The organism is Streptomyces sp. NPDC093149 (assembly GCF_044754145.1).
Taxonomy (GTDB): Bacteria; Actinomycetota; Actinomycetes; order Streptomycetales; family Streptomycetaceae; genus Streptomyces.
Genome location: NZ_JBIVON010000011.1, coordinates 114,479 through 169,690, shown reverse-complemented (window position 1 = coordinate 169,690; position 55,212 = coordinate 114,479). Strand labels below are relative to the sequence as shown.

General features: G+C 69.3%; 54 protein-coding genes, 5 tRNA genes and 1 pseudogene (2 of these 60 only partly in view). 34 read left to right on the top strand and 26 right to left on the bottom strand.

The window, feature by feature from the left end; all coding sequences use genetic code 11:
- Positions 1–58 carry the end of a DinB family protein gene (locus ACIQCZ_RS29690; protein WP_402286500.1) on the top strand. The gene continues 485 nt to the left of window position 1, outside the view, so only the last 58 of its 543 coding nucleotides appear in the window; its start codon lies off the left edge, out of view; the stop codon is at positions 56–58.
- A gap of 187 nt (positions 59–245) precedes the next feature.
- On the opposite strand, the gene ACIQCZ_RS29685 is transcribed toward ACIQCZ_RS29690, so the two are convergent.
- Together ACIQCZ_RS29685 and ACIQCZ_RS29680 are read right to left on the bottom strand one after the other, a co-directional pair.
- The gene (locus ACIQCZ_RS29685) at positions 246–1,016 is read right to left on the bottom strand and encodes an HAD hydrolase family protein (protein WP_402286499.1); all 771 of its coding nucleotides are present in this window, start codon (positions 1,014–1,016) and stop codon (positions 246–248) included.
- Positions 1,017–1,232: 216 nt separating this feature from the next.
- A complete protein-coding gene (locus tag ACIQCZ_RS29680) occupies positions 1,233–1,358 on the bottom strand; it encodes a hypothetical protein (RefSeq protein ID WP_402286497.1) in 126 nt (41 codons plus the stop codon).
- 18 nt (positions 1,359–1,376) lie between these two features.
- Between ACIQCZ_RS29680 and ACIQCZ_RS29675 the strand changes: the two genes are divergently transcribed.
- Complete coding sequence (locus tag ACIQCZ_RS29675) at positions 1,377–1,799, top strand: SAM-dependent methyltransferase (protein WP_402286494.1); 423 nt, start codon at positions 1,377–1,379, stop codon at positions 1,797–1,799.
- A 47-nt stretch (positions 1,800–1,846) separates the two neighbouring features.
- Here the strand turns inward: ACIQCZ_RS29675 and ACIQCZ_RS29670 are convergent, their stop codons facing one another.
- The 3 genes from ACIQCZ_RS29670 to ACIQCZ_RS29660 are packed head-to-tail and all read right to left on the bottom strand — an operon-like array spanning position 1,847 to position 4,550.
- Positions 1,847–3,439: a pentapeptide repeat-containing protein gene (locus tag ACIQCZ_RS29670; protein ID WP_402286492.1), complete on the bottom strand. Its 1,593-nt coding sequence runs from the start codon at positions 3,437–3,439 to the stop codon at positions 1,847–1,849.
- 43 nt (positions 3,440–3,482) lie between these two features.
- Positions 3,483–4,016 (bottom strand): IS630 family transposase, encoded by a 534-nt coding sequence (locus ACIQCZ_RS29665; RefSeq protein ID WP_402286723.1) that lies wholly within the window; start codon positions 4,014–4,016, stop codon positions 3,483–3,485.
- 15 nt (positions 4,017–4,031) lie between these two features.
- On the bottom strand, positions 4,032–4,550 hold the full coding sequence (locus ACIQCZ_RS29660) for a helix-turn-helix domain-containing protein (RefSeq protein ID WP_402286489.1): 519 nt from the start codon (positions 4,548–4,550) through the stop codon (positions 4,032–4,034).
- A gap of 102 nt (positions 4,551–4,652) precedes the next feature.
- On the opposite strand from ACIQCZ_RS29660, the gene ACIQCZ_RS29655 reads away from it, so the two are divergent.
- Positions 4,653–4,988, top strand: coding sequence for a hypothetical protein (locus tag ACIQCZ_RS29655; protein WP_402286487.1), 336 nt, complete (start codon positions 4,653–4,655; stop codon positions 4,986–4,988).
- Positions 4,989–5,094: 106 nt separating this feature from the next.
- Here ACIQCZ_RS29655 and ACIQCZ_RS29650 read toward each other — a convergent pair whose 3' ends face one another.
- Together ACIQCZ_RS29650 and ACIQCZ_RS29645 are read right to left on the bottom strand one after the other, a co-directional pair.
- A complete protein-coding gene (locus tag ACIQCZ_RS29650; protein ID WP_402286485.1) occupies positions 5,095–5,637 on the bottom strand; it encodes a carbonic anhydrase in 543 nt (180 codons plus the stop codon).
- 268 nt (positions 5,638–5,905) lie between these two features.
- Positions 5,906–6,034: pseudogene (locus tag ACIQCZ_RS29645) on the bottom strand (helix-turn-helix domain-containing protein); the annotation flags it as partial.
- Between the two features lie 171 nt (positions 6,035–6,205).
- Between ACIQCZ_RS29645 and ACIQCZ_RS29640 the strand changes: the two are divergent.
- A complete protein-coding gene (locus ACIQCZ_RS29640; RefSeq protein WP_402286483.1) occupies positions 6,206–7,396 on the top strand; it encodes a cytochrome P450 in 1,191 nt (396 codons plus the stop codon).
- A 141-nt stretch (positions 7,397–7,537) separates the two neighbouring features.
- Here ACIQCZ_RS29640 and ACIQCZ_RS29635 read toward each other — a convergent pair whose 3' ends face one another.
- The 3 genes from ACIQCZ_RS29635 to ACIQCZ_RS29625 all read right to left on the bottom strand — a co-directional run bounded on the left by ACIQCZ_RS29635 (position 7,538) and on the right by ACIQCZ_RS29625 (position 9,662).
- Positions 7,538–8,452: a phytanoyl-CoA dioxygenase family protein gene (locus ACIQCZ_RS29635; RefSeq protein ID WP_402286481.1), complete on the bottom strand. Its 915-nt coding sequence runs from the start codon at positions 8,450–8,452 to the stop codon at positions 7,538–7,540.
- 128 nt (positions 8,453–8,580) lie between these two features.
- Entirely contained in the window at positions 8,581–8,844 is a 264-nt protein-coding gene (locus ACIQCZ_RS29630; protein ID WP_402286479.1) for a DUF397 domain-containing protein, read from the bottom strand.
- Positions 8,841–9,662, bottom strand: a complete 822-nt coding sequence (locus ACIQCZ_RS29625; RefSeq protein ID WP_402286478.1) for a helix-turn-helix domain-containing protein — start codon at positions 9,660–9,662, stop codon at positions 8,841–8,843. Before ACIQCZ_RS29625 ends, ACIQCZ_RS29630 begins: the two co-directional genes overlap by 4 nt.
- Before the next feature lie 101 nt (positions 9,663–9,763).
- On the opposite strand from ACIQCZ_RS29625, the gene ACIQCZ_RS29620 reads away from it, so the two are divergent.
- Positions 9,764–10,228 carry an ATP-binding protein gene (locus ACIQCZ_RS29620; RefSeq protein ID WP_402286476.1) on the top strand — a complete coding sequence of 155 codons (465 nt, stop codon included), beginning with the start codon at positions 9,764–9,766 and terminating at the stop codon, positions 10,226–10,228.
- 530 nt (positions 10,229–10,758) lie between these two features.
- Positions 10,759–12,348: an ABC transporter substrate-binding protein gene (locus ACIQCZ_RS29615; RefSeq protein WP_402286473.1), complete on the top strand. Its 1,590-nt coding sequence runs from the start codon at positions 10,759–10,761 to the stop codon at positions 12,346–12,348.
- 327 nt (positions 12,349–12,675) lie between these two features.
- Here ACIQCZ_RS29615 and ACIQCZ_RS29610 read toward each other — a convergent pair whose 3' ends face one another.
- Both ACIQCZ_RS29610 and ACIQCZ_RS29605 read right to left on the bottom strand, forming a co-directional pair.
- A complete protein-coding gene (locus ACIQCZ_RS29610) occupies positions 12,676–13,671 on the bottom strand; it encodes a GlxA family transcriptional regulator (RefSeq protein WP_402286471.1) in 996 nt (331 codons plus the stop codon).
- Positions 13,672–13,766: 95 nt separating this feature from the next.
- A complete protein-coding gene (locus ACIQCZ_RS29605; protein WP_402286468.1) occupies positions 13,767–14,591 on the bottom strand; it encodes a S1 family peptidase in 825 nt (274 codons plus the stop codon).
- A 159-nt stretch (positions 14,592–14,750) separates the two neighbouring features.
- Between ACIQCZ_RS29605 and ACIQCZ_RS29600 the strand changes: the two genes are divergently transcribed.
- From ACIQCZ_RS29600 to ACIQCZ_RS29575, 6 genes are all read left to right on the top strand, one after another.
- Positions 14,751–15,818 (top strand): GlxA family transcriptional regulator, encoded by a 1,068-nt coding sequence (locus tag ACIQCZ_RS29600; protein ID WP_402286466.1) that lies wholly within the window; start codon positions 14,751–14,753, stop codon positions 15,816–15,818.
- Positions 15,819–16,006: 188 nt separating this feature from the next.
- Positions 16,007–19,879, top strand: coding sequence for an endo-alpha-N-acetylgalactosaminidase family protein (locus ACIQCZ_RS29595; protein WP_402286463.1), 3,873 nt, complete (start codon positions 16,007–16,009; stop codon positions 19,877–19,879).
- Between the two features lie 90 nt (positions 19,880–19,969).
- Positions 19,970–22,315 (top strand): polysaccharide lyase 8 family protein, encoded by a 2,346-nt coding sequence (locus ACIQCZ_RS29590; RefSeq protein ID WP_402286461.1) that lies wholly within the window; start codon positions 19,970–19,972, stop codon positions 22,313–22,315.
- Positions 22,316–22,458: 143 nt separating this feature from the next.
- Entirely contained in the window at positions 22,459–22,716 is a 258-nt protein-coding gene (locus ACIQCZ_RS29585) for a hypothetical protein (RefSeq protein WP_402286458.1), read from the top strand.
- Between the two features lie 153 nt (positions 22,717–22,869).
- Complete coding sequence (locus ACIQCZ_RS29580) at positions 22,870–24,453, top strand: acyl-CoA carboxylase subunit beta (RefSeq protein ID WP_402286456.1); 1,584 nt, start codon at positions 22,870–22,872, stop codon at positions 24,451–24,453.
- Positions 24,454–24,519: 66 nt separating this feature from the next.
- Positions 24,520–24,723: an acyl-CoA carboxylase subunit epsilon gene (locus tag ACIQCZ_RS29575; protein ID WP_361447088.1), complete on the top strand. Its 204-nt coding sequence runs from the start codon at positions 24,520–24,522 to the stop codon at positions 24,721–24,723.
- A gap of 85 nt (positions 24,724–24,808) precedes the next feature.
- Here ACIQCZ_RS29575 and ACIQCZ_RS29570 read toward each other — a convergent pair whose 3' ends face one another.
- The 8 genes from ACIQCZ_RS29570 to ACIQCZ_RS29535 form a co-directional block, all read right to left on the bottom strand.
- Positions 24,809–25,390 (bottom strand): ATP/GTP-binding protein, encoded by a 582-nt coding sequence (locus tag ACIQCZ_RS29570; RefSeq protein WP_014048542.1) that lies wholly within the window; start codon positions 25,388–25,390, stop codon positions 24,809–24,811.
- Positions 25,371–25,982 carry a DUF742 domain-containing protein gene (locus ACIQCZ_RS29565; RefSeq protein ID WP_402286454.1) on the bottom strand — a complete coding sequence of 204 codons (612 nt, stop codon included), beginning with the start codon at positions 25,980–25,982 and terminating at the stop codon, positions 25,371–25,373. Before ACIQCZ_RS29565 ends, ACIQCZ_RS29570 begins: the two co-directional genes overlap by 20 nt.
- An 89-nt stretch (positions 25,983–26,071) precedes the next feature.
- Positions 26,072–26,485: a roadblock/LC7 domain-containing protein gene (locus tag ACIQCZ_RS29560; protein WP_006127847.1), complete on the bottom strand. Its 414-nt coding sequence runs from the start codon at positions 26,483–26,485 to the stop codon at positions 26,072–26,074.
- A 10-nt stretch (positions 26,486–26,495) separates the two neighbouring features.
- Positions 26,496–29,675 (bottom strand): nitrate- and nitrite sensing domain-containing protein, encoded by a 3,180-nt coding sequence (locus tag ACIQCZ_RS29555; RefSeq protein WP_402286451.1) that lies wholly within the window; start codon positions 29,673–29,675, stop codon positions 26,496–26,498.
- 347 nt (positions 29,676–30,022) lie between these two features.
- Complete coding sequence (locus ACIQCZ_RS29550) at positions 30,023–30,604, bottom strand: ATP/GTP-binding protein (RefSeq protein ID WP_072487286.1); 582 nt, start codon at positions 30,602–30,604, stop codon at positions 30,023–30,025.
- On the bottom strand, positions 30,585–30,992 hold the full coding sequence (locus ACIQCZ_RS29545; RefSeq protein WP_361447080.1) for a DUF742 domain-containing protein: 408 nt from the start codon (positions 30,990–30,992) through the stop codon (positions 30,585–30,587). Before ACIQCZ_RS29545 ends, ACIQCZ_RS29550 begins: the two co-directional genes overlap by 20 nt.
- 132 nt (positions 30,993–31,124) lie before the next feature.
- Positions 31,125–31,547, bottom strand: coding sequence for a roadblock/LC7 domain-containing protein (locus ACIQCZ_RS29540; protein ID WP_003966009.1), 423 nt, complete (start codon positions 31,545–31,547; stop codon positions 31,125–31,127).
- Positions 31,548–35,288 (bottom strand): nitrate- and nitrite sensing domain-containing protein, encoded by a 3,741-nt coding sequence (locus ACIQCZ_RS29535; RefSeq protein ID WP_402286448.1) that lies wholly within the window; start codon positions 35,286–35,288, stop codon positions 31,548–31,550.
- A gap of 582 nt (positions 35,289–35,870) precedes the next feature.
- On the opposite strand from ACIQCZ_RS29535, the gene ACIQCZ_RS29530 reads away from it, so the two are divergent.
- The 13 genes from ACIQCZ_RS29530 (at position 35,871) to ACIQCZ_RS29470 (ending at position 44,037) form a co-directional block, all read left to right on the top strand.
- The gene (locus tag ACIQCZ_RS29530; protein ID WP_402286446.1) at positions 35,871–36,059 is read left to right on the top strand and encodes a hypothetical protein; all 189 of its coding nucleotides are present in this window, start codon (positions 35,871–35,873) and stop codon (positions 36,057–36,059) included.
- Positions 36,060–36,402: 343 nt separating this feature from the next.
- Complete coding sequence (locus tag ACIQCZ_RS29525; RefSeq protein ID WP_351074077.1) at positions 36,403–37,179, top strand: fumarylacetoacetate hydrolase family protein; 777 nt, start codon at positions 36,403–36,405, stop codon at positions 37,177–37,179.
- Positions 37,172–38,647: a glutamate--tRNA ligase gene (gene gltX, locus ACIQCZ_RS29520; protein ID WP_402286444.1), complete on the top strand. Its 1,476-nt coding sequence runs from the start codon at positions 37,172–37,174 to the stop codon at positions 38,645–38,647. Before ACIQCZ_RS29525 ends, gltX begins: the two co-directional genes overlap by 8 nt.
- A gap of 336 nt (positions 38,648–38,983) precedes the next feature.
- Complete coding sequence (locus ACIQCZ_RS29515; protein ID WP_402286442.1) at positions 38,984–39,994, top strand: hypothetical protein; 1,011 nt, start codon at positions 38,984–38,986, stop codon at positions 39,992–39,994.
- A gap of 189 nt (positions 39,995–40,183) precedes the next feature.
- On the top strand, positions 40,184–40,483 hold the full coding sequence (locus ACIQCZ_RS29510; RefSeq protein ID WP_402286440.1) for a hypothetical protein: 300 nt from the start codon (positions 40,184–40,186) through the stop codon (positions 40,481–40,483).
- Entirely contained in the window at positions 40,480–42,117 is a 1,638-nt protein-coding gene (locus ACIQCZ_RS29505; RefSeq protein WP_402286438.1) for an alpha/beta hydrolase, read from the top strand. Before ACIQCZ_RS29510 ends, ACIQCZ_RS29505 begins: the two co-directional genes overlap by 4 nt.
- An 11-nt stretch (positions 42,118–42,128) precedes the next feature.
- Positions 42,129–42,659: a hypothetical protein gene (locus ACIQCZ_RS29500; RefSeq protein WP_402286436.1), complete on the top strand. Its 531-nt coding sequence runs from the start codon at positions 42,129–42,131 to the stop codon at positions 42,657–42,659.
- A 54-nt stretch (positions 42,660–42,713) separates the two neighbouring features.
- On the top strand, positions 42,714–43,409 hold the full coding sequence (locus ACIQCZ_RS29495) for an HAD family hydrolase (protein ID WP_402286433.1): 696 nt from the start codon (positions 42,714–42,716) through the stop codon (positions 43,407–43,409).
- 148 nt (positions 43,410–43,557) lie between these two features.
- A tRNA-Gln gene (locus ACIQCZ_RS29490) sits at positions 43,558–43,629 on the top strand.
- 24 nt (positions 43,630–43,653) lie between these two features.
- Positions 43,654–43,726 (top strand) — tRNA-Glu (locus tag ACIQCZ_RS29485).
- A gap of 60 nt (positions 43,727–43,786) precedes the next feature.
- Positions 43,787–43,859, top strand: a tRNA-Glu gene (locus ACIQCZ_RS29480).
- Between the two features lie 9 nt (positions 43,860–43,868).
- A tRNA-Gln gene (locus ACIQCZ_RS29475) sits at positions 43,869–43,940 on the top strand.
- Between the two features lie 24 nt (positions 43,941–43,964).
- Positions 43,965–44,037, top strand: a tRNA-Glu gene (locus ACIQCZ_RS29470).
- A 59-nt stretch (positions 44,038–44,096) separates the two neighbouring features.
- On the opposite strand, the gene ACIQCZ_RS29465 is transcribed toward ACIQCZ_RS29470, so the two are convergent.
- The gene (locus ACIQCZ_RS29465) at positions 44,097–44,738 is read right to left on the bottom strand and encodes a MerR family transcriptional regulator (RefSeq protein WP_351074084.1); all 642 of its coding nucleotides are present in this window, start codon (positions 44,736–44,738) and stop codon (positions 44,097–44,099) included.
- 91 nt (positions 44,739–44,829) lie between these two features.
- Here ACIQCZ_RS29465 and ACIQCZ_RS29460 point away from each other — a divergent pair, with 91 nt between their 5' ends.
- Positions 44,830–45,327, top strand: a complete 498-nt coding sequence (locus ACIQCZ_RS29460) for a DUF4188 domain-containing protein (RefSeq protein WP_402286720.1) — start codon at positions 44,830–44,832, stop codon at positions 45,325–45,327.
- Between the two features lie 54 nt (positions 45,328–45,381).
- Here ACIQCZ_RS29460 and ndgR read toward each other — a convergent pair whose 3' ends face one another.
- Entirely contained in the window at positions 45,382–46,098 is a 717-nt protein-coding gene (gene ndgR, locus ACIQCZ_RS29455; protein ID WP_030928691.1) for an IclR family transcriptional regulator NdgR, read from the bottom strand.
- A gap of 174 nt (positions 46,099–46,272) precedes the next feature.
- On the opposite strand from ndgR, the gene leuC reads away from it, so the two are divergent.
- The 4 genes from leuC to ACIQCZ_RS29435 all read left to right on the top strand — a co-directional run bounded on the left by leuC (position 46,273) and on the right by ACIQCZ_RS29435 (position 49,404).
- A complete protein-coding gene (leuC, locus tag ACIQCZ_RS29450) occupies positions 46,273–47,697 on the top strand; it encodes a 3-isopropylmalate dehydratase large subunit (RefSeq protein ID WP_402286431.1) in 1,425 nt (474 codons plus the stop codon).
- A gap of 5 nt (positions 47,698–47,702) precedes the next feature.
- Positions 47,703–48,296, top strand: coding sequence for a 3-isopropylmalate dehydratase small subunit (gene leuD, locus ACIQCZ_RS29445; RefSeq protein ID WP_402286430.1), 594 nt, complete (start codon positions 47,703–47,705; stop codon positions 48,294–48,296).
- A 104-nt stretch (positions 48,297–48,400) separates the two neighbouring features.
- Positions 48,401–48,628: a hypothetical protein gene (locus tag ACIQCZ_RS29440; protein ID WP_072487271.1), complete on the top strand. Its 228-nt coding sequence runs from the start codon at positions 48,401–48,403 to the stop codon at positions 48,626–48,628.
- Positions 48,629–48,771: 143 nt separating this feature from the next.
- Positions 48,772–49,404 (top strand): HU family DNA-binding protein, encoded by a 633-nt coding sequence (locus ACIQCZ_RS29435; RefSeq protein ID WP_402286428.1) that lies wholly within the window; start codon positions 48,772–48,774, stop codon positions 49,402–49,404.
- 95 nt (positions 49,405–49,499) lie between these two features.
- On the opposite strand, the gene ACIQCZ_RS29430 is transcribed toward ACIQCZ_RS29435, so the two are convergent.
- Positions 49,500–49,703 carry a hypothetical protein gene (locus ACIQCZ_RS29430; RefSeq protein WP_402286426.1) on the bottom strand — a complete coding sequence of 68 codons (204 nt, stop codon included), beginning with the start codon at positions 49,701–49,703 and terminating at the stop codon, positions 49,500–49,502.
- Between the two features lie 10 nt (positions 49,704–49,713).
- On the bottom strand, positions 49,714–50,391 hold the full coding sequence (gene cofC / locus ACIQCZ_RS29425) for a 2-phospho-L-lactate guanylyltransferase (protein ID WP_402286717.1): 678 nt from the start codon (positions 50,389–50,391) through the stop codon (positions 49,714–49,716).
- A gap of 155 nt (positions 50,392–50,546) precedes the next feature.
- On the opposite strand from cofC, the gene ACIQCZ_RS29420 reads away from it, so the two are divergent.
- From ACIQCZ_RS29420 to ACIQCZ_RS29410, 3 genes are all read left to right on the top strand, one after another.
- Positions 50,547–51,299, top strand: a complete 753-nt coding sequence (locus tag ACIQCZ_RS29420) for a lysophospholipid acyltransferase family protein (protein ID WP_402286424.1) — start codon at positions 50,547–50,549, stop codon at positions 51,297–51,299.
- Positions 51,296–52,306, top strand: coding sequence for an NAD(P)H-dependent glycerol-3-phosphate dehydrogenase (locus ACIQCZ_RS29415; RefSeq protein WP_402286421.1), 1,011 nt, complete (start codon positions 51,296–51,298; stop codon positions 52,304–52,306). Before ACIQCZ_RS29420 ends, ACIQCZ_RS29415 begins: the two co-directional genes overlap by 4 nt.
- Positions 52,307–52,410: 104 nt before the next feature.
- On the top strand, positions 52,411–53,568 hold the full coding sequence (locus tag ACIQCZ_RS29410; RefSeq protein ID WP_402286419.1) for a D-alanine--D-alanine ligase family protein: 1,158 nt from the start codon (positions 52,411–52,413) through the stop codon (positions 53,566–53,568).
- Between the two features lie 48 nt (positions 53,569–53,616).
- On the opposite strand, the gene ACIQCZ_RS29405 is transcribed toward ACIQCZ_RS29410, so the two are convergent.
- Together ACIQCZ_RS29405 and ACIQCZ_RS29400 are read right to left on the bottom strand one after the other, a co-directional pair.
- Complete coding sequence (locus ACIQCZ_RS29405) at positions 53,617–54,105, bottom strand: DUF3515 domain-containing protein (RefSeq protein ID WP_402286416.1); 489 nt, start codon at positions 54,103–54,105, stop codon at positions 53,617–53,619.
- Positions 54,106–54,125: 20 nt separating this feature from the next.
- Positions 54,126–54,359 (bottom strand): Lrp/AsnC family transcriptional regulator, encoded by a 234-nt coding sequence (locus tag ACIQCZ_RS29400; RefSeq protein ID WP_093899132.1) that lies wholly within the window; start codon positions 54,357–54,359, stop codon positions 54,126–54,128.
- A gap of 323 nt (positions 54,360–54,682) precedes the next feature.
- Between ACIQCZ_RS29400 and ACIQCZ_RS29395 the strand changes: the two genes are divergently transcribed.
- Positions 54,683–55,212: the 5' portion of a thiamine-phosphate kinase gene (locus tag ACIQCZ_RS29395; protein WP_093545137.1), read on the top strand. It continues 442 nt past the right edge of the window; only the first 530 of its 972 coding nucleotides appear in the window; the start codon lies at positions 54,683–54,685; the stop codon falls past the right edge of the window.

Genomic DNA, 55,212 nt, shown 5'->3' with positions numbered 1-55,212 from the left:
GATCGGGCAGCTGCAGCTGATCTGGGCGGCCTCGAAGTCGCGACCCAAGAAGCAATAGGGCTCAGCAGAAGCGACGACGTTGTCCAGCACGGCAGCCGCGACGTCGAGCCCAATTGCTCTCCAGGTCGTTAAAGCGGTGGTGTGGTCCGGCCATGCGCACTGACAAGCTCGCCATCGCCCACCAAGCCGCGCTTCACCTTCCAGCCATCCTCATCCGGAGTCGCAGTTGACCGACTGCACAGCCCTCAGGTTGCGGGCGTTGCGACGGCCAGGCGGGAGATCTCGGCGGCGACGGCATTCGGGTCGGGGGCGACGGTGACACGGGCGACGCCGTCCAGGCCCGGGTGGGCACCGACACGCACTCCGTGCTGTGCGTTGCGCAGCAGGTCGAGGTCGTTGATGTCGTTGCCGAAGGCGTTGTACTGGTCGATCCCGAGGGAGATCAGGGCCTCCCACTTGTTCGTGGTGCCCGGGGCGAAGTCGATGATCGCCTCGTCGAGGTGGTGGTTGACGGTCATCCCGAGCGTGCGGCCGGCCTCCGCGAGGGCTGTCATGTCGGTCGCGTCGACCACGAGGAACTTCACGACGGCGGGAAGATCGGCGAGCTCGACCCGGCGGGCGAGGCGGCCCTGGTCGACGCGGCTGCGGATCGGGTGGTCGGCCGGTCCGGTGTAGGCGTAGTCCCAGGGGCCGTCGGCGAGGTAGCCGGCCCGGAACCGCTCGGCCTCAGCCAGCAGCTGGTCGAGTTCGCCGGTGCCGAACGCGGCACGCGCTCGGATCTGGCCCCCGACCGAGACGAGGCTGCCGTTCCCGCCTATCAGCGTGGCGGTGGAGAAGGCTCCGTCAAGGACGGGCAGGAGGTCGCGGACTGGCCGGGCGGAGGCGAAGACGAGTTGGTGACCAGCGCGTTCGCAGTCCTCGATGGCGGCGAGGATCTTGCTGTCGATCGTCCGTCCGTCGAAGCAGAGAGTGCCGTCGATGTCGAAGACCGTGGTGCGGGCGCTGGAAATGATCACGGCGAGATGATATCGAGCCGACGCAGTACACGGCCTGCCGCCCACCGGGAGCGCGGCTCCACAGAGTTGCTTACCGGCATGCGACGAGCAAAGGAGAGACGGCCCAGTCCGGTCTACAAGTCGATGACGGCAGCCGGGACGCTCGGGCCGGACACGCCCGTGGGACAGCGGCCGGCCTAGTGCAGCACCGCGTTGATCCTTCGGGGGTCTGAGCGGTCAGGCGGGTGGGTCGCCGAGGTAGAGGCCGGCGGCGCAGTCGAGGGCGGCTTCGGGTGTGCCGAACAGTCGGCCGGTGGGCAGGACGTTGTCCTCGTAGCGTTCGTTGCTGTAGGTGAACAGCATGAAGCCCCACATCTCGGGGTGGCCGGTGTCTTTCAGGCGGCACAGCTGCAGGTCGCCGTCCGCTTCATCGTCGCCGTCGACGGCGGCGGCCGGAGACGGTGCTCTCCCATCCCTCGCTGCGGAAAGTCGCTGGATCTGAGCCGGTCGATCGCCGTGGTGATGAACGCGGTGCTGCACTTCATCCCGGACGACCAGCGGCCGGACCGCATCGTGCGTGCCTACCTGGACCAGGCCGCGTCGGGCAGCTACCTGGCGCTGACGCACGCCGCGCCGGACCCGACCCACCCGGACGAGCAGAACGCCATGCTCGCCGACTACCAGAAGCCCACCGGCGTGCCGTTCACCAACCGCACCCCCGAGCAGATCGCGGCCTGGCTCGACAGCCTCCAGATCCAGCCTCCCGGGTTGGTGCCGAGACCGAGCGGGAGCCGATGCTGCTGACGTATGGCGTGCTCGCTCGGAAGCCGATCGACGGCTGACGGACTGACTCAGACAGTCACCTCGGCCGACCGTGCCCGAATCTGCTGGAGGGTCTCGTCGGCGCTTCCCCGCCAGGTCCAGCCCTCGGTGAGGGCGGCGCCGGCGGCGCGGCATTCGCCGTGGAACGTGGCGTATCCGCCGCCGCCCGGCAGCATGAAGTGCACCTTGAACGCGCTTCGCTCCAAGTTGGTGGTCCCGTGGAACTGAGTGCCCATGAAGTCCGCACGCGCGAACCGGCAGTCACTGAGGTCGAAGTCGATCAGAGTGGCGGCGGAAAGGCTGAGATCGACTCCGGCCCAGAACTGTTCGCGCGGCGGGGAATCCGGCGCCGCCCCGGGGTCGTGAGGGCGGAGGTGGTCGGTGAGGATCTGCTGCGCAGTCCGCCGCAGCCTCAGTTCGGCCACCTGCTCCGCGGTGAGCGCGGCTTCATCGCCGACCTCGAACGCCAGCGGCGCCCTCAGGAATCCGCAGACTGCGTCGACGATTCTGGCCCGCTGGTCGGCGCGGGTCTGGCCGAGCGCGTCGAGCACGTGCAGTCCGGACAGCCGCACCGCCGGGTCGGCGTCGGCGAGCTGGTGGGCGTAGGGCGCCACGGACTCGTCCGTCACCAGCCGGCCCGGCCCGTTGTCTTCGGGACGCAGCACCCAGCCGAAGGGCCATTCCTGAGGGCTGAACGACTCTTCCGCGTCGTCGGCTTCCGAAGCGTCGTCTTCCTCGGCGACAGTGTCCGCGGTCGCGCCGGTGAGATCCACACTCGGCTGGTCCAGATGGACCTGATCGCCGAACCAGGCGTCGCCGAAATCCGCATCCGCCCCGAACCGTGCCTTCCAGAACCAGGCCGGACCGTGGAATCGCGCGCCGTGAAAGGACACCCGATCCCGGAAGCAGGTGCCGTCGCTGCCCTCGTACCAGCTCTGGTATTCCTCTTGAAGCACGGCATTCGGCCAGTCGGGATCGGCCTCGTTCGGCTCGCGCCAGGGGATCTGCACGCCGAACGGATCCGGTTTGTCAGAGGGCAGATCGCCGTCCTCGTCGAACTCTTCGAATCTGGAGTCGTCCTCCTGGACGGACTCCTCACCACGGCCGAACCAGGCCAGATTGTCGAACCGGGCGCCGGCGAAGCCGGCCGGGGAGTGGAACCGCGCCAGCCCGAAGTGGGCGTCTCCGCCGAACCTGACGTCGGCGAACGACGCCTCGCCTTCGAACACGGCCCGCGCGAAGATCGCGTCGTCGCGGAAGTGAGCGCCGTCGAAGACGCAGCGGCCGCGGAAGTGGGCGTCCGCAAAGACTGTCGGGCCGAAGGAGCAGCCGCTGAAGTCGACGTCCGGCAATACGGCGCCTTCCAGGGCGAAGGCGAGGTGGTCTCCGCCCCGCGCCAGCGCGACAAGAAGCGCGACGGCACTGTCGACAGCTTCCACAACCGTGCCGCGCAGGTAACGGCACACGGCGTCGGCGGCAGGCTGGCGCAGCGCGGGATGTGCCTGGGCGAGTGTCTCAAGCTCCTGCAAGCCGACGTGGTGCGCGTCGGCGTCCGGTCCCGCCAAGCAGTCGGCTATCCGCTGAAACTCCCTGGAGGCGTCCGGTTCCGTCGGTGATCCCATGCCGTCAGACCCTAGCGCAGCACCGCGTTGATCCTTCGGGGGTTCATGTGGCTTTGAGTGGGGAGCCGTCGTAGGTCCAGCGGTAGGGCTTGGCGGCGTGTTCGTCGTAGTCCAGGACGAAGTCGTCGATGCGTTCGGTCAGTTTCTCGCGGGAGGTGAACTGGCCGTGGCGCAGCAGGCGTCTGGTCAGGGTCGAGAAGAACAGCTCGACCTGGTTGAGCCAGGAGGTGTGTTCTGGGGTGTGGTGGACGGCGAAGCGGGGTCTGGCCGCCGGCCAGGCCCTGGTCTTCTTCGAGGTGTGGGACGAGCCGTTGTCCATGACCAGGTGGATCTGCTGCCCGGCGGGGATGGTGGCGTCGAGTTGGCGCAGGAACCCGATGAATGTGTCGGAGTCGTTGCGGGCGATGGTGTGGGTGAGGACCTGGCCGGTGTGCACGTCCAGGGCGGCGGTGATCGTCACGGTGCCGTGGCGGATGTACTCGAACTCCCTGCGGGCCCGTCGGCCGGGGCCTGCGGGCTGGTCGGGGTACTTTCGGGAGCGGGCGGTGATGCCGGTTTTCTCGTCCACGCTGATCACCACGGCGTTCGGCGGTCAGGCGCGGTACAGGTCGCACACGTCGGCGGCGCGGGTGAAGAACTCCGGGTCGGCCGGGCGGGTCAGCCAGCTGCGCACCAGGTGCGGTTTGAGATCGACGGCGTTCAAGATCCGGCCGACCGGCGAGGCGGACGCCGCCACGGCGGAAAGGTTCAGCCGGTCGGCCAGCAGCCGATGGGTCCACACGGTGTCCGAGCCCGGCGGGGCCGCGGTCGCGGTGGCGATGATCCGCAGCTTGTCGGTCAGGGACAGCCGGGGCCGGCCCAGCGGCCGGGGCCGGTCGCACAGCGCGGCCAGGCGTTCGGCGGCGAAGCGCCGGCGCCAGGCGCGCACGGTGTCCAGGTGCCGGCTCGCGTCGCGGGCCACGGCGGCGTTGGACGCGCCGTCGGCCAGCGCCAGGATCACCGACGCCCGCTGCACCCGGCCGAACGGCGCGCTGCGGGAGACGGTCAGCCGTTCCAGCTCCCCGCGCTCGGCCTCGGTCAAGTCGATGATGAACGGACTGGTCAGTGCCATCGTCCCACCCTGAGATCACTGATCCGGTGATCATCCTGCAGCGCGGACGGGCACGGGACACCAGGTGCCGCGGCCAGCCGACGATCAGGCAAGACGGGCGTCATGGCCAGCCCGAACGCCGCCAAAGCCGCGGCCCTGCAGCAGCGCCTGACCGCCCACGCCCGGCGCTGGCCGCAGATCACCGAGCTCAAAGTACGCTGGCGGGCCGGATACGCCTACATCGACGCCGCCGTCGACGGCGACGATGAAGCGGACGGCGACCTGCAGCTGTGCCGCCTGAAAGACACCGGCCACCCCGAGATGTGGGGCTTCACGCTGTTCACCTACAGCAACGAACGCTACGAGGACAACGTTCTGCCCACCGGCCGACTGTTCGGCACACCCGAAGCCGCCCTCGACTGCGCCGCCGGCCTCTACCTCGGCGACCCACCCGCCTGACCGCTCAGACCCCCGAAGGATCAACGCGGTGCTGCACTAGGTGCGGACGGTTCCTGGAGAGCGAAGATCGCGGAGGTCACGTTCGTCGGCCCGGACCGGGGCCTGCTCAGCCGGGCTGTACGACGGTGGTGATCTTTCCGGTCCCGATGTCGTAGGCGTAGCCGCCGATCTTGATGTGATCGATGCCCGGCGCGAGCTCGGGTGCCGCGCGCAGCTTGGCGACGTCCACCTGGACCGTCCTGGACGGCTCCAGGACGGCCATCTCCAAGGAGGTCTGTTCGTCCCAGCCGCCGCGGGCGGCGTAGCCGGCGCGCAGATCGTCGTCGGCGAGCAGTCCCGAGCCGCATTCGGTGTGGTGGATGACGGCGATCTCGAACCAGTCCGCGTCAGGAGTCCTGTTCTCGTGCAGGTGCACGATCCAGGCGAGGTCCTTGATGACCGCCGGCGTCACGCGGCCGCCGACGTTCCGCGCGACGATCGCTTCTCCGAGCCTGACACCCAGCACGGCGGCGGGCTCCACGCGCGGATCGATGCAGATGATCAGGTACAGCTGCTTGAAGGGGATGAACGGGATCCGGGGGACGTCGGCCTGGGCACCGGAGGCCGCGAAGGCCCGGTTGCGCTCCAGGTACGGGGCGAAGTTCGACATGGCTGATTCCTTCAGGAGGCGGTGGCAGCCTGGGGCTGTGGGGCCGGCCCTCAGGCGCCACCATCGCCCATGAGGGGATCACGCGCCAGGCAGGATCGCCCGGCAGGGGAGAGCTGAGCGTCGTGCGTCGGCGGACTCGCCATCAGTGACCGAGTCACTGGCAGGCGGCTGGCCGGCGAGCGATGTGCTCCGCCGGTGGCCCCAGCTGCCCTCCGGTCATGGAGCCGCTCAGTGCGTGTTCGGGCGAGGAGGACTCCGACGACTTCGCGCGGCTGATCACCGAGGTCGGCCGGTCGTACCGCCTGGCGATCTCGGCGTAGGTGAGCCCGTCAGCAAGTCCGGCCGCGAGGCGTCGGCGGTCCTGCCGGGTCACGTGCCCCCGGCATGCCGCCAGCATTGCCTTTGTCTTCATTCATTGCAACGGATCATTGCGTTCGATCGCAACTCATTGCACCAATTTACCTAGGTCTACCTGCGCGAACGCATTTCCGATGATTGACGGTTTTCCGAATGCAACGTAGCTTTCGGCATCTGTCAAGCATGTGATGTCGCGAGATGAGGCATGGTCATGAGCGAATCCCTCCACACCGTCAGGACGCTGCCGGCGGAGCGTCGGCCCGGCTGCCCCTTCGACCCGCCGGCAGAGCTGATCGACGCACGTCGGCACGGCCCCATCAGCCGTTACAACCACCCCGGCGGAAAGCCCGGCTGGCTGATCACTGGATACGACCTGGTCAGGTCGGTCCTGGCCGACTCGCGCTTCAGCTCGCGCAAGGAGCTCCTGAACGTGGTCGACTTCGAGATCCCTCCGGCGCCGCCCGGCGAGTTCCTCCTCATGGACGAACCGCAGCACGGGCGCTACCGGAAACCACTGGTGGGCAAGTTCACCGCACGGCGGATGCGCGTGCTCACCGAACGCATCGAGCAGATCACCGCCGACTGCCTGGACGCCATGGAGAGGACCGGGCCGCCGACGGACCTGGTGACCGCGTTCGCCAAGCCCATCCCCACCATCATCATCTGTGAGCTGCTGGGGGTGCCGTATCGGGACCGGGACTCCTTCCAGGAGCAGATCGACACGTTCATGAGCGGGGAGACGACCGACGAGGCTCTGATAGCGGCCTACACCGCGACCCAGGACTACCTCGCACAGCTGGTGGCCGCCAAGCGTGCGAACCCCACCGACGATGTGCTCAGCGAACTCGCCGACAGCGACCTGACCGACGAGGAGCTGCAGGGGATCAGCCTGATCCTGCTGGCGGCCGGGTTCGACACCACAGCGAACATGCTGTCCCTCGGCACCTTCGCGCTGCTGCAGAACCCGGCGCAACTGGCCGCACTGCGCGCCGACCCCGCGCTCACCGACCAGGCCGTGGAAGAGCTGCTGCGGTATCTGAGCGTCGCCAAGACGTTCATGAGGACGGCACTGGTGGATGTCGAGGTGGGCGGCCGGACCATCGAGGCCGGAACAACGGTCGTCCTGTCGTACAACACCGCCAACCGTGACCCCGAGCGCTTCGCCGATCCCCACGTGCTCGACCTCCGCCGGCAGGACGGCGGGCACCTGGCCTTCGGCCACGGCATCCACCTGTGCCTGGGCCAGCAGCTGGCCCGCATCGAGATGCGGGTCGCGTTCTCCGCACTGCTCAACCGCTTCCCCACGCTGCGCCTGGCCGTACCGGCTGAAGAAGTCGGCCTGCGCCCGGAGACCGCGGACATCTACGGGGTCAAGAGCCTTCCGGTCACCTGGGACGTATGACCGCGAGAGCCGGTGACGGTTGAGGCCGCGTACGCTCGCCCGTCACTGTTGTGATTGCTCGCCTGCGGTGATCGGCGATGGCTGCGCTCACGTCCGCGCCGGCCTCGCCGATATGGCCATGCGATGCGATGCGGTAGGGGGTCAGCCAGGCCTGCGCCAAGGTGTGAGGTCGAGCCCTGGATATCGCAGCGCCATCCCGGCCAGCGTCTCCGGTGTCCAGTAGGGATGCCCAGGCGGCGGGAACCCGAATGCCTGGAGCTGGCGCGAGGTGGCCCGCTCGACGAACGTGAACCAGTCCCGCTGTGGGGCGGCGTAGGCCCAGCCCCGGCGCTGACCCCAATGGACCCCGGAGGGGCGGAAGTTCAGATGCATGGTGTAGCGGGCGCCGCGCGGCGCGGTCATGGCCGTTGCGCGATGGACGGTGCCGATCTCGAAGGCGACGACTGTCCCGGCGGGACCGGCTGCGGACACCTGCGCTCCGTACAGGTGCGGGCTTCCGCTGTCGTCATGGAAGCGGCTCTTGCTTTCGAGGCCGGGCCGCAGATACCTGTCGGGCACGGCAGGGAGGTCGGCCGTGTGTTTCCGGGAGACAAAGTGCGCCGGGCCGAGTTCCTCGGGTACGTCGGCCAGGTACACGAACATTTCCAGCTGGCGGAAGCCGGGCGCGGTGCTGGGCACCAGGAGGGTGTGGCCCAGGTAGTCGCGGTGCAGGTCCTGGTCGTAGTCGCTGGCTCCGGCGTACTTCGCCCAGGCCTCAGCCCCGTAGATCTGGAAGCCGTCGTCTTCCAGCAGTGTCTCGGCGAGCGTCAGGATCCGGTGGTTCACAGCCAGCAGGCTGATCTCCGTGCTGGCGAACGGGAAGTAGTCGATCCCGGCGAACTGGTCGCCGATGAAGCGCTCGCGTCGCGCATCGGTCGCGTCGTGGAACCCCTCGGCGGACGGGAAGAGCAGGTCCAGTTCGCCCGCCGCGGGCTCCAGCTCATCGGCTGGGATGAAGCCAGGGAGGATGACGAAGCCGTCTTCACGCCACGCTTGCGCCGCTTCTTCGAGGTCCATCGGACCAGAATCATGAGGTGGGTTGACGCATGCAAGCGGTTTGCCTGCCCGAAGTGCCCGTCTGTGGAAGTCAGTTGGTCAATTCGAACCCGAGCCGGAACCGCTGAAAGGCGGGGCGGGTGTCCGCCTCAGGCCGTAGCACCGAGGAAGGCGGCCCAGGCGGCGGGGGGAACGGTGAGGACGGGGCCGTCGGTGACCTTGGAGTCACGGATGTGGACGGCGGCGGGGTGGGCGGACACCTCGACGCAGGCACCTCCCTGGTCGCTGCTGTAGCTGGACTTGCGCCAGTCGTAGGCGACTTCGAGGCAGTTACCGCCTTCACTCGCGCTGTAGCTGGACTTGAACCAGTCGAGGGTGGTCGAGGAGGGGTCCGGGTGTGCTGCGCGGGTCATGTCTCTCCAAGCAGTTCGTCCAGTAGGCGGGCGCTCTGCTCGACGGAGAGCGCCTGCGAACGCAGCATCCCATACTTCTGCTGGAGCACGCTGACGTCGTCTGGGTCCTCATGGAGGTAGCTGGTCAGCTGCCCCTCCACGTAGGCGAGGTGGTCGTGATGAGGGGTCTCCAGTAGCACCATCGGCCCCGCGAGCCCGGCGTGCTTCGGGAGCCTGATCGGCATGATCTGAAGCCCGAGGAAAGGGAGTTCCATGCATTGCCGCAGATGCCGGATCTGCTCCCGGAGCATGGCGGGGTTCCCGATCTGGCTGCGCAGAATGCTCTCCTCCAGCACGAAGTGCAGCATGGGGCGGGGTCTGCGTTCGAGGAGCTTCTGTCGGTCGAGTCGGCCCGCCACCCACTCCTCCCGCTCGTCCTCTTCGAGAGGCGGATAGAGGCAGGAGAAGACGAACCGGATGTACTCCTCCGTCTGGAGCAACCCGGGCACTACCTGGTTCTCGTACCAGAGCAGTGTCACTGCCTCCTGCTCGTACTCAACGAAGTCCTGGACGAACGCCGGGAACCGCTCCTTCTGCGGCACTTTCGAAACCGCGACCTGCAACACCCCCTTCGTGTCCAGCAATTCGTCCAGTTGAGCCGCAAAGTCCACCTGCAGTGGCCTGCGTCCCTGTTCGATCGACGCGATCGTGTCCTCACCCACGCAGCACCGGTCGGCCAGTGCCGCCTGTGTCATCCGGGCCGCCTTGCGGAACGTCGCCAGCTGGGCGCCGATCAGGTGCCAGGACGTGATCCGCTTGTTCTTCTTCGCCGAGTGCATGGGCTGCCTCTCCCCGTCGTGAATCCCGGATGACCCGTCAGAGCCCGTACAACTGCGTTGTACGACCCGACGCGCTGATCAACGCTAGTGACTTTGGCTGCGTGAACGAACCAACTCAACTCCCCCGCTTCCGGGAGGCGTTCCACCGCAGGGAACGCCGTTCTGTGCCGCTCGTACGGCAGTTCGTGCGCGAGGCGCTCGTCGACTGGGCGTGCGAGTCCCGTGCCGACGACGTATTGCTCTGTGTGAGCGAACTCGTCACCAACGCCCTGCTGCACGGCGTCCCGCCCGGTCGCGGTTTCCGTGTCCACCTCCACCTGGAGCCGGCCGACGGCGTCCTGTGCGTCGAGGTCCACGACAGCGGCGACGGGGAGGTGTGCCCCGACGCGGCGGACCCGGCTCCCGATGCGGAGGGCGGGCGCGGGCTGCTGCTGGTGGCGGCGCTCGCCGACAAGTGGGGTGTGGGGGAGCGGGATCCCGGCAAGGTGGTGTGGTGCGAGTTCGTGGTGCGTGGACCGGATCCGTGCCCGGAGCCGTACGGGCTCGCCGGTGTGCTCTCCGGATGAGGTGACACGGTCGTCCCCCGAGGCCTCCGGCGGTCGGCCGGTCTCTCGCCGCAGGTGGAGGATTCCTGCTGTCCGACCTATTCGGCCGACAGTTGCTGCAATAGGGGATTAATGCCGACCGGGCCGAAGTGGCTGTCGTCGCACAATGAATACCTCACTGTCTCTCTCGGCCCGGCTTGTCTTCCTTGTCGCGTACCGATATCGGGCATCCCGGGCCGACGGTGCCGAAGGCCGGAAGATTTCCCCGCCGCGCGGTTTGCCGCCGGGCCGGGCGGTGTACTACTGGGTTGTTCGACGCGCCACAAGATCGACCACGACCTGTCCACCGCCGTTCATTTCTTGTAATGTTCCTGCCAGTCACCGCGCGTAGAATTCCTGTTGGACACCGAGTCCTGACAGGTAGTCGTTCCGCACCTCCGCGCCCGGACTGCCGCCAGTGCTGGACGGTCGTGGTGTTTGCAGTTGTTCCTGACCTGATCCGGTTGTCAGGGGGCACCCGTACGGCCGGCCGAGAGTATGAGGCACGTTCTGTGAAGGTTCGTACGAGGTGGTCGAGCATCCTCATCGCCGGGGGATTAGTGATGGCGCTGCTGACAGGCTGCGGCTCCGACGATCAGATCTTTGCATTCGACAGCAAGGAGAAGATGGTCGTCGGGATGTCCGACGGAATTCTTGCGACAGATCCGGCCGCGGGGTACGACCCCGGGTCCTGGCTGTTGTTCAACAATGTCTTCCAGTCCTTGTTGAGCTTCCCGCCCGGGGCTTCCATACCTGTGCCGGAGGCCGCCAAGAACTGCGGCTTCTCGGACGGCAGCAGGACCTACACCTGCACTTTGCGTGACGGGTTGAAGTTCAGCAACGGCCACAGCCTCACATCGGAGGACGTCAAATACTCCTTCGACCGGGCAATCGAAATCAATGACCCGGCGGGCCCGGCGCCGTTGCTCTCCACCATTTCGGCGATCAGTGCCCCGGACGAAAAGACCGTCGTCTTCCGTCTCAAGGTTCCCGACGCCATCTTTCCCAGCAAGATCGCATCGGGTGCCGGCTCCATCGTGGACCACAGGGTCTATCCCAAGGACAGGCTGCTTCAGGGCGGCAAGGCGGTTGGTTCCGGTCCCTACATGCTGGATTCGATCGACAAGTCGAAGGCCGAATTCTCGGTCTATTCCGGCTACCACGGAACGGCCGAGGTGAAGAACAGCGGCGTGACGTTGAAACTCTTCCGAGGCGACCAGCAGGCCCTCAAGTCGTCCCTGGAGAAGGGTGATGTCGACATCGCCTACCGTGGCCTCACCGCCAAGGCGATAGCCGCCCTGGACATGTCGCCCGCCGCGGAGAAGAACGGCATCGAGGTCGTCCAGGGTGACAGCGCCGAGGTCCAGCACATGGTCTTCAACATGGCCGACCCCGTGGTCGGCAAGCTCGGTGTGCGCAAGGCCATCGCCTACCTCGTCGACCGCAACTCCCTGGTCAGCAAGGTCTACCAGTCCACGGCGGCGCCGCTCTACTCGATCATCCCGGCCGGCATCACCGGCCACGGCACCTCCTTCTTCGACACCTACGGCGACAGCGCGCAGCCTCAACGCGCGAAGGACGCACTGGAAGCCTCCGGTATCACCGACAAGGTGAAACTCACCCTGTGGTCCACGCCGAGCCGTTACGGGCCCGCCACGGACGACGAGCTGCAGACCATCGCCGATCAGCTCAACAAGAGCGGTCTGTTCGAGGCGAAGATGAAGTCCGTCCCGTTCGACCAGTACGAGAAGGACATCGCCGAAGGAAAGTACGGGATCTACGTCAAGGGGTGGGTGCCGGACTATCCCGACCCCGACAATTTCACTCAGCCGTTCTTCGGCAAGGGCAATGTCTTGTCGAACAATTACGAGAACAGTGAGATAACCAAGCGGATCATCCCGCAGACTTCGTCCGTGACCGACCGCTCGAACACCCGGGAGGAGTTCGGCAAACTGCAGGACATCGTGGCGGAGCAACTGCCGCTCCTGCCGCTGTGGCAGGGAAAGCAGTACGCGGTCGCGCACGAGAACGTCCGGGGCCTGCAGAACTGCCTGGACACGTCGACGGTCTTCCGGTTCTGGGAACTCGGCACCGCACCGTGAGCCCGGCTGTCCCGCAGGGCTGACGCCAAGTCTGTCGGGTCGGTGATTTCTCCGGTGGGAGGGGTGTGCCCGCGGGGGCGGCGGTTCTCGTCGGTAGCGCGTCAGTGGCTAAGGGCTGTCCCGTAATCCATGGTGGATCAGCGCGCGGCGTCGGATGCGGTGCATCGCAAAGCGGAGGAACGTCCGCATACTGGACGTATGCGGACGTTCCGGCAACTCGGCGAGGTGCCGTAGCTGTCGTCGCGCGCCCGCCTGGGATTACGGGACAGCCCTTACCCACGCCGTCGCCCTCGTGAGCGGGTCGGTGATCGGCCCCGGCCTGCGTTCTCAGTCCCCACGCCCGGAGATTCTTGCGCCGGGATTCGCCGGGCGTGCCGCCCCGGTGCCCGTGCGGTAGGCCCGTGGTGTGGTGCCCGTCAGCCGGGAGAAGTGGTGGCGCAGGCTCGCCGGGGAGGCGAAGCCGGACAGTGCCGCCACCCGGTCCACCTTCTCGTCGGTGGTCTCCAGCAACTCTCGGGCCCGCTCCAGTCTCCGCCGCAGGAGGTACTGCGGCGGGCTGACGCCGGTCCGCGCGTGGAAGCGCCGGTTGAGGCTGCTGACACTGATACCGGCGTGCGCGGCGATGTCCGCGGGCGTCAGCGGGAGGTGCAGTCGGGCCTCCAGCCAGCGCAGTGTCGGCTCGATGCCCGAACTCACCGTGAGTTCGCGGTCGATCGTCTCCTGGACGCGGTCCGCGTGCGTCAGGAGCGGGGTGAGAAGCTCCCGGGAGGTCTCGCCGGCCAGCCGTTCGCCGTGGTCCTGGGCCAGCACATGCAGGCAGACGTCCATGCCGCCGAAGATCCCGGCCGAGGTGAGGAACGGGCCGTCGGCCACGACCGTGCCGACCGGATCGACCTCGGTACGGGGGTGGAGCCGGGCCAGTTCCCCGATGTGGCGCCAGCCGGTCGTGGCACGGCGGCCGTCGAGGAGACCGGTGGCCGCGAGGGTGAACACCCCTGTTCCGACGGCGCCGATGCGACAGCCCCGTGCGGCGGCGGCCCGGAGCGCCGCGAGCACCTCGGGCGCGGGCTCGTCGCGGGGGCCGTCGTCGTCCTGGCCGGGTACCAGGACGGTATCCGCGTCGGCGAGGCCGTCGAGTCCCCACGGGACGGAGATCCGGAGCGGGGCGGGTGAACCCAGGGTGGTGAGGCCGGGCGCGGCGCAGAGCCGCACCTCGTAGGCGGCGTCGGGGTGGCCGGCCGCGGCTGTTGTGAACACCAGGCCGGGGGTGGTGAGGTGGTGTCCGGGCAGCCCGTCGGGCACGAGCACGGCGATCACGGACATGTGTCAGAGGGTAGCGGCGGGGGAGGGGAACGGAGGGGCGCCCGGACCGCTCGGGAGCGGGCGCCCCGGGGCGGCCGGATGACCGCCCGGCCGGGTCAGCGGTGCGTGTGGATCGTCTTGTGGATCCAGCCGGCGTACGCGGGAACGGCGGTGTACATGCCGGGGCCGGTGGAGCAGGTCGGGTCGGTGTCCCCGTCGCCCGATGTGGCGCCGACCAGTTCCCAGCGCCCGTCCCGGCCGCGCTGGAGCTGCGGGCCGCCGGAGTCGCCGAAGCAGGCCATGGCGCCCGGCACCTGGCTGACGGTGCAGATCCGGGTCCTGTCGGCGCGGCCGGGCGAGCACTCGTCCACGGCCCCGATACGGGTGTTCAGTTCCTGGAGCCGGTCCGGGAACACCGCTTTGGTGAGGTCGTCCGTGTTGAGGACGGTGCCGAAGCCGAGCAGCCGCGTCGGGGTGCCGGGGCGGCCCACCGCGTCGGCGATACGGATGGGCTTCTGCGCGACCGGGCGGTCCAGCTCGACCAGTGCGATGTCGTTCGTGCTGGGCTCGGTGACGTAGCTGTAGTCGGGGTGGGGGATCATCCGCTTGATGCCGCGCACGGTGCCGCCGGACGTGCGGTGGTCGGACCCGACGCGGACGGTGCCGTCCACCATCTCCGGGTTGACGCAGTGGGCCGCCGTCACCAGCCAGCGCGGGCTGATCAGCGTTGCGCCGCACTGGGCGTGTACGTCGATTTCCTTGATCGTCTGCGGGATCGTCGCCATGAACGGGTAACGCTCCGTGGAGTCCTTCCCGTTGACGACGGCGTCGGCGCTGCCGGTCATGGCCGCGACGCAGGCCGTCGCGGCCAGGGCGACGGCGGCGAGCCGTGCCGCACGCCGGGACCGCGGACCGTGGGAGAGAGAACTGCGGTTGAGCATGGGTGATTCCTTCGTTCCGATGCGCGTCGTACGCGTGATGGATGGGCGAAGCCGACCTCCGGGCGTCCCCTCGCTTCCGGTGCCGCGCACCACCCATCCTCCGTACCGGCCCCGCCCGGAAAAAGCGGTCCCGATGTCACCCTCGGCTAAATTCTGGACATGCCAGTGATCGCCGTCCTCGCGCTCGACGGGGTGCCGGGCCATGAACTCACCGGGCCGGGCATGTGTTTCGGCACAGCCGCCCGGTATCACCCCCATGTCGCGTACGAGCTGCGGTACTGCGCCGCCCCCGGCTTCCGCGGGACCGGCTCCCCGGCGCCCTTCCGCATCGATACGCCCTGGGGCCTGGAAGGGCTGGAGGACGCCGACACCGTCCTGCTCCCCGGGCACGCGGGTTTCCGCGCCGAACCCCCGCCCGAGCTCGCCGACGCCCTGCGGGCCGCCGCGGACCGGGGAGCCCGCATCGGCGCGATCGGCACGGGGACGTTCACCCTCGCCGCCACCGGTCTCCTCGACGGACGCCGGGCGGCCACCGGCCGACCGCACGCGGCGGAGCTGGCGAGGCGTCATCCCCGTATCGACGTCGACCCCGAGGGCTCGGTCGTGGACGCGGACCCCTTCCACACCGCGGCCGGAGTGCTCGGCGGCCTCGACCTCTGCCTGCACCTGATCACCCTGGACCACGGTGACCCGGTCGCGATCGAGACCGAGCGGCAGGTCTTCCTGCAGCTCCACGCACCCGCCGGCGCCGAGGAGGACACGGGCCCCGTGACCTCTCCCACCGCGACCCGTCACCGGGCCGGCCCGCACAGCCTCGGGCCCACGATCCGCTGGATGGAAGCCCACCTCGACCACCCGCTGACGCTGAAGGACATCGCCGACCACGCGGGGCTCACCGTCCGTGGACTGAACCGGCGCTTCCGGGCCGAGACAGGGCTCTCCCCGCTCCAGTACCTGCTGCGCGCCCGTGTCCAGGCGGCACAGCGCCTGCTGGAGCGCGGGGACGAGCCGGTCGAGCGCATCACCACCCGCACCGGACTGGGCACGCCCGCCAACCTGCGCCACCACTTCCAGCACCACACGGGCACCAGCCCGCGCATCTACCGCACCGCCTTCCGCTCCCTGGTGGCCACCCTGACCTGGGCGGACGGCAAGGATGCCGACCCGGCACCCCCCGACGGGCCGAGCGGCGCCGCCGACCGCCGTGCGGCGAACCGCCCCGCCTGACCCGTCCCGTTCCCCGACGGCCCGCCACCACGCCGCGGGCGGCGGACACGTACGGCCCGGCGCACGACAGCGAGCGCACCAGGCCGTTACCGCCCACTTGGACTTACGCACGGCGGTTGTTGGACTGGAGCGGCCCGAGCCGCCACACGTCGTTGACGGTGTCCGGCCACGGGCACTACGCAGAGCACATGTCACGAAGATTCACTTCGGCGGGCGCTGTCGCCGCCGCCTCAGCCGCCGTCCTGGCGCTGGTGGGGACCGCGCTCCCCGCCGACGCCGCCGCCCCGTCACCCGCCGCAGTCGAGTCGGCCGTGCCCGCGGACGCCACCGTCATCCAGTCCGCGCAGCTCTCGGTCGCCGTCGCCGACGACTTCCCCCGCGTCCTGGCGTACACCGACAAGGCGAGTGGCAGCCGACTGCTCGGCAGTACGCAGCCGGTCACCGCCGTCACCCTGAACGGCACCGCGCACCCCGTGAAGCTCAAGGGCTCGCCCACGGTCACAGGCTCGGTCGCCCGCTACACCCTGACCTTCACCGACCTGCCCGGCATCGAGATCGACGCCTCGCTCTCCGTCTCCGGACGCGCCACCACCTTCAAGGTCACGGCCGTCCGCGACACCGAGGCGTTCCGCGTCGGCACCATCGACATACCCGGCCACGACCTGGTCTCCGTCGGCTCCACGGACACCGGCGCCGCCACCGCCTTCACCCGGCTGGACAACGACTCGACGAAGACCGCCGACGTCTTCGCCCCGGTCACCGCGGACACCGCGCCCGACAAGGCACCGGCCGGAGCCTCGTACGCGATCGTCAACACCGGCTCCCTCGCGGCGGCCGTCGAGTCCAACTCCTCGTACGACAAGCCCTCCGGTGCCACCGGCGGTGACGACGCCCGGTTCTGGCACCAGGCACGCAAGGCGGACGACGGCAGTGTCCGGGTCGGGGTCTGGTCCGGACAGTGGACCTACCGCGGCGACGGCGCGCCGAAGCCCGAGAGCGGGGACGACCTCCCCTGGGCGAAGGTCGTCGTCACGCCCGACGCCAACGGCGACAAGAAGGTCGACTGGCAGGACGGAGCCGTCGCGTTCCGCTCCATCGGCATCAAGGCGCCCGGCAGCGAGGACACCCCGGACCGGGTCATCACCCACATCCCGTTCAACTTCGCCAGCCAGGCCACCCACCCCTTCCTGCGGACCCTGGACGACGTCAAGCGGATCTCGCTGTCCACGGACGGCCTCGGGCAGCTGGCCCTCCTCAAGGGGTACGCCTCCGAGGGGCACGACTCCGCCCACCCCGATTACGGCGGCGACTACAACAAGCGCGCCGGCGGGCTGAAGGACCTCAACGAGCTCCTCAAGGACGGCAAGAAGTGGGGCGCCACCTTCGGCGTCCACGTCAACGCCACCGAGGCGTACCCGGAGGCCAGGGCGTTCGACGAGCAGCTCGTCGACAAGACCAGGCCGGGCTGGAACTGGCTGGGCCAGAGCTACTACATCGACCAGCGCCGCGACATCAACAGCGGCGACCTGGCCAAGCGCTTCCAGCAGTTGCGCGACGAGACCGACCGCAATCTGAGCTTCCTCTACATCGACGTCTACTACACGCACGGCTGGATCGCCGACAAGACCCTCCAGGCCGTGCAGAAGCAGGGCTGGAACGTCGGCAGCGAATGGTCCGACAAGTTCGAGCGCGGCACCCTGTGGTCGCACTGGGCCAATGACCTCGACTACGGCGGGCCCACCAACAAGGGCCTCAACTCGAAGATCATCCGCTTCATCCGCAACGGCGAGCGGGACACCTGGAACAACGACCCGGTCCTCGGCCAGACCGCCATCGACGAGTTCGAGGGCTGGACCGGCGAGACCGACTGGAACGCCTTCTACGACAACATCTGGCAGCGCGACCTGCCCGCCAAGTACGCCCAGCAGCAGAAGATCATCCGCTGGGACGGCAACGACATCACCTTCACCGGAGACGTCCGGGGCACGGTCGAGGACGGCAAGCGGACCTTCTACGACCACGGCCGCAAGGTCCTCAGCGGCACCGACTACCTGCTGCCGTGGGACGGCGGCAAGAAGCTCTACCACTACAGCAGGTCCGGTGGCACCAGCACGTGGGCCGTGCCGTCCAAGGGCACGTACACCGTCTACGAGCTCACCGACAACGGGCGCGTCAAGACCGGCACGGTCAAGCCCGTCGACGGCAAGATCACGCTGACCGCCGAGGCCGGACAGCCCTACGTCCTCTACCCGGACCGGGCGCCGAAGGCCGCCGACGTCCAGTGGGGCCAGGGCACCCCGGTCGACGACCCCGGCTTCAACGACAACGGGCTGAGGGCCTGGTCGAAGACCGGAACCGTCGCCCGTGACACCGACGACAAGGGCCGCAACAGCGCCGCGCTCTCCGGCGGTTCCACCGCGGCGCTCTCGCAGCGCATCGACGGCCTCGAACCCGGCAAGCGCTACACCGCGTCCGCGCTCATCGAGGTCCAGCCCGGAAAGACCCGGCACACGACGCTCTCGATCGGCGGCCGGTCCGTCGCCGTGGACCGCTCCACCGCGAAGGACTACGTCGCCGCGTCCGACTGGCACGGCACGTACTTCCAGCGTGCCAAGGTCAACTTCACCGCCCCCGCGAACGGCCGCGCCACGTTCCGTATCGAGGCGGCGGCGGGCAGCACGGCGACGGTACGCGCCGACGACGTACGGATCGTCGCCAACGCCCCGGCGACCAGGAAGAACACGGTCGTGTACGAGGACTTCGAGGACGTCGACCAGGGCTGGGGCCCCTTCCTCAAAGGCGACGCGGGCGGCTCCACCGACCCCCGGACCGTCATCTCCCAGCTGCACGCCCCGTACACCCAGGCCGGCTGGAACGGAAAGCTCGTCGACGACGTGATCGGCGGCAAGGAGTCCCTCAAGGCCCACGAGGAGAACGGCGGACTCGTCTACCGCACCGCGCCCTGGACCGTGCCGATGACCGACGGCCACCGGTACAAGGTGGAGTACGACTACCAGTCCAGCCACGCCGGGGCGTACGAGTGGGTCGACGGCTACGACCGGATCACGGCCGAAGGCAAGCCGAGCTCGGTCGAGACCCGCGCCACCCCCATCGGACAGCAGCGCACCACCGGCCACTTCTCCGAGACCGTCACCGCGGGCTGCGGCGACACCTGGACCGGGCTGCGCAAGCGCGGCGACGCGCCCGACGGCGCCGACTTCGTCCTCGACGCGTTCACCGTGACCGATCTCGGCCCGGCCCCGGCCGGTGAGATCGCCGCCTGCGGCACGCTGGCCGTCGACGCGGGCGCCGAGACCCTGGAGCCGGGCGCGGCCAACACCGTCAAGGCGAGCTTCACCAACTACGAGGCCACCGCGGCCACCGGCGTCGCGCTGAGCCTGACCGTCCCCCAGGGCTGGAAGGCGGAGCCCGCGGGCGCCGTCGCCTTCGACTCGGTCGCGGCGGGCGCCCAGGTCACCGGCAGCTGGCGGGTCACCCCGCCGGTGGACGTCAAGTACCAGACCTACGGCCTGAGTTCCGAGGTGTCGTACACGGTCGGCGGCGCACGCCGCACGCTCGGCGCGCAGACCTCCGTACGGACCCTGCCGCCGCCGCCCACCACCGACAGCTGGGCCAGCGATCTCGACTGGACGGCCGCCGAGAACGGCTGGGGCCCCGTCGAGCGGGACCTCTCCAACGGTGAGCAGGGCAGCGGCGACGGGACCCCGCTCACCATCGGCGGCACCGTCTACACCAAGGGCCTCGGCAGCCATGCCCCGGCGAGGATCCGCTACTACCTGGGCGGCCGGTGCACCAGCTTCACCGCCCAGGTGGGCGTGGACGACGTACAGACGTCACGCGGCAGCGTGCAGTTCAGCGTCACGGCTGACGGCACCGAGAAGGTGAAGTCACCGGTCCTGAAGGCGGCCGACAACGCCTGGCCGCTCACGGCGGACGTCACCGGTGCCAAGTACGTCGAACTCGTCGTCGGCGACGGCGGGGACGGCAACGGCAACGACCACGCGGACTGGGGTGACGCCCGCTTCCATTGCGGTAGTTGAGATCGCAGGATGCGGGGTGGGTACGCACCGTGCGCACCCACCCCGCATCCCGCGTGCGATGGCGTACCCCCCGACGACCTGGAGCCGCACATGCCGAACCCGCCCGTATGGCCGCGCCGTACCCTGCTCACCCTCTCGGCCGCCACCGCCGTGGCGCTCTCACTGCCCGGATCCGGGACGGCCGCCACCGCCGCCGAGGCCGACGAGTTCGACGTCCTGCGCCGACGCTGGGCCGACATCGCGCTCGGCTCGGGCTACGACGCGGCCGCCGAACCCTTCGCCTCCCGCCTCACCGGGACCGGCACGCTCGCCCGGGGATTCCGGACGACGATGAGCCCGGCCACCGGCTCGCTGTGGCCCGGCATCCCGTACGACCCGCCGTCCGGCATCACCCAGAGCTACGGGCGCCTGTGGACGATGACCCAGGCGTATGCCCAGCCCGGCACCGGATCGACCGGCGACGCCGCTCTCCTCGCCGACATCGTCCGCGGCTACGACCACCTGGCGCAGACCGCCTACCACGCCTCCGTCACGCCCTACGGCAACTGGTGGGAGTGGCAGATCGGCAGCCCGCGCATCCTCATGGACATCACGTCCGTCCTGTACGAGCAGCTCGGCACGGCCCGCGTCGAGGCCGCCTGCGCCGCCGTCGACCACTTCATCCCCGACTCCGTGCTCCACGACTACAGCGGCACCTCCACCGGCGCCAACCGCGTCGACCTGTGCCGCTCCGTCGCCCTGCGCGGCGTCCTCGGCAGGGCCCCCGCCAAGATCGCACTGGCCCGGGACGCGCTGTCACCCGTCTTCCCGTACGTCACCGGGGGAGACGGCCTGTACGCGGACGGATCGTTCATCCAGCACACCACCGTCGCCTACTCGGGCACCTACGGCCAGGTCATGCTCGACGGCCTCGGCCGCCTGTTCGCGCTGCTCGCCGGATCGGGCTGGGCCGTCACCGACCCGGCCCGGCAGGTCATCCTCGACAGCGTCGAGCGGGCGTACGCGCCGCTGATCTACAACGGCCTGGTCATGGACAGCGTCAACGGCCGTGCCATCAGCCGCGGACTCCTGAAGAGCGACGAACTTCGGGTGATGCGCGGCGACCACTTCCACGGGCAGGGGATCATCGCCGGGATCGCGCTCCTCGCCGCGGGCGCCTCGGCCGCCGAACGCGACCGGTGGCACGGGCTGATCAAGGGCTGGATCGCCCGCGACCGGACCAGCCCGGTCCTCACCGCCCGGCAGTTCGGCATCGCGGACCTGGCCCGGCTGCACGCCGTCCAGGCCACCGCCGTACCGGCCGCGCCCGAACGGGTGGGCCACCACCTCTTCGCCGGCATGGCCCGCGCCGTGCACCGGCGCCCGCACTGGGCCGCGGGCATCTCCATGGCCTCGGCGCGGATCTCGCACTACGAGTGCGGCAACGGCGAGAATCCGCGCGGCTGGCACACCGGCGCCGGAATGCTCTACTGGTGGCCGGGCGAGAACGAGAACGACCAGTACACCGACTGGTTCTGGCCGACCGTCGACTTCTACCGGCTGCCCGGAACGACCGTGTCCACCAAGCGGCTCGCCGACCGGGCGGGCGGCGAATGGGGCGCGCCCAAGCCCGCGGTGACCTGGGTCGGCGGCGCCACGGACGGCGAGTTCGGCGCGGTGGGCCAGCACCTCAAGGGCCTCGGCTCGACCCTGGAGGCCCGCAAGTCGTGGTTCTGCGCCGCCGATACGGTCATCTGCCTCGGTGCCGGAATCACGGCCACCGACCAGGTCCCCGTCGAGACGATCGTCGACAACCGCATGCTCGGGGAGGGCGGCACGCAACCGCTCACCGTCGACGCCTCCACCACCCCCCGCTGGGCCCATCTGGAGGGCCACGGCGGCTGGATCCTGCCCGGCGGCGCCGAGCTGCGCACCCTGCGCGAGGACCGCACCGGAGCCTGGTCCGACATCAACACCACCAGCTCCACCGAGCGCCGCACCCGCCGCTACCAGACGCTCTGGCTCGACCACGGCACCGACCCCGTCGACGCCGACTACGTCTACCTGCTGATGCCGGGTGCCTCCCGGCGCGCCGTCACCGCCCGTGCGGCCGACCGGAAGTGGCTGACGGTGCACGCCAACACCGCAGCCGCGCAGGCGGTCGCCGTCCCCTCGCTGAGGCTGACCGCCGCCAACTTCTGGCAGCCGGGCGCGGCCGGCCCGCTCTCCGTCACGGCCGCGGCGAGCGTGCTCGTGCGGGAGGGGCGGCGCACCACCACGGTGTGCGTCAGCGGGCCGGACCGTACCGGTGCGCCGGTGGACGTGGTCTGGGACCGGCCGGTGCACGAGGTCGTCACGGCGGACCCGGGTATCGAGGTGCGCGCCACCGGACGGCGGCTGGTGCTGAGGGTCAGCCCGGGGACCGAGGGAGGCACCCTGCGGTGTGACGTCCGGTAGACACCGGGTGACCGGAGTGTGTCCGAGGGCTGGGAGCGGTGCCCTGTCCGGCCGGTCCGGACAGGCCCGCGACCTGCTCGAGCGGCTCGCCTCTCGCGGGCCCGGAAAGAGTGGGGCCGCACGGCCGGGGTATTCTCGCCGGATTGCGCCGTGCACGCCACGGACGGGCGGTCGAGAGGCGGATCGGCAGCCTGCTCACCGATCATCGGGTGCCGCTCCGCCCGAACGCCTCCGACGTCATGCCGGCCGCTGTCAGGGACGCCTTCTGCGAGGCGGTGCCGCTGACCGTCGCTCACCCCGGCGACCCGGTGCGACGCCGGATCGAAGGCGTCCGGAAGGTCCCGGACGCCCATCCGGCCGACACCCCGAGGCTGACAGGAATGTGCAGCGGACCACAGTGAGCCTTTGTCGGACCTGGACAAAGACGGACCCGCAGGGGCTGGTACTTCGCGTGCATGTCGCCATGATTCTGTCCGGCTCCACCAGGAAACGGGTCAGGAGACTGTACGGAGTCGACGGCAGGATTTGCTTGCCGGGCTTCGTAGGGTCGGTACATGACCGTTGTGGACGAAACGCCGGGCGAGCCGAGTGACACCCGTGGCCGTGTGGCCGAACTGCTGGCACTGCGCGAGCAGGCCCGCCGCGGACCGAGTGACCGCGCGACCGAGGCGCAGCACGCCAAGGGCAAGCTGACGGCGCGTGAGCGCATCGAGCTGCTTCTCGACCCGGGTTCGTTCAAGGAGGTCGAGCAGCTCCGCCGGCACCGGGCGACCGGCTTCGGCCTGGAGGCGAAGAAGCCGTACACCGATGGTGTCATCACCGGCTGGGGCACGGTCGACGGCCGTACGGTCTTCGTCTACGCGCACGACTTCCGGATCTTCGGCGGCGCCCTGGGCGAGGCCCACGCCACCAAGATCCACAAGATCATGGACATGGCCATCTCGGCCGGTGCCCCGCTGGTCTCGCTGAACGACGGCGCGGGCGCCCGTATCCAGGAGGGCGTGTCCGCGCTCGCCGGATACGGCGGGATCTTCCAGCGCAACACCCGGGCCTCCGGTGTCATCCCGCAGATCAGCGTGATGCTCGGCCCGTGCGCGGGCGGCGCGGCCTACTCCCCGGCGCTCACCGACTTCGTGTTCATGGTCCGTGAGACCTCCCAGATGTTCATCACCGGACCGGACGTCGTGAAGGCGGTCACCGGCGAGGAGATCACCCAGAACGGCCTCGGCGGCGCCGATGTGCACGCCGAGACCTCGGGCGTCGCGCACTTCGCGTACGACGACGAGGAGACCTGCATCGCCGAGGTCCGTTACCTGATCGGGATGCTGCCGTCCAACAACCGGGAGAACCCGCCCACCGTGGCGAGCGACGACCCGGCCGACCGGCGCGGCGACGTCCTGCTGGACCTGGTGCCGGCCGACGGCAACCGCCCCTACGACATGCACAAGGTCATCGAGGAGCTCGTCGACGACGGCGACTACCTGGAGATCCACGAGCGCTGGGCCCGCAACATCGTCTGCGCCCTGGCCCGGCTCGACGGCCAGGTCGTCGGGATCGTCGCCAACCAGCCGCAGACCCTCGCCGGTGTCCTGGACATCGAGGCCTCCGAGAAGGCGGCCCGCTTCGTCCAGATGTGCGATGCATTCAACATTCCGATCGTCACCCTTTTGGACGTACCCGGCTTTCTGCCCGGGGTCGACCAGGAGCACGGTGGAATCATCAGGCACGGTGCGAAGCTGCTCTACGCGTACTGCAACGCCACCGTGCCGAGGATCTCGCTGATCCTGCGCAAGGCGTACGGCGGTGCGTACATCGTGATGGACAGCCAGTCCATCGGAGCGGACCTGACCTACGCCTGGCCGACCAACGAGATCGCTGTGATGGGCGCCGAAGGTGCCGCCAACGTCATCTTCCGTCGGCAGATCGCCGACGCCGAGGACCCGGAAGCCATGCGGACGCGCATGGTCAAGGAGTACAAGGCCGAACTGATGCACCCGTACTACGCGGCGGAGCGTGGCCTGGTCGACGACGTCATCGACCCCGCCGAGACGCGCGAGGTACTGATCGCCTCGCTCGCCATGCTCCGCTCCAAGCACGCCGACCTGCCGTCCCGCAAGCACGGCAACCCGCCGCAGTAGCCCGCCGCCCCTGCGGCGACCCTGCCGAGCCCGCGAAGACCTGCCGAGAAGACGGAGAAACCACCCATGAGCACTGCCAGCGAGTCCGTGCTGCGTGTCGAGAAGGGTCTTGCCGACCCCGAGGAGCTGGCCGCGATAACCGCGGTCCTGCTCGCCCGCGCCGCCGCCAAGCCCGCCGCGACCCCCGCCCACCGCGGTCGCAGCACCGCCGGATGGCGCCGCCTGGAGCGCACCCCGGGCTTCCGCGCCCCGCACTCCTGGCAGGGCTGAGCCCGCTCCGGCCCCAGGACGCAGCGCAACAGGAAGGCCCCACACTCCCGAAGGAGTGCGGGGCCTTCCGCATGTCCGCCGGGCCCTACCGAAGCCGCGCCATCAGCGCGTGCTCCACGAGCGTGATCAGCGCGCTCTTGGCGTCCGCCCGGTGCCGCGCGTCCGTGGTCAGAATCGGGGTGTCGGGTCCGATCTGGAGGGCTTCGCGGACTTCGTCGGGGGTGTAGGGCTGGTGTCCGTCGAAGCCGTTGAGGGCGATGACGAAGGGGAGTCCGCTGTTCTCGAAGTAGTCGACTGCGGGGAAGCAGTCGGCGAGGCGGCGGGTGTCGACGAGGACGACGGCGCCGATGGCGCCGCGGACCAGGTCGTCCCACATGAACCAGAAGCGGTCCTGTCCGGGCGTACCGAAGAGGTACAGGATCAGGTCCTGGTCCAGGGTGATGCGGCCGAAGTCCATGGCCACCGTCGTGGTGGTCTTGTCCCCGGTGTGCGTCAGGTCGTCGATGCCCGCGGACGCGGACGTCATCACGGCTTCGGTGCGCAGCGGATTGATCTCCGAAACGGCACCGACGAACGTGGTCTTACCCACGCCGAAGCCCCCTGCCACCACGATCTTCGCGGAGGTAGTGGAGCGGGCTGCTCCGCCGCTAGAGCTTGCGAAGTCCACTGAGCACCCTTTCGAGCAGTGTCACATCTGGCTGGCCGCCGGCGGACTCGTCGCCGCCGGGCTGATGGATAGCGACGAGTCCGGCCTCTGCCAGGTCGGCTACGAGGATTCGGGCAACGCCGAGCGGGATCGAGAGCAGTGCCGAAATCTCGGCGACCGACTTGATCTCGAAGCACAGCCGGCAGATCCGCTGGTGCTCGGGCAACTGCCCTTGCAACCGGGACGGATCGGCCGTGGTACTGACCAACGCCTCAATGGCGAGTTGGTAGCGCGGTCGGGTCCGGCCGCCTGTCATGGCGTACGGACGGACCAGCGGATTGTGCGCGGCCGGAGCGGCCGGTTCGGGGGCCTGTCGCGGCTGCACGGGCTGAATGCGGGGCGACGGGGGCGAGTCGTAGTGGTGCGGCCGCTGCGGAGGCCATCCGGGGCCCTGGGGGGAGCCCGGCTGCTGCTGCGGCTGCTGATAGGACTGGTACGGCTGCTGGGCGCCCTGTCCGCTGGGTGCGGAGGGGAAGTTGAAACGGTTGTCCCCGTGCTCACCCGTTACGTTCCGGTCACCGTCGTACCGGTGTCCGCCTGGGGGTGTTGTCACGATTCCTCCTCCGCCTGCCGGTCCCGATTCCAGTAGGTCCGCGCCACCGCACCTTATGGCGCGGTGGCGCGAAACGCACTGTCTGTCTATTAGTTAAGAAGACTTCCCTGAAGTTCGGCACGGAGGTCCGGGGTGAGGACGCTGCCCGCGCGGTCGACAAGAAGGGCCATTTCATACCCGACCAGACCGATATCGGCGTCCGGGTGGGCGAGAACGGCCAGCGAGGATCCGTCGGAGATGGACATGATGAAGAGGAATCCGCGTTCCATCTCCACCACGGTCTGATTGACGGCGCCGCCCTCGAAGATCCGCGAAGCGCCCGCGGTCAGCGAGGTCAGGCCGGAGGCGACAGCCGCCAGCTGGTCGGCGCGGTCGCGCGGAAATCCTTCGGACATGGCCAGCAGGAGTCCGTCGGCGGAGACCACCACCGTGTGCGACACCCCGGGGGTGTTGTCCACGAAGTTGGTGATCAACCAGTTGAGATTCTGCGCCGCCTGGCTCATCGGGCTCACACTAACGCTCCTGGTTGTAGGTATTACTTGCGTCCGAACCCGCGTTACGTCCCCGCAGCACGCCCCGCCGCAGGTTGCTCAACCTGCCGCGGACGTCCTCGGGGGCGCGGGAGACCTGAGGACCGTCCTGCAGGGTCTGCTCCGCCGTACCCTCGACCAGATTGGCCTTGGGCACCCGCCGGGGAAGCCCGGACGGGGTGATCCCGCCCGCCTTCGGCTCCCGGAGCTTCTCGGCCCGCTCCCAGCGCTCGTCGTTCGTCGAGCGCCAGTCGTCGGAGCCGTTTCCGTCCTGCTGCGCGGGCGACTGCTGCTGCGGCAGTTCCTCCTGCTGCGGCTGCGGCTGCCGCGCGGCGACGGGCCGGTTGTTGCCACGGCCGGTGGGCTGCCAGTGCTGCTGACCGCCCCGACGCGGCAGACCGGCTTCGGTCAGCTCGTGGCCGGAGTTCGGGGTGGGTCCCGGACGATCGAAGCCTACGCGCTCCTGCGGCTCGGCGGGGGTGCTCGGGACAGATTCCGCTTCGACCTGTGCCGACGGCTCGTACACACCCTGGTAGGTGTCCTGATTCGGCCACTCGTCCTGGTGGGACCGGGAAGCGAACTGCTCCTCGTACAACGGCTGCGCGGTCTCGCCGACCCCGTATGCCGCCTCCGCATAGCTACCCTGCGGGGCGTGGCCGACCGGCTCGGCGAAGCCCTCGTCACCGCGGTGGGCGTCGTGGCCGCCCCCGTACGGCGCCTGTCCGTACGGCTGCTGCCCCGGCTCCTGGGCGTACCCGGCCCCGGCATACGGACCGTCGGCGGCCTGGTTCCCGGCGTACGGCTCCTGAGGGAACTGCGGGCGCTCGCCGACCGTCTGGGCCTCCAGCGCCGCCCGGCGCTCCTCACGGACCAGCGAGCGGCCCACCGGGTCCAGCTGCGCGGCGTCCGCCGACCGCTGCTCGTAGCGCGAGTCGTCGAAGCCCAGCTCCGCCGCCGTGCGCATGAGGGGCTGGGACGCCGGCTGTTCGAAGGTCTGCTGCTGCGGGATGATCGAGGAGACGGTGAAGTCGTCCTGCGCGGAGGCCGGTTCGCCACCGCCACCGTGGGTGATGGCGTCCGGCAGCATGACCAGCGAGGTGGTTCCGGCCTGCTCGCCCGAGGGTCGCAGCTGGACCCGGATGCCGTGCCGGTCGGAGAGGCGGCCGACCACGAACAGACCCATCCGCTGCGAGACCGTGGCGTCCACGGTCGGCGGGTTGGCCAGCTTGTGGTTGATGTCGGCGAAGTCCTCCGCGGTGAGACCGATGCCCTTGTCGTGGATCTCGATCATCACGCGGCCGTCGGGCAGCCGGGTCGCCGTGACCCGCACCTTGGTCTGCGGCGAGGAGAACGTGGTGGCGTTCTCCAGCAACTCGGCCAGCAGATGCACGAGGTCGGTGACGGACTGGCCGTGGATATCGGTCTCCGGCACCCCGGAGAGCTCGATGCGCTCGTACGACTCCACCTCGGAGGCGGCGGCGCGGAGCACGTCGACCAGCGGGACCGGCTGGTTCCAGCGGCGGCCCGGCTCCTCGCCCGCGAGGACGAGGAGGTTCTCGCCGTTGCGGCGCATCCGGGTGGCCAGGTGGTCGAGCCTGAAGAGGCTGTCCAGCTGGTCCGGGTCGGCCTCGTTGTTCTCCAGGTCGGTGATGAGGGTCAGCTGACCCTCGATCAGCGACTGGTTGCGGCGCGACAGGTTGGTGAAGATCGCGTTGACGTTGCCCCGCAGCATGGCCTGCTCGGCCGCCAGCCGGACCGCCTCGCGGTGCACCTGGTCGAAGGCGCGGGCGACCTCGCCGATCTCGTCCCGGCTGTTGATCGGGAGCGGCTGGACGCGGGTGTCGACCCGTCCCGGATCGGTCCGGGAGAGCTGGTCCACCAGCATCGGCAGGCGCTGCTCGGCTATCTGGAAGGCGGCGGTGCGCAGCCGTCGCATCGAGCGGCTCATCTGGCGGGCCATCAGCCCGGCCAGGACGAAGGCGGCCAGCAGCGCGACGACCACGACGGCGGCGTTGACGATGGCGTCCTTCTTGGCGCCGGACGAGATGTTCGCGGCGTCGGTCACCGCCTTGTCGACCAGCTCGTTCTCGACCGTGGTGTAGCCGTCGAACTTGGCGGTGGCGGCCGCCATCCAGGTCTCGGGGGTGATGCCCTTGGCGGCCAGCTTCTCGGGGGACTGGCCCTGCCCGATCTGCTGGGCCATGCCGTCGAAGACCGAGCCGTCGACGCTGGGCGGCTCGACGAACGGGACGCCCGCCGCGTCGGCCTGCTCCTTGGCCTTCTTCAGCTTCTTCGACCCCTCGGCCGCCTTGGCGGTCAGGACCTCGTTCAGCCGGGCCGCGTCGGCATCCGTGCCACCGGAGATGAACTCGCCGAGTGCGATCTGCTCCAGGTAGTTGTACGAGCCGAAGGCCTTGACCTGGGCGTCGAACTTGGCGCTCTGCCGGCTCGGACGCACCAGCAGATGCATGCCGATGGAGCGCTGAAGCGATTCTGCAGCCTTGGCGAGCTCGAGCGCGTAGACCGTACGGCCGTAACTGGTGATGTTGCCGGTGCCCAGACCGAGCTCGTTGCAGAACTCCATCAGGGAGTGCTGCACCTGGACGTAGCCCTCTTCCGTCTTCACCGGGTCCATGGCCTCGGCGAACGCGGCCTTGCGCAGCTCGGGGAGTTTGGGCTCCTCCAGCCGGAACAGCCGGAGCCGCCGCTCCAGACCCTGCTTCTCGGGCATGTCCTTGACGGCCGTGTCGAACTTCTCCGCGGCGGCGTCGGTGGTGGCCCGGACCCGGTCGACGACGGCGGCGTCGCGCTTGTTCGAGAGGATGGGCTGAGCGGAGAGGTCCCGCTCGTTGAGGAGGGCCTGTCCGTACTCGGAGGCCGCGCGCACGATCAGCGCGGTCTTCTCGGCGTCCTGCGCCTCTCCCCAGGTGTCGACCGCCCCCTTCACCTGGAAGCCGCCCATGACCAGGCCGACCAGCACGGGGATCAGGAGGATCGCGTTCAGCCGAGTGGGTACGCGCCAGTTGCGCGGGGCCAGCCGGCTGGCGCTGCCGACGGACGTCACCTCGCCGGGCGCATCAGCAGACGACCCCGCGGCGCGCGGCGGCGGGGTGAAGTTGCCCCGCTCCAGCCGCGCCGCGGAGCCCTCGTTGTTTCGCCTCACTCGACCAACAACCTCTCGGCGTCGGCACCTACGTTGTGCCGTGTTTTGTTCAGGGCCGTACTACTCGGGAGTTCGTCGAATTCCAGCACGGGGACCGGCCGCGTTCCAAACAGTCGGAACCAGCCATTCCGAGTGGTCCAAGCCTCAGATAAAACGGGCATAAAGAGCGAGCCCCGTCAAAAGGCGGGGCTCATGTGAGCGCAGTGGCACCGATCGAACGCATCGGGTGTTGAACGCGGGGCAATTCTCTGTCGAAACGTTATGAACACGGGGGCGGATCGTGTCAAAGGACACAGTCCACCCCCGTTTGAATACGGTAACTGCCGTATGTCAATACAGACTTGTCGCTACTTCAGCCGCGCCATCAGCGCGTGCTCCACGAGCGTGATGAGGCCGCTCTTGGCGTCCGCCCGGTGCCGCGCGTCCGTCGTGATGATCGGGGTGTCGGGTCCGATCTGGAGGGCTTCGCGGACTTCGTCGGGGGTGTAGGGCTGGTGTCCGTCGAAGCCGTTGAGGGCGATGACGAAGGGGAGTCCGCTGTTCTCGAAGTAGTCGACTGCGGGGAAGCAGTCGGCGAGGCGGCGGGTGTCGACGAGGACGACGGCGCCGATGGCGCCGCGGACCAGGTCGTCCCACATGAACCAGAAGCGGTCCTGTCCGGGCGTACCGAAGAGGTACAGGATCAGGTCCTGGTCCAGGGTGATGCGGCCGAAGTCCATGGCCACCGTCGTGGTGGTCTTGCCGCCGGTGTGCGTCAGGTCGTCGATGCCCGCGGACGCGGACGTCATCACGGCTTCCGTACGCAACGGGTTGATCTCCGAAACGGCACCGACGAACGTGGTCTTACCCACGCCGAAGCCCCCTGCCACCACGATCTTCGCCGAGGTGGTGGCCCGGGCCGCACCGCCGCTAGAGCTTGCGAAGTCCACTGAGCACCCTTTCGAGCAGTGTCACATCCGGCGTGCCGCCGGCCTCTCCATTGCCCGGCTGGTGAATGGCCACCATGCCGGCTTCCGCCAGGTCCGCGACAAGAATCCGGGCCACACCGAGCGGCATCGACAGCAGCGCCGAGACCTCGGCCACCGACTTGACCTCACGGCAGAGGTGGCAGATCCGCTGGTGCTCGGGGAGCAGCGTCGCCAGATGCGCGGGGTCGGCCGTGGTGGAGACCAGCGCCTCTATGGCGAGCTGGTAGCGGGGCCGGGTCCGGCCGCCGGTCATGGCATACGGGCGGACCAGCGGCTGGTCGCCTTCACCGTCGTACGACGCGTGGTGCAGTGCGCCGTACGGATCGGGTGAGGCGGGTGGCGGGGTCATGGAATCCTCCGGGCGTGACGGCAGGTTGTCTGCTTGCCGTCGGAAGGAGCCGGTGGGGCTCTGAACGGCCTGTCGGGTGAGGGATGAGGGCGTTGCCTGGGTCAATCGAGTCTGTCATCGATCCATGGCGGCCTAATGGAGCAGGCTGCCTTGGAGCTCGGCACGGAGGTCCGGGGTGAGGACGGTGCCCGCGCGGTCGACCAGGAGGGCCATCTCGTACCCGACCAGACCGATGTCGGCGTCCGGGTGGGCGAGAACGGCCAGCGACGATCCGTCGGAGATGGACATCAGGAAGAGGAACCCGCGTTCCATCTCCACCACGGTCTGGCTGACGGCGCCGCCCTCGAAGATCCGCGAGGCGCCCGCGGTCAGCGAGGTCAGGCCGGAGGCGACAGCGGCCAGTTGGTCGGCGCGGTCGCGCGGAAATCCTTCGGACATGGCCAGCAGCAGTCCGTCGGCGGAGACCACCACCGTGTGCGACACCCCGGGGGTGTTGTCCACGAAATTGGTGATCAACCAGTTCAGATTCTGCGCGGCCTGACTCATCGGGCTCAACTAACGCTCCTGCTGGTGAGTGGGGCCGAGTGGAAAACTGCCGGTCGACTGGCCATTGGCCTGCCGCCCCTGCTGGATGCCCCGGCGGAGATTGGTCAACCGCCCGCGCACATCGTCGGGCGCACGCGACACCTGAGGACCGGACTGGTGGTTCTGCTGCTGCGCGGTACCCGGTACCAGATTGGCGCGCGGTACCCGGCGAGGCAGTCCGGAAGTGGTGACTCCGCCTGCCGCGGGCTTCTTGACCCGCTCCGCCTGCCGTACGAGTTCGTCGTTCGGCGAGGGGCGCCAGGTGCTTGTGGTGCCGCCCGGGTCGCCTCCACCGCGGCGCGGCCCGTCGGGAGCGGGACGCTCCTGGGCCTGCTGCTGCGGGAAGGCGGGCGACTGCGGCTCGGCCGCGGGCGGCTGCTGGCCACCCTGCTGCGGGCCGTGGAACCAGTTCGTCTCCAGGGTGTCGTACAGCGGCGTACGACCGTCCCCGGGGCCGGCCGCGGGCGGCAGCGCCTCGGGCTGCGGCTGCGGCGGCAGAACCGGACGGTACTGCGCGTCACCGTCGGGCGCGGCGGGCGGACGCGGGGCATCGAAGTCCCCGTTGTCCCGGCCGCGCTGTCGCGGAGCGGGCAGCCCTTGGTCCCGCGACGGGGCGGGCTGCGGCTGTCCGAAGTCGGGGCGGGCGAACTGCGCGGTGCTCGCCGGGTCCTGCGCCGATCCGTCCTGCGGGAACCGGGCCTGCGGCGCCGGAGCCGAGAAGTCGGGACGGGCGAACTCGGCGGTGGAGGCGGGCCCCTGCCGGTCGTCCACGGGCGGCCGCGGAGTGAGCGGCGGGCTCATCGGCCGCTGGAACAGACCGGTGGTCTCGGGCTCCTCGTGACCGCGCGGGGCGTCCAGCGGGGCGCGCCGCGACGCGGACGGGTCCTCGGCACCCCAACTGGTGGTCTGCGGGCGCTGCGGTACGGGGTTGCCGCCGGGCAGCTCCGCGCGCGGACCACCGACCGGGGGCAGCTGGCGGCCGGGCTCGGCCGGACCGCCGGGCTGCTGGAAGTTGCCCTGACCGGGCTGGTTCTGCCGGTCCTGCTGCGGCTGCCACGGGGCGGAACCGTCGGGCCGGCCCTGCTGGTCGTTGCGGTCCTGGCGGTTGCGTCCCGGGCTGAACAGGTCCGGCTGACCCGAGTCCGTACGTCCCGTTCCGTCGCCCTGGCCGCGAGCACCGAGCCTGGCACCGTTGCCGAACGCACCGGCGAGGCCGCCGCCCTGACGCTGCGGCTCCTGGCGCCCGAAGTCCTGCGCACCGGTACCGGCCGGCCCGGAGGGCGGGAAGCCGGGGGTCTGCTGTCCGGGCTGTCCCGGCTGGTTCTGCGACTGGCGGGGGCCGGTGTCACGCGAGGGCAGCGCGGCGCGCGGACCCGATCCCGTACCGACCTGACCACGCGCGGGGCCCGACCCGGCGGCGAGCCGGCCGGCCGGGGCCGACGGGGCGCCGCCGAGGCCCGGACGGGCGCCGTTGCCCGGGGCCGTACCGCTGCCACCGCCGAGCAGACCACCGGGGGCGGCGGACTGCTGACCCGGTGCCTGCTTGGCGGGCGGCTGCTTGCCGCCGTGCGCGACGTCGACCGGCAGCATGACCAGCGCGGTCGTACCGCCGGAGTCGGAGGGCCGCAGCTGGATCCGGATGCCGTGGCGCAGGGACAGCCGGCCGACCACGAACAGACCCATGCGGCGGGAGACCGAGACGTCCACGGTGGGCGGCGAGGCGAGCCGCTCGTTGATCGCCGCGAGGTCCTCGGGGGAGAGGCCGATGCCGGTGTCGTGGATCTCGACGAGCACCCGCCCGTCGGGCAGGGCGTGACCGGTGACCCGGACCTTCGTCTGGGGCGAGGAGAACGACGTGGCGTTCTCCAGCAGCTCGGCGAGCAGGTGCACGAGGTCGTTGACGACTCGGCCAGCGACCTCGGTGGCGGGCACCGCGGCCAGCTCGATGCGCTCGTACTGCTCCACCTCGGAGGCGGCGGCACGGAGCACGTCGACCAGCGGCACGGGGCGGGTCCACCGGCGGCCCGGCTCCTCGCCCGCGAGGACGAGGAGGTTCTCGCCGTTACGGCGCATACGGGTCGCGAGGTGGTCGAGCTTGAAGAGCGAGGACAGCTGGTCCGGATCGGCCTCGCGGGACTCCAGTTCGGAGATGAGCGAGAGCTGACGCTGGATGAGGCCCTGGCTGCGGCGCGAGAGGTTGGTGAACATCGCGTTGACGTTGCCCCGGAGAAGGGCCTGCTCGGCGGCGAGACGGACGGCCTCGCGGTGCACGTCGTCGAAGGCCGCGGCCACCTGGCCGATCTCGTCCCGGGAGTGCACACCGACGGACTCGACCGAGGTGTCGACGTCCTGCGGGTCGGCCTCGGAGAGCTGCTTGACGAGCTCCGGCAGCCGGTCCTGGGCGACGCGCGTAGCCGTGTCCTGTAGCCGTCGTAGCGAGCGGATCATCGACCTGGCGACGACGAAGGCACCGACCAGCGAGACGCCCAGCACCAGCAGGATGAGCGCACCGCTGATGATCGCTTCGCGCTTCGACTCGTCGCGGAGCTCGCGGGCCTTGCCCTCCATGTCGCTGAGGAGGGTCTCCTCGATGGTCTTCATCGCCTGGATCTTGGTGGAGCTCTGGTCGTACCAGTCCATGTACGAGCGCCGCGCCGTGCCCGTCATGCCCGAGGGGCTGTCCAGCACCTTCTTCGCGTAGGTGTTGGCGGCCTTGATCTCCGGGTTGCCGTCGTCCAGCGTGGCGGTCAGCTCTTCGGCGTTGTTGCCGGTGGCCGCGTAGACCGCGGCGAAGGAGCGGCGAGCCGTGTTCTCCTTGCGCAGCGCGGCGCGGCCGAACTGCTGGTCGTTGTCGTTGAGGTGCGGCTGCTTGTCGTTGCCGCCGGGCAGCGCCGCGGCGATGATCGCCCGCTGGACCGAGGCGTACTCCTTGGCGGAGGAGAAGGCCGCCAGGGCCCGGGTCCGCTTGATCATCTCCGAGTTGCTGGTCGCCTGCGCCATGTCCTGGGAGAGGCTCAGCAGCGAGGTGATCAGCTGGCTGTACTGATCGACGGTCTGGAGGCTCGGGGTGCCCTTCGCGTACGCCGTCTTGCGGATCTCGCGGATCCCGGTCAGCTGGCTGGCGATCTGCTGGACGCTCGAGTAGATGCCCTCAAGGGCCTCGTCGCCGGAGGGGTCGCCGATCGCGTTCGTCGCGTCCAGGAAGGCCGTCTTCGCCCGGTCGGTCTTCTTGCGGGGCTCGGTGACCTTGAAGTCGTCGGCCTTCACGCCGTTGGACAGCGGACCGGCCGAGCGGTCGCGCTCCTCCTGGAGCGCCTGGGCGAGCGTGGTCGCCTGCTTGGTCATCTTGGTCAGCAGCTGCATGTGGTCCAGCTGCTGCATGTCGTTCATCGAGTCGTTGATCCGCAGGCCGCCCAGCGTGGTCGCGGCGACCACGGGAAGGGCGAGCAGGGAGACCAGACGCGTGCTGATGCGCCAGTTGCGAAGAGCCACGCGCGAGCCCGTGCTGACGGTGCCCCGGGGCTTGAGCGACGAGATCGGATCGGTGCCGCTGCTCGCGGTGGCACCGGGGCGCCGGTCGCGGTCGCCGCTTTCACCGGCCGCGGCCGGTCCGGGGTTCTGGGCGTGCGGGGCCGAGGAGCCGCGGTCGGTCCCGCCGTGCGGCTCCTGCTCCGCCGCAGCGCTGCCATCCCTCTTGAAACGTCCCTGCACTAGCGTCGCAACCTCTGGACCAGGCGTCCCTCCGTGCGAGACGGGTGGGACGGTGTCGGCGTCGTGGGGCGTCGTATCCGCCCCATGGTGGTCGTGAGTGACCGGCGCTCTTCCCCTTCCCGCCGTCACTCGGCGCTGCGTTGCGCCCCCTGCGCGCCGGCCTGAAACCCGGCGGCGGTGCGTGGAATTCCAGCACAGTGCCGGATCTCCAACAAGGGCCCCGTGCCGCGCCGTGACCTGGGTGACACGTTGTGATGACTGAGTAACAAGCCGTGGATCGCGTTCACGGGCAAATTGGATCAATCGGTGTCAATCAGCGAAGGGTGAAGGGTGTCCCAGTCGACATGATCAGGAGCGGAATGGCTGATTCAGTGACGCAATGTCCGTTTCTTGTGAGGGGATCGGGCGCCCGGAATGGGGTAATTGTCGATGAGTTCGTGAGTAAACTCACATGATGATCGCCGTCTCATCCGGGCTTCCGAAGGGAATCGGATGTTTAGCCTGGCGCTTTACAGGGATGGCAAATCCGACAACCGGCGCCCCTCCGGGCGGCGCCCGAAACCGACAGGGTCCGAACGGCAGATGAAGACGACGATGATGTTCCGCAACATTGCCAACCCCCGGCGCACCACGCTGGCGCACCTCAAGGACGCCGACGAGCTGCTGACGCCGGACGCTCCGGAGCACGCGGTCGCCCTGCCCACCCAGACGGCCAACCCCCGCCGCACCATCCTCATGGAAGCCCCGGTCCCCACCGCAGCCGCGGAGTGAGGAGCGCGGGCGGCGTCCCGCCCGCCCGTGCTCGGCGCCTCGCTCGCGGGGCTGTCCCGTCCTTGGCCCGCCCCGCGTCCCTGCCGTGTCGTGCCACCGTCTCCCCGCAGCATCGCCCTCGGAGCCCTCGGAGCCCTCGGAGCCCCCGGCGGCTCCCTCCCGGCCCTGCGAATTCCGTCCGGGCAGGGCGGACGCCCGTCCTCGAAGGCCGGCGGGCACCTCTCGGGCGCCTTGTGGTCGCACGCGCCGGACGGCGTTCCTTTCGGGCAAATCCCGCAGAGCGAGGCGTTAGCCTGGAGCGTCAGTCTTCAGCCAGCCAGCAAGTGAGGGGCGACAGCAACCCGTGCGCATCGCCAGGTTCTCCATCGACGGCAATGTCGCCTTCGGCGCTGTCGAGGGCGACGGGCCCGATGGTCTCGTCCTCGACATCATCAAGGGCATTCCGTACGCCGAGTTCGAGCTCTCCGGCACCAAGGTCCCGCTGAGCAAGGTCCGCCTCCTGCCGCCCGTGCTTCCCAACAAGGTCGTGGCCATCGGCCGCAACTACGCGGAGCACGCCGCGGAACTCGGCAACGAGGTACCGGACGTCCCCGTCGCCTTCTTCAAGCCCACCACCTCGGTGATCGGCTCCGGCGACGCCATCGAGTACCCCTCCTTCTCCAACGAGCTCCACTACGAGGCCGAACTGGCCGTGGTCATCGGCCGGATGTGCCGTGAAGTGCCGCGTGAGCGCGTGAAGGACGTCATCTTCGGCTACACCTGCGCCAATGACGTCACCGCCCGCGATGCCCAGAAGCGCGAGAAGCAGTGGGCCAGGGCCAAGGGCTTCGACACGTCGTGCCCGCTCGGCCCCTGGGTGGAGACCGACCTCGACCCCGGCGACCTGACCATTCAGGCCACGGTCAACGGCGAGCAACGCCAACTGGGCCGTACGAGCGACATGATCCGCTCGATCGAGGATCTGGTCGTCCACATCACGGAAGCCATGACGCTGCTCCCGGGCGATGTGATCCTCACCGGCACTCCCGCAGGGGTCGGACCCCTCCATGTCGGCGACGAGGTCGCCGTCACCATCGAAGGCATCGGCACTCTCACCAACAAGGTGATCAAGCGTGGTTAACGCACCTGTCCGCGTACGTTTCTGTCCCTCCCCGACCGGCAACCCCCATGTGGGCCTGGTCCGCACCGCCCTCTTCAACTGGGCCTTCGCCCGGCACCACGGCGGCACCCTGGTCTTCCGCATCGAGGACACCGACGCGGCCCGCGACTCCGAGGAGTCCTACAACCAGCTCCTGGATTCGATGCGCTGGCTCGGCTTCGACTGGGACGAGGGCCCCGAGGTCGGCGGCCCGCACGCCCCGTACCGCCAGTCGCAGCGCATGGACATCTACAAGGATGTCGCCGAGAAGCTTCTGACGGGCGGGTACGCCTACCACTGCTACTGCACCACCGAGGAGCTCGACACCCGCCGCGACGCCGCCCGCGCCGCCGGCAAGCCGTCCGGCTACGACGGCCACTGCCGCGAGCTGAGCGCCGAGCAGATCGCCGCGTACGAGGCCGAGGGCCGCACCTCCATCGTCCGCTTCCGGATGCCCGACGAGGCGCTCACCTTCACCGACCTGGTCCGCGGCGAGCTGACCTTCCAGCCGGAGAACGTGCCGGACTACGGCATCGTCCGCGCCAACGGCGCCCCGCTCTACACGCTGGTCAACCCGGTCGACGACGCGCTGATGGAGATCACCCACGTCCTGCGCGGCGAGGACCTGCTCTCCTCCACCCCGCGTCAGCTCGCCCTCTACAAGGCGCTCATCGAGCTGGGTATCGCCAAGGGCACCCCCGCCTTCGGCCACCTGCCGTACGTCATGGGCGAGGGCAACAAGAAGCTCTCCAAGCGCGACCCGCAGGCCTCGCTCAACCTCTACCGCGAGCGCGGCTTCCTGCCCGAGGGCCTGCTCAACTACCTCTCCCTGCTCGGCTGGTCCATCGCCGAGGACCGGGACATCTTCTCCGTCGAGGAGATGGTGGCCGCGTTCGACATCAAGGACGTCAACGCCAACCCGGCGCGCTTCGACCTGAAGAAGTGCGAGCACATCAACGCCGAGCACATCCGCAAGCTGGATGTGAAGACGTTCACCGAGGCGTGCGGCCCCTGGCTGAAGGCCCCGTTCGCACCGTGGGCCCCGGAGTCCTTCGACGCGGAGCAGTTCGCGGCGATCGCCCCGTACGCCCAGACGCGCGTCACGGTCCTCTCGGACATCATCGCCAACGTCGACTTCCTCTTCCTCGACGAGCCGGCGACGGACGAGGCGTCCTGGGCCAAGGCGATGAAGGAGGGCTCCGACGCCCTGCTCATCACGGCCCGCGCCAATCTGGCCGCGGCCGAGTGGAACGCGGACGCCCTGAAGAACGCCGTCCTCACCGCCGGCGAGGAGCACGGCCTGAAGCTCGGCAAGGCCCAGGCCCCGGTCCGCGTCGCGGTCACCGGCCGCACGATCGGCCTGCCGCTCTTCGAGTCCCTGGAGATCCTGGGCCGGGAGAAGACGATCGCCCGCATCGACGCGGCGCTGGCGAAGCTGGCCGCCGCGTAGTCGTCACCGCTGTACCCGAAGGGGCGGCCACGGTTCAACCCGGTGGCCGCCCTTTCACGTACCCACGGGACGAACACCTGCTGTTCCTCCGGAACGAGTGGCGCGGTGCCGCCGCCCGTCCGTCGCCGACGGCGCAGGCCGTCGGATCGTTCGGACTCATACGCTGAGGAGAGGGACGACAGGCGCGGGAGAGATCGCCTGTGATCACCTGAAACGCAGTCGCCCCAGCAGAACTCGCCCACGACCACCGCACGGTGGTGGGCACCGGGCCCACACGACCGTCGTGGACACGTGACCGACGCAACCGCAACCACAACCGCGCATCCGGGGGAACGAATGACACGGCTGAGACTGTCCTTGTACGTCGGAGGGCTGCTCCTCGCGCTGGTCGCCGGCGGGCTGACCTGGGCCGTCTGGCTCCGGGACGCCGACGGCGACGACCTCGCAGACCGGTGCCAGGGCTCCCTCGCGGTCGAGGAGGCACGGGAGTTCTTCTACGGCGCCGGACTCAAGGCGCGCGGATACACGAGCGACTGGGACGGTCACGACACCCAGTGGTGCTCGGTCTCGGCCCAGCAGGACGACGGCGGCCCGGTGCTCAAGCTCCGGATATCGCCACGGGCGGCCTACCGGGCGAGCGGCCCCGCCGCGGAAGCCTCGGCAACGCCGATCGGGTTCGGCTGGACCGGGTCCTTCGTCAGCGGGTACTCACCGGGAGCCGCAGTCCTGGTCGACTGCAGGACGAAAGCGGGCGCCGGCCTGCTCGTCACGGCCGAGACGAACGCGAAGTCGGAGGATCTCACCGCCCGGCAGGTACTCCAAGTGGCACGTGTCGCGACCGAGTCGGCGCGTCGTGCGGCCGGCCACGCCAAGTGCGAGGGAGCACTCGGTGAACGCCCGGGAACCGTCGACCGTACGGCGTGGCGGACGAAGCCCGTCGACCGGTCGACGGGCACGTGCCGCGACGTGATGACCGGGCGTGAAGCCGCCCGGCTGCACGTGACCGACGTCAGCGAGAAGCCTGCGGGACGGGCGTTGACGGAAGAATGCGCAATGAGCCGGGGCAAGTCGGGCCTGTTCCACATGACCGCCTACTACGGGCCGTCGGCGGAGGAGGAGATGTATCTCGACGGCAAGTACCCGGGCACGGCGAAGGGCGCGTACACCCGGACCGTCGCATGCGGGGGCGCCATCGGGACCGCCTACTTCAAGCTTGAGCGCGCCAAGGGCAAGGCGGCGGACGGCGCCGCCGGAACGCAAGGAACGATCGACTCCGCGGCGCTGAACCGGATTCTGACGTCGTACGCCACCGCCTCCGGCGAACGGCACGGCTGCCCCACCCCCTGACGGCCCCCGCCGGACCTGGATTCCTCCCGGCAGCCGCCCCTTCGGACGTCCGGGCCAGGAGGCGGGTTTCAGCCGCGGCGCGGTATGCGATCCAGACGAACTCCGGCGTTCGCTTCCGGGAACTCCTGGTGTGGCTAGGCTCAGTTGCCATGACCCGACAGGTGTGCGTGACGCAGGGATGAAGGGCAGATGGCAGAGGATCTCAATGTCTCCGCGACCGATTTATACGCCTCGGCAGGCGCGGCGGACATGCTCGTGACAGATTTGCAGGGCCCTTTGCGGAAGGCGGTCGATGACACAGCTGCAGCCGCAGCCTCGTTCCGGGCGTGGGATGGCAAGGGTCGTATCGAGGCCGTCAGTACCGGTTGGGGAGATGCTCTGACCACACTGAAGGATCGCCTTGCGGAACACGCGAACGGTCTGCGGCTGGTGGCAGACGGCCACAGCATCAATGACACGGGCGTCGGCGACTGCTTCAAGGGCTGGTGAGCGAAGTGCCGGAGCTCTTCGCGCAACTCTTCCGCCAGGACTTCTCGGATCTGGAGGCCGCCGCCGGTTCGTGGCAGAAGCTGGCCAAGACCTTGGACGACACCCGGATCGGCAGCGGCAAGCGCGTCTCGGGGCCGCTGCACAAGGCGAGCTGGTCGGGCGTCGCCGCTCACTACGGCTTCGGCGCGCTCGAAGCCACAGAGAGCAAGCTGAAGACCGCGCAGACGAACGCGCTACTCATTCGAACGGTCCTGGACACGCTCAGCACCCGCATGCAAGCTGCCCAGCGCAAACTGCGCCATGCAGTGGCGGATGCCGAGACGGCCGGTCATACCGTCACCGAGGACGGCTGGGTCGAACCGAAGCAGGCGGTCGATCCGCAGTATCACAACGACCCGGACTACCAGGGCGTACAGCAGCAGACGAACTCCGGACTCGGAGGGTATCGGGCCCGTATCGACGAGGCATTGGAAGAAGCGGAACGAGTCAGCAACGATGCGACCGAACTCCTTCACCAGATCGATCCGTTCGACCTCGACAAGCAGTACGGCGGTGCTAACGCCGCCGAGGACGCCGTACAGGTTGCCGCCTTCGCCGGGCTCGACGGGAAGAACATCCCGGACGGGAAGGATCCACAACGCACCGCCGACTGGTGGGCAAACCTCACTTCCGACCAGCGTGACTTCTACCTGGCGGCCTTCCCCGAGCGGATCGGCGCACTGGACGGTCTTCCGACCATCACCCGCGACTCGGCGAACCGAGCGACCCTGGACATGCGGCTCAACGACTACGCGCTGCGCGAGGGCGACCTGGGTTACCACGACCGTTACAGCTACCGCTCGCTGAGCGCCCTCAAGGAACGTCTGGACGTGGCGGACACGGCACCCGCGCACAAACAGCTGTACCTGCTCGGGTTCGACACCTCGAAGGACGGCCGCGCGATCGTCGCCGTCGGCAACCCGGACACGGCCCGGCATACCGCGGTGCAGGTCCCGGGGACGGGCAACCAGCTGGACAACGTGGGGGACCAGATCAACAGGGCTTCCAAACTTCAGGACTCGGCAGCCGACTGGAACGGTGAGGCGGGGCCCGGCGACATCTCGGTCATCTCCTGGCTCGACTACAACGCTCCCGAGGCGAACTTCGACTCACCGAGGGAAGCGGAGCTGAACCTGGGGATTGCCACGCAAGGCCGCGCCCAGAACGGGGCCGAGGATCTGCGTGACTTCACCCACGGTTTGAGAGCGGCCCACCAGGGTGAGCGGAGTCACCTCACGGTCCTGGCCCACAGCTACGGCTCCACCGTCGCCGGTGCGGCCGACGCCGGCGGGCAGGGGCTGGATGCCGACGACATGGTGGTGGTCGGCAGCCCCGGGCTGACGGTCGACCGCGCCGACCAACTGCATGTCGACCCCCAGCACTTGTACGTGGGCGCCGCGGAGAACGACTGGGTCTCCAACGTGCTCTCCGATGCCACTCTCGGTGCAGATCCCAAGAAAACAGGGTTCGGAGCAGAGCGCATGTACGTGGACACCCGGGACCACGGCGGCTACTGGAACGACGGCAGCAAGAGCCTGGAGAATCAGGGGCGCATCATTGCGGGGCAGGCACCACAGGGTGAGGGAGCGCATTGAAGGCTCTCAGCATGACCGTATCCGCCACCGTGCGGCACCGGACCGCTGCCGCTCTGGCCCTGACACTGCTGCTCGGAGGCTGCATGTCCGACGAAGGTGCGAACGACCCGCTACCGCGTATGAGCAGGGAAAAGGCCGAGAAATGGGCCAAGCACTGGACCGACTCCATGATGAGTACGGCACGTGCCCGGATCGACCCCGGATCGGCCCGACCCACCGCGAGCTTCACCGATTGCACGGGGAGGAACGGTGAGTCCGCCGACGACGGCCGATTCACTTTGCGTTATTCCGTCCGCGGAACCCTTCCTCGCTCCGAGCACCCCCGAGCCGTCACGAACATCAAGGACACCCTCAAGGACAAGGGCTTCGAGATCCAGAGTTTCGGGATCGATCAGGACCGCGAACCGGCAAACGTACTGGACGCCAAGCACCCTGAGGACCAGCAGTTCGTCTCCGTCGGGTCCGTGGGTAAGGACCTGCTGGTCTTCATCGTCAGCACTCCCTGCCTCCTGCCGCCGGGAGTCGACCAGCAGCAGTTCTGAGCCCTGTCTCCCGAGGAGCCACGAAGCCCGCCGCGCGAGCGGTAGCGTGGCTGCATGCCGATCCGAGCCGTGCTCTGGGACATCGATGACACGATCTTCGACTACACGGGTGCCGACCGTATCGGCATGAGCAAGCATCTCGAACAGGAGGGCCTGCCCGACGGATACGGCTCCGTCGAGCAGGCCCTGTTCGCGTGGCGGGCGATCACCGATGTGCACTGGGCACGGTTCGCCGCGGGGGAGACGGACTTCCTGGGGCAGCGACGGGACCGTGTGCGGGAGTTCCTCTCGCGGGCGCTGGAGGACGAGGAGGCCGACGCCTGGTTCGCCCAGCACGTGACCCACTACGAGGCCGCCTGGTCGCTCTTTCCCGATGCGCTGCCCGCTCTGGACTCTCTGGCGAACGGATTCCGGCACGGCGTGCTGTCGAACTCCAGCATCCACAACCAGGACCGGAAGCTGCGCACGCTCGGTGTACGGGACCGGTTCGAGGCCGTGGTGTGCGCCGTGGAGCTGGGCGTCTCCAAGCCCGAGGCCGGTGCCTTCCACGCGGCCTGCGAGGCGCTGGCGCTGGAACCGGGGGAGGTCGCGTACGTGGGGGACGAGCCGGACATCGACGCCGCCGGCGCGGTCGCCGCGGGACTGATGGGGATCTGGCTGGACCGGGGCGGACGCGGCGGGCGGCCCGAGCTCGTCCGCATCGGTGGGCTCGATCAGCTGCCCGGCCTGCTGGTCCCGGCCCGACCCTGATCCGAGCCGTGGACCCCGGCGGGCAATACCCGTTTTGGAGCGCCGGACACCTTCGGGTAATGTTCTTCCTGCGCCGCCCGAGCGGGCCGAAAGATCCGGCCGGGAAGCGTAGACAGAAATGAAACCTCCTCCAGAGGTTGCGTTTCAGTGGGCTATGGTGTAATTGGCAACACTACGGTTTCTGGTACCGTCATTCTAGGTTCGAGTCCTGGTAGCCCAGCGCAGAGCTTCATCTGCAAAACACGCCCCCGTTGTGTAGCGGCCTAGCACGCTGCCCTCTCACGGCAGTAGCGCCGGTTCGAATCCGGTCGGGGGTACAGATCCTTCCCGCGAGATCATCTGGGTCGCACCCACGATCTCGATGCAGGATCGCTAGGGCCCCCGTTGTGTAGCGGCCTAGCACGCTGCCCTCTCACGGCAGTAGCGCCGGTTCGAATCCGGTCGGGGGTACTTTCACTGTGGGCTATGGTGTAATTGGCAACACTACGGTTTCTGGTACCGTCATTCTAGGTTCGAGTCCTGGTAGCCCAGCGTAGAAATGCAAGAGCAGTACATGCCCCCGTTGTGTAGCGGCCTAGCACGCTGCCCTCTCACGGCAGTAGCGCCGGTTCGAATCCGGTCGGGGGTACAACAGAACGACAGAGAAGGGCCCTTCACTCCGGTGAGGGGCCTTTCTCTGTCGCTCCCTCAGATCCCGTACCGCCGGGCCGACTCCTCCTCCTGGGCCATTCTGCGCAGCGACATCAGCAACGGTTCGTAGAGCACGGCCGAGGCGACCGCCGTCTCCACCTGCTCCGCCTCCGTGGGGTGTGTCTCCATCATGTCCAGGTCCTGGACGGCTACTTGGTGCATGAGCCGCGCCTGCCCGGTCAGGTACTCGACATCGCAGGGATAGCCGAGGCGGATGAGGGTGGCCACCGAGGACACGAGCGCGCGATGGGCGGGGGACAGGGAGCCCAGTTCCTGGGAGGTCGCCCAGCCGAGCCGGTCCAGGAGCCGTTCGACCTCCTCGCGGGCCGCCGCCGTCTCCGGTGCCTCCTCGTCCGGGTCCGGGCCGTGAGGGAGGGACCACAGCGCGGCGCCCAGGCGGATCGTCCGGCCCAGGGACTCGTCGTCGACATGGGAGAGGACCTCGCGGGCCGTGGCCACGGGAAGACGGCCCACCTGGATCAGGGCCCGCACCAGACGCAGTCGGCGCAGATGGCTCTCGTCGTACTCGGCCTGCGTCGCGCTGACCCGGAGGCCGGGCCGCAGCAGCCCCTCGCGCAGGTAGTACTTGATCGTCGCGGTCTTGACGCCGCTCTTCTCGCTCAGCTCCGAGAGCCGCATGTGCTGTGCCTTCCCTTGCGCCACCTCTTGGGCAGTGTCACTATCCAACCATTGGATAGTGACACTCTCCAACAGGATCAGGGGGCACGACATGTTCGCGAAGCCGATACCGGGGCGGATGACCGCGGCAGCCGAGGGGGACGCGGTCGTCCTGCTCATCGGGATGCGCATCAACCACTTCTGGGGAGTGCACCACTGGCTGCCCGTCTTCGCGGCGATGCCGCGCATGCTGCGGGAGTTGAGCCGGGACAGGAGTCGCGGGCTGCTCGGCTACACGTTGCTGTCCGGCTCGCCCAGGACGTACTACGTCGTCCAGTACTGGGAGTCGAAGGAGAAGCTGTACGCGTACGCGAGCGCTCCCGACATGTTCCACCGCAAGGCGTGGGCGATGATCAACCGCAAGGAGAAGAAGTCCAGGCAGCATGTGGGGCTGTGGCACGAGACGTACGTGGTGCCCGAGGGCGGTTACGAATCGATCTACGCCGACATGCCGGCCTACGGACTCGCCGCGGCCACCGGCGTGCTGCCCATCGAGAGGCGCGGCCGACGGGGGGCGGACCGGCTCGCACACCGTTCGTCCGCGGAGTGAGGTTCCGGCAGGGGCCGCCACGACGCTGGGGCGGCCAGGAGGTGTACGGGGACGTCAGCCGTTGCGGCGCAGGGCCTCGCTGAGCCGGGCGGCCGAGTCGATGACCGCCTGGGCGTGCATCCGGCCCGGGTGCCGGGTCAGTCGCTCGATCGGTCCGGAGACCGAGACGGCGGCGACCACCCGGTTCGAGGGGCCGCGCACCGGTGCCGAGACCGAGGCCACACCCGGCTCGCGCTCGCCGATCGACTGGGCCCAGCCCCGGCGCCGTACGCCCGAGAGCGCCGTCGCCGTGAAGCGGGCGCCCTGGAGGCCGCGGTGCAGCCGCTCCGGCTCCTCCCAGGCCATCAGGATCTGGGCCGAGGAGCCGGCCTTCATCGTGAGCGTGGAGCCGACCGGCACGGTGTCCCGCAGGCCGGACAGCCGCTCCGCCGCCGCCACGCAGATCCGCATGTCGCCCTGGCGCCGGTAGAGCTGCGCGCTCTCGCCCGTGATGTCGCGCAGGTGGGTGAGCACCGGTCCCGCCGTGGCCAGCAGGCGGTCCTCGCCCGCCGCCGCCGCGAGTTCCGCCAGCCGGGGGCCGAGAATGAAACGGCCCTGCATGTCCCTCGCCACCATGCGGTGGTGTTCCAGTGCCACGGCCAGTCGATGGGCCGTGGGTCGTGCGAGCCCGGTCGCCGCGACCAGCCCGGCGAGGGTGGCCGGACCGGACTCCAGGGCGCTCAATACCAGAGCTGCCTTGTCGAGAACGCCGACGCCGCTAGAGTTGTCCATACGACGATACTCCCGTCTCACTCTGTGAAACGCAAGTTCAATTTTCGGCGGAAGTTGCGAACCTGTAGGGGCGGCCACACAACGGCCCGTAGCCACCGCCCCGCACGGGGGTCCGGACGGCGGCGCACCGAATCTCTAGTTGGGCCGGCGAAGACGCCGGCCGGAGGGAAAGCGATGGGTAGGACACTCGCGGAGAAGGTCTGGGACGACCATGTCGTCCGGCGCGCCGAAGGTGAGCCCGACCTCCTCTTCATCGATCTGCACCTGCTGCACGAGGTGACCAGCCCCCAGGCCTTCGACGGCCTCCGGCAGGCCGGACGCCGGGTCCGGCGCCTCGACCTCACCATCGCCACCGAGGATCACAACACCCCGACCCTCGACATCGACAAGCCGATCGCCGACCCGGTCTCCCGCGCCCAGTTGGAGACCCTGCGCAAGAACTGCGCGGAGTTCGGTGTACGGCTGCACCCGCTGGGCGACGTCGAGCAGGGCGTCGTGCACGTGGTCGGCCCGCAGCTGGGTCTGACCCAGCCCGGCACCACGGTGGTCTGCGGCGACTCCCACACCTCCACGCACGGTGCCTTCGGTGCCCTGGCGTTCGGCATCGGCACCAGCCAGGTCGAGCACGTCCTGGCCACCCAGACCCTGCCGATGGCCCGCCCGAAGACCATGGCGATCACCATCGACGGCGAACTGCCCGACGGCGTCACGGCCAAGGACCTGATCCTGGCGATCATCGCCCGCATCGGTACCGGCGGCGGCCAGGGCTACATCCTCGAATACCGCGGCTCGGCCATCGAGAAGCTCTCGATGGAAGCCCGGATGACCATCTGCAACATGTCGATCGAGGCCGGCGCCCGAGCGGGCATGATCGCCCCGGACGAGACCACCTTCGACTACCTCGAGGGCTGTGACCACGCCCCGCAGGGCGAGGACTGGGACGCCGCCGTCGCGTACTGGAAGACGCTGCGCACCGACGACGACGCGGTCTTCGACGCCGAGGTCGTCATCGACGCCGCCGAGCTCGCGCCGTTCGTCACCTGGGGCACCAACCCCGGCCAGGGCGCACCCCTGTCGGCACACGTCCCCGACCCGGCTTCGTACGAGGACGCCTCGGAGCGCAACGCCGCCGAAAAGGCCCTGGAGTACATGGGGTTGACCGCCGGACAGCCGCTGCGCGAGATCAACGTGGACACCGTCTTCGTAGGCTCCTGCACCAACGGCCGCATCGAGGACCTGCGGAACGCGGCCGCGATCCTGGACGGCCGCAAAGTCGCCGACGGCGTACGGATGCTGGTCGTCCCGGGCTCCGTCCGGGTCGCTCTGCAGGCCGTCGAGGAGGGCCTGGACAAGGTCTTCACCGCCGCGGGCGCCGAGTGGCGGCACGCGGGCTGCTCGATGTGTCTCGGCATGAACCCCGACCAGCTGGCCCCCGGCGAGCGCTCCGCCTCCACCTCGAACCGCAACTTCGAGGGCCGGCAGGGCAAGGGCGGCCGTACGCACCTGGTCTCCCCGCAGGTCGCCGCCGCCACCGCCGTGCTGGGCCACCTGGCCTCGCCGGCCGACCTGTCCGACGTCCGTACGCCCGCCGGAGTCTGAGAATCATGGAAGCTTTCACCACACACACCGGCCGGGCCGTCCCGCTGCGCCGCAGCAACGTCGACACCGACCAGATCATCCCCGCCCACTGGCTGAAGAAGGTCACCCGCGACGGCTTCGAGGACGGCCTCTTCGAGGCCTGGCGCAAGGACGGGGAGTTCGTTCTCAACCGACCCGAGCGCAGCGGCGCCACGGTGCTGGTGGCCGGCCCCGACTTCGGCACCGGCTCGTCCCGCGAACACGCCGTGTGGGCGCTGCAGAACTACGGTTTCAAGGCCGTCATCTCCTCCCGGTTCGCCGACATCTTCCGCGGCAACTCGCTGAAGAACGGGCTGTTGACCGTCGTGCTCGACCAGCAGGTCGTCGACGCGCTCTGGGAGCTGACCGAGGCCGACCCGACGGCCGAGATCACCGTCGACCTGGAGGCCCGCCAGGTCCGTGCCGAAGGCATCACCGCCGACTTCGAGCTCGACGAGAACGCCCGCTGGCGACTGCTGAACGGGCTGGACGACATCAGCCTCACCCTTCAGAACGAAGCGGACATCGCGACGTATGAGGTGGCAAGGCCGACCTTCAAGCCGCGTACAATTAACGCCTGAGCAGCGCGTTTCCAGGACTGCGCCCCCTGCCATCTGGTAGGGGGCGCAGTCGCTTGTTGAGACCCCGTCGGGCGACAACTCGCCCCAGATGGCACAATCGGTGCATGGAACGCGACAGCCAACTCAAGCTTTACGGCCAAGTCGCCGACCGATTGAAGGAAGCGCACACAAGAGTGCGTGCACTGCAAGTCCCGGAGGGCGTAAGGATGGCGCTGTCCCGGAAGCTGTTGGTCATCACGGCCGCGGCTAAGCACGATCTCCCGGATGCGGCAAGGCGTCTGGACCGGTTGATGAAGGACCTCGATGAGGGCCGATTCCCCGAAGGTGACTGACTCTGCGGAACTGTGCAGCGGTCGACTTCGTTGCGGCACTAGGGTGATTAGCCCGTTTCGTGTTTGATTTGCGGTATATATCTGCCTAACGTGCGAAAACGCTTGAACACTTTCGTTCTGGCAATGTCTCCGAAGGGGAAGACGTGAACAAGGCGCAGCTCGTAGAAGCGATTGCCGACAAGGTTGGCGGCCGTCAGCAGGCCGCGGACGCCGTCGACGCGGTGCTCGACGCGATCGTCCGTGCGGTTGTCGCGGGGGACCGTGTCTCGGTCACCGGCTTCGGCTCGTTCGAGAAGGTCGACCGCCCCGCCCGTTACGCCCGCAACCCGCAGACGGGTGAGCGGGTGCGGGTCAAGAAGACCTCGGTGCCCCGTTTCCGTGCGGGACAGGGCTTCAAGGACCTGGTGAGCGGCTCCAAGAAGCTCCCCAAGCACGATGTGGCCGTGAAGAAGGCGCCCAAGGGCAGCCTCTCGGGCGGTGTTGCCCGTGCGACGACCAAGGCCGCGGCCAAGAAGGCCGCCGCGAAGAAGGCCGTGGCGAAGAAGGTCACCGCCAAGAAGGCCGTGACCGCGGCGAAGACCACCGCGGCGGCCAAGAAGACCACGGCGGCGGCGAAGAAGACCACGGCGGCGGCGGCGAAGAAGACGACGGCCGCGAAGAAGGCCGTCGCCAGCAAGACCGCGCCCGCCAAGAAGGCCACGGCGAAGAAGGCGCCCGCGAAGAAGACCACGGCGCGCAAGACCACGGCGAAGAAGGCCACTGCACGGAAGAAGTGAGGCCGAGCAGCGCAGGGCCGCTCACACGCACCGGGCCGGGCTCCCCTCGGGGAGCCCGGCCCGCGGGCTGTTCTGGGCAGGGCGTGCGCAGCCGTTCAGAACGTCTGCAGGGTCACCAGGGTGATCCGCAGGTCCGCGCCCTCGCCGACGCCCTCGATCCGCACCCGCTGCCCCGGCCGCAGCAGCCGCAGACCGCCGGCGTCGAAGGCGCGGGCGTCGAATTCCACCGGGGTGCCGTCGTCGAGCAGCACACTGCCGGTGTGGGTCTCGGGGTCGTACGTGTACGAGGTCGCCTGCATGAACGGCAGCCTATCGGTCCGGCGAGGAGACCCCCGCGGCCCAGCGCCCCGCCGTGTGCGGGCCCACGCCGAGGGCCAGCGCCGCCCGCAGGTCGTCGCCGGTGTCCACGTCCTGGCGGACCGAATCGATTCCGGCCAGGACGATTTCCACCGCGCCGGAGTCCAGATGCCGGGCCCGGGAGGGGCCACCGAAAGCCGGGCGCAATTCCACGCCCGGCGCAGCCGACAGAAATGTTGTTCCGATTCCTGCCGCATCGGTGACAAATGCGCGGGGAAATTCGGCGGAATAATCGAGTACCCGGGCCAATTCCGCGGGGCGCAACGCGGGCAGATCCGCGTTGAGGGCGGCGAGGGCGGCCCCGGGCCGCTCGGCCCGTACCGTCCGCTCACCGTGCGCCAGGGCCGCGTTGAGGCCGCTGTCCGGTTCGTCGGGCACGACGCGCGCCCCGAGGGCCGCGAGAGCCGCCCCGGCCTCCGTGTCGTCCGTGACGACCACCACATCCCGTACCGCCCGGCAGGACAGGGCGGCGGTCACGGTGTCCCGGGCGAACGCGAGGGCGAGACGCGGGCGCAGCGCGGCGCCCGCCACCGGCGCGAGCCTGCTCTTGGCCCGTGCCAAGGGCTTCAACGGGACGACCAGGGTCCAGGGACCGGCCGGGTCGGTGTTCGTGGCGTTCTCCCCCTCGATGCGCTTCGCCGCCTATTCTCGCCTGCCGGTGCGAGAACCCGGAGGGTCGGTCCCGAAAGCGGGGCGTACGGTGTTCTCGACAGAGCAGGGGCCTGGGGCGAGACTTGACCGTCGGTAGCCAGGCAGAGTTCAGGTCCTTAGAGGAAGGTGTCCGAGTGTCCCGCCGCAGAATCGGCTTCTGGTACCGCCTGGCGGCGGTCATCGCAAAACCGCCGTTGGTGGTTCTGTTCAAGCGTGACTGGCGGGGAATGGAGCACATTCCGACCGACGGCGGATTCATTACTGCGGTCAATCACAACTCGTATCTGGACCCGCTCTCCTACGGTCACTTCCAGTACAACACCGGACGCGTGCCCCGGCTTCTCGCCAAGGCGGGGCTCTTCAAGACCCCCTTTGTCGGAATGATGCTGCGCGGCACCGGACAGATCCCCGTGTACCGCGAGACGACCAATGCGCTGGACGCCTTCCGGGCCGCCGTGGACGCCATCGAGCGCGGCGAGTGCGTCGCCTTCTACCCCGAGGGCACCCTCACCCGCGACCCCGACATGTGGCCGATGGCCGGCAAGACCGGCGCCGCCCGCGTCGCGTTGATGACGAAGGCTCCGGTCATCCCGGTCGCCCAGTGGGGCGCCAACCTGGCGATGCCGCCGTACGCCGAGGAGAACAAGCTCCGGCTCTTCCCCCGCAAGACCCTCCAGGTGCAGGCCGGACCGCCCGTCGACCTCTCCCGGTTCTACGACCAGGAACCGACGCCCGACATCCTGCGCGAGGCGACCGAGGTCATCATGGCCGCGGTGACCGCGCAGCTGGAGATCGTACGGGGCGAACCGGCCCCCGCGGAGCCGTACGACCACCGCAAGGCCCGTGCAGAACAGCGGCGCAAGGCCGAAGGGAAGGGACCCAAGTGACGCACCCCGCAAAGGCGGCCGTCTTCGGAACCGGCTCATGGGGTACGGCCTTCGGCGTGGTTCTCGCCGACGCCGGCTGCGAGGTCACCCTCTGGGGCCGCCGCGCCGAGGTCGCCGAGGCCGTCAACACGACCCGTACCAACCCGGACTACCTGCCCGGCATCGAACTCCCCGCGTCGGTCCGGGCCACCACCGACGCCGCTCAGGCGCTGGACGGCGCCGACTTCGCCGTCCTCGTGGTGCCCTCGCAGACGCTGCGCGCCAACCTCGCCGACTGGGCCCCGCACATCGGCTCCGACACCGTCCTCGTCTCGATGATGAAGGGTGTCGAACTCGGCACCGCGAAGCGGATGAGCGAAGTCATCGAGGACGTCACCAAGGTCTCCGCGGACCGCATCGCCGTCATCACCGGCCCCAATCTGGCCAAGGAGATCGCCGAACGCCGCCCCGCCGCGGCCGTCGTCGCCTGCCAGGACGAGTCCGTGGCCCAGCGTCTCCAGGCCGCCTGCCACACCTCGTACTTCCGCCCGTACACCAACACCGATGTGGTCGGCTGCGAACTCGGCGGCGCGGTCAAGAACGTCATCGGCCTCGCCGTGGGCATCGCCGACGGCATGGGCCTCGGCGACAACGCCAAGGGCTCGCTCATCACCCGGGGCCTCGCGGAGACGACCCGACTGGGCCTCGCCATGGGCGCCGACCCGCTGACCTTCTCCGGACTCGCGGGCCTCGGCGACCTGGTGGCCACCTGCTCCTCGCCGCTCTCGCGCAACCACACCTTCGGCACCAACCTCGGCCGCGGCATGACGCTCCAGGAGACCATCGCGGTCACCAAGCAGACCGCGGAGGGCGTCAAGTCCTGTGAATCGGTGCTCGATCTGGCCCGCAGGCACGGCGTCGACATGCCCATCACCGAGACGGTCGTCGGCATCGTCTACGAGGGCAAGCCGCCGATGGTCGCGCTGAGCGAGCTGATGTCGCGCAGCGCGAAGCCCGAGCGGCGCTGACGACGGGTACGGGGGTGCGCAGGGCGGTGGACGTTCGCGGACGCCGCTCCAGCGGCCCCGGCCACGCTGACGCGAGGGGTACCAGCAGGTACGCTCAACGCGATATGAGCAGCGAGAACCTCCCCCAGAGCCCGGAGCAGCAGCTCCGCAAGCCGCGTGTGGCCGTCGTGTTCGGCGGCCGCAGCTCCGAACACGGCATTTCGGTCGTCACGGCCGGCGCCGTCCTGAACGCCATCGACCGGACCAAGTACGACGTCCTGCCGATCGGCATCACGACGGACGGCCGCTGGGCGCTCACCGCCGACGAGCCCGAACGCATGGCCATCAAGGACCGGCAGATGCCGGACGTGGCCCAGCTGGCCGAGTCCGCGGAGGGCAGCGTGGTGCTCTCGGCCGAACCCGGCAGCCGAGAGGTGGTGTACAGCGAGCCCGGCTCGGTCCCCAAGGCGCTGGGCGAGGTCGACGTCGTCTTCCCCGTGCTGCACGGCCCCTACGGCGAGGACGGCACCCTCCAGGGACTCCTGGAGCTCTCGGGCGTTCCGTACGTCGGCGCCGGGGTGCTCGCCTCGGCGGTCGGCCAGGACAAGGAGTACATGAAGCGGGTCTTCACCTCGTTCGGGCTGCCGGTCGGCCCGTACCTCGTGGTACGCCCCCGCGAATGGGACACGAACCCCTCCGGTGCCCGCAAGCGCATCGTGGACTTCGCCGGTGACCACGGCTGGCCGCTCTTCGTCAAGCCCGCCCGAGCCGGTTCGTCCTTCGGCATCACCAAGGTCGACGACCTGTCCGGTCTCGACGAGGCGATCGAGGAAGCCCGCCGCCACGACCCCAAGTTCCTGGTCGAGTCGCTGCTGCGGGGCCGCGAGATCGAGTGCGGGGTGCTGGAGTTCGAGGACGGCCCGCGCGCCAGCGTGCCCGCCGAGATCCCGCCGGTCACCTCGCACGACTTCTACGACTTCGAGGCCAAGTACATCGACTCGGCCGCCGGGATCCTGCCCGCCCCGCTCACCGAGGAGCAGACGGCGGAGGTCCAGCGCCTCGCGGTCGAGGCCTTCGAGGCCGCGTCCTGCGAGGGCCTGGTGCGCGCCGACTTCTTCCTCACCGAGGACGGCGGCTTCGTGATCAACGAGATCAACACGCTGCCGGGCTTCACCCCGATCTCCATGTATCCGCGGATGTGGCAGGAGAGCGGCGTGAGCTACCAGGAGCTGGTGGACCGGCTCATCCAGGCCGCCTTGAACCGGCCGACCGGCCTGCGCTGAGACGGCTTCGCACCGTAGGGCGTGCACTCGCGATGCGAGGTGCACGCCCTACGGGCTGCTGGGGACCGTCTTCTTGACAGCAGGGGCGAACGCGGCCAACAGGCTCGCGTCATGGGCGTACGCCGTCGAGGCGCTCACCTCGACATACGCCTTGCGATAGGTCGTCGTGAAGCGCGGGCCGGCGTCCTCCGGCTGCTCCAGCAGCCAGTTGACGCCGTCCGCCTCGGCCCCCTTCGCCATCGGGTCGTCCATCTTCGCGGGCCGGGGGACGCCGCAGCGCAGTACGATCGCTCCGTCCCCCCACTCGGCGGTCAGTTCGGACTTCGTCCCGGTGTCACCACGGTCGAGACCGGCAACGGTCCTCGGCAGTTCCTTGTGCAGCGCACGACAGTAGGCTGCGGCTTCCGGAGACGGAGTGGGTACCGTGACCGACGCCGTGGCGTCCGTCGAGGTGCAGCCCGCCGCGGCCAGCAGCAGCGCGGCAACGGACGGACCGAGAAACAGTGGGTGGCCGAACCGGCGGCGCAGTGATGTCACCGGCCCAGCGTAGACGGGGACTACAGATGAACGACCGGGCAGGTCAGGGTTCGGGTGATGCCTTCCACCTGCTGGACCTTGGCGACCACCATGCGGCCGAGTTCATCGACCGTGTCGGCCTGGGCACGCACGATCACGTCGTAGGGGCCGGTGACGTCCTCTGCCTGGATCACTCCCGGAACTTTGGCGATGGTCTCGGCGACGGTCGACGCCTTGCCCACCTCGGTCTGAATAAGGATGTACGCCTGTACCACGGAACCTCCAGGGCGGCCACGAGGATCATGTGGGGGAAAGGGACGCCACGGTATCGCGTTGCCGCGGGCCGCGGGGAGACCTACGGGCCGGTTGACGTCCACAGCGTGGCGTACGCAAGACACAGGTTGACGTATCTCTTGACAGTACCGACAGCAGCGACGGCCCGCGACCGTGCACGCAGCGGTGCGAACGGGGGACGGGCATGCCGATGAGAACCGGTGCAGACTGCTCCCTGCGACGGCGGTCGGTCCACGATCCGGACCCCCGGTCGCTGAAGCAGCCCGGACGATCGTCCGGCGCGATAGATGAGAGGTGAGACTCGGTGAAGGGAACCGTGGGCGAGTTGGGGGAGTTCGGGCTCATCAGGGAGCTGACTTCCCGGCTCACCACCACTCCGGCGGTCCGGCTCGGTCCCGGCGACGACGCCGCGGTCGTGTCGGCCCCCGACCGCAGGGTCGTGGCCAGTACGGACATCCTGTTGGAGGGACGGCACTTCCGCCGCGACTGGTCGACGGCGTACGACGTCGGCCGCAAGGCCGCCGCCCAGAATCTCGCCGACATCGCCGCCATGGGCGCCGTGCCCACCGCGCTGCTGCTCGGCCTCGTCGTCCCCGCCGAACTCCCGGTCACCTGGGCCGGCGAGCTGATGGACGGCATCCGTGACGAGTGCCAGGTCGCCGGTGCGGCCGTGGTCGGCGGGGACGTGGTGCGCGGCGAGACGATCACCGTCTCGATCACCGCACTCGGTGATCTGCGCAACCACGAACCGGTCACCAGGTCCGGTGCCCAGCCCGGCGACGTCGTCGCCGTCACCGGCTGGCTCGGCTGGTCCGCCGCCGGGTACGCCGTGCT

What these genes read in the sequence shown, in the direction of transcription:
- ACIQCZ_RS29680 (WP_402286497.1), bottom strand. Translation starts at nt 1,358, where the DNA reads ATGCTGTTCACCTACAGCAACGAACGCTACGAGGACAACGTCCTGCCC.
- ACIQCZ_RS29670 (WP_402286492.1), bottom strand. Translation starts at nt 3,439, where the DNA reads ATGGGATCACCGACGGAACCGGACGCCTCCAGGGAGTTTCAGCGGATA.
- ACIQCZ_RS29660 (WP_402286489.1), bottom strand. Translation starts at nt 4,550, where the DNA reads ATGGCACTGACCAGTCCGTTCATCATCGACTTGACCGAGGCCGAGCGC.
- ACIQCZ_RS29655 (WP_402286487.1), top strand. Translation starts at nt 4,653, where the DNA reads ATGGCCAGCCCGAACGCCGCCAAAGCCGCGGCCCTGCAGCAGCGCCTG.
- ACIQCZ_RS29650 (WP_402286485.1), bottom strand. Translation starts at nt 5,637, where the DNA reads ATGTCGAACTTCGCCCCGTACCTGGAGCGCAACCGGGCCTTCGCGGCC.
- ACIQCZ_RS29640 (WP_402286483.1), top strand. Translation starts at nt 6,206, where the DNA reads ATGAGCGAATCCCTCCACACCGTCAGGACGCTGCCGGCGGAGCGTCGG.
- ACIQCZ_RS29635 (WP_402286481.1), bottom strand. Translation starts at nt 8,452, where the DNA reads ATGGACCTCGAAGAAGCGGCGCAAGCGTGGCGTGAAGACGGCTTCGTC.
- ACIQCZ_RS29630 (WP_402286479.1), bottom strand. Translation starts at nt 8,844, where the DNA reads ATGACCCGCGCAGCACACCCGGACCCCTCCTCGACCACCCTCGACTGG.
- ACIQCZ_RS29625 (WP_402286478.1), bottom strand. Translation starts at nt 9,662, where the DNA reads ATGCACTCGGCGAAGAAGAACAAGCGGATCACGTCCTGGCACCTGATC.
- ACIQCZ_RS29610 (WP_402286471.1), bottom strand. Translation starts at nt 13,671, where the DNA reads ATGTCCGTGATCGCCGTGCTCGTGCCCGACGGGCTGCCCGGACACCAC.
- ACIQCZ_RS29605 (WP_402286468.1), bottom strand. Translation starts at nt 14,591, where the DNA reads ATGCTCAACCGCAGTTCTCTCTCCCACGGTCCGCGGTCCCGGCGTGCG.
- ACIQCZ_RS29600 (WP_402286466.1), top strand. Translation starts at nt 14,751, where the DNA reads ATGCCAGTGATCGCCGTCCTCGCGCTCGACGGGGTGCCGGGCCATGAA.
- ACIQCZ_RS29595 (WP_402286463.1), top strand. Translation starts at nt 16,007, where the DNA reads ATGTCACGAAGATTCACTTCGGCGGGCGCTGTCGCCGCCGCCTCAGCC.
- ACIQCZ_RS29590 (WP_402286461.1), top strand. Translation starts at nt 19,970, where the DNA reads ATGCCGAACCCGCCCGTATGGCCGCGCCGTACCCTGCTCACCCTCTCG.
- ACIQCZ_RS29580 (WP_402286456.1), top strand. Translation starts at nt 22,870, where the DNA reads ATGACCGTTGTGGACGAAACGCCGGGCGAGCCGAGTGACACCCGTGGC.
- ACIQCZ_RS29575 (WP_361447088.1), top strand. Translation starts at nt 24,520, where the DNA reads ATGAGCACTGCCAGCGAGTCCGTGCTGCGTGTCGAGAAGGGTCTTGCC.
- ACIQCZ_RS29560 (WP_006127847.1), bottom strand. Translation starts at nt 26,485, where the DNA reads ATGAGCCAGGCGGCGCAGAATCTCAACTGGTTGATCACCAACTTCGTG.
- ACIQCZ_RS29545 (WP_361447080.1), bottom strand. Translation starts at nt 30,992, where the DNA reads ATGACCCCGCCACCCGCCTCACCCGATCCGTACGGCGCACTGCACCAC.
- ACIQCZ_RS29530 (WP_402286446.1), top strand. Translation starts at nt 35,871, where the DNA reads ATGAAGACGACGATGATGTTCCGCAACATTGCCAACCCCCGGCGCACC.
- ACIQCZ_RS29515 (WP_402286442.1), top strand. Translation starts at nt 38,984, where the DNA reads ATGACACGGCTGAGACTGTCCTTGTACGTCGGAGGGCTGCTCCTCGCG.
- ACIQCZ_RS29510 (WP_402286440.1), top strand. Translation starts at nt 40,184, where the DNA reads ATGGCAGAGGATCTCAATGTCTCCGCGACCGATTTATACGCCTCGGCA.
- ACIQCZ_RS29500 (WP_402286436.1), top strand. Translation starts at nt 42,129, where the DNA reads ATGACCGTATCCGCCACCGTGCGGCACCGGACCGCTGCCGCTCTGGCC.
- ACIQCZ_RS29495 (WP_402286433.1), top strand. Translation starts at nt 42,714, where the DNA reads ATGCCGATCCGAGCCGTGCTCTGGGACATCGATGACACGATCTTCGAC.
- ACIQCZ_RS29465 (WP_351074084.1), bottom strand. Translation starts at nt 44,738, where the DNA reads ATGCGGCTCTCGGAGCTGAGCGAGAAGAGCGGCGTCAAGACCGCGACG.
- ACIQCZ_RS29460 (WP_402286720.1), top strand. Translation starts at nt 44,830, where the DNA reads ATGTTCGCGAAGCCGATACCGGGGCGGATGACCGCGGCAGCCGAGGGG.
- ndgR (WP_030928691.1), bottom strand. Translation starts at nt 46,098, where the DNA reads ATGGACAACTCTAGCGGCGTCGGCGTTCTCGACAAGGCAGCTCTGGTA.
- leuC (WP_402286431.1), top strand. Translation starts at nt 46,273, where the DNA reads ATGGGTAGGACACTCGCGGAGAAGGTCTGGGACGACCATGTCGTCCGG.
- leuD (WP_402286430.1), top strand. Translation starts at nt 47,703, where the DNA reads ATGGAAGCTTTCACCACACACACCGGCCGGGCCGTCCCGCTGCGCCGC.
- ACIQCZ_RS29440 (WP_072487271.1), top strand. Translation starts at nt 48,401, where the DNA reads ATGGAACGCGACAGCCAACTCAAGCTTTACGGCCAAGTCGCCGACCGA.
- ACIQCZ_RS29430 (WP_402286426.1), bottom strand. Translation starts at nt 49,703, where the DNA reads ATGCAGGCGACCTCGTACACGTACGACCCCGAGACCCACACCGGCAGT.
- ACIQCZ_RS29410 (WP_402286419.1), top strand. Translation starts at nt 52,411, where the DNA reads ATGAGCAGCGAGAACCTCCCCCAGAGCCCGGAGCAGCAGCTCCGCAAG.